This window comes from Sinorhizobium fredii, from assembly GCF_002944405.1.
GTDB classification, from domain to species: Bacteria; Pseudomonadota; Alphaproteobacteria; order Rhizobiales; family Rhizobiaceae; genus Sinorhizobium; species Sinorhizobium fredii_C.
This window is the reverse complement of the sequence record NZ_CP024307.1, coordinates 1,265,396-1,323,066: the sequence shown is the minus strand read 5'-3', so window position 1 is coordinate 1,323,066 and position 57,671 is coordinate 1,265,396. Positions and strand designations below refer to the sequence as shown.

Here is a 57,671-nt window from a genome sequence, read left to right as displayed (position 1 = left end):
GTCGAATTGAATTCAGGCAGAGCCGAATCGACGTCCCCAGAAATTGTTGGCACTTGCTCGTTCCTCGCCGAACGCGTGTGTTGACGTTTTTCATTCTTCGGCCATCCTATTGCAGAGTAACCTCGCGAAGAGTGATCCCCGCGCTCGATGAACACGCAGACCACACAGTCTCCGCAATTCTATCTGACCGCGCCGGCAGCCTGTCCCTATCTGCCCAGCGAGATGGAACGGAAAGTCTTCACGCACATGGTGGGCGAGCGCGCACCCGAGCTGAATGATCTTCTGACCCAGGGCGGTTTCCGCCGCTCGCAGAACATCGCCTACCGCCCGGCCTGCGAAACCTGTCGCGCCTGCATCTCGGTGCGCATCCTAGCCAACGAGTTCATGCCCACCCGCTCCATGCGCCGGGTGCTCGCCGCCAATCACGACGTGGTCTCGACCGAGTACCCTGCCGAGCCATCGAGCGAGCAATACAACCTCTTCCGCCGCTATCTCGATTGCCGGCACCAGAGGGGCGGCATGTCGGACATGTCGGTGCTCGACTACGCGATGATGGTCGAGGACACCCATGTACACACGAAAATCATCGAATACCGGTTGCGGTCCGAGGGCGACGGCATCAGCGAGAAGGCCAAAGGTCCGCTGATCGCCACGGCGCTCACCGACCGGATGGGCGATGGGCTGTCGATGGTTTATTCCTTCTTCGACCCCGGTTTCGCAAACCGTTCGCTCGGAACCTTCATGATTCTCGACCATATCCGCCGGGCGAAGGAACGCGGCCTTCCGCACGTCTACCTCGGATATTGGGTCAAGGGCTCCCGCAAGATGGGGTATAAAACAAAGTTTTTGCCGCAGGAGCACCTTATGGCCCGCGGTTGGGAGCGCTATGCTGGCGGACAAGACCTCCCCGAAACCGCCACGGATTAAGAATTGACCCCCTCCTCTGACGCCGCGCGGCACCGACGCGGCCTTGCCATCACCGGCCTCGGCGGCCTTGCGCTTTCCTTCGACATCCCGCTGATCCGTTCCGCAGACGGCGAAGTATGGTCGATTCTCGCCGTGCGCAGCCTGTCGACCTTTGCGGTGGCGATCGCCGCCTGGTTCTTCATCAATCGCATCCTGGGCCGCCACATTGCCTTGATCCCCGGCAAGGCCGGGCTGATCGCCGGCCTTTTCTACGGCATCAATTCCTTCACCTTCCTGCTCGCGGTGTTCACCACATCGACGGCAAACGTCGTCTTCATCCTCGCCTTCACTTCGATGTTCGCGGCAATCCTTTCCTGGATCTTCCTAAAGGAGCGGCCATCCAACGCCACATTGCTGACGATGGCGATCATGCTGCTCGGCGTCGGGGTGATCGTGCAGGACGGACTTGAGAGCGGGCACCTGTTCGGCGACGCCATGGCCGCCTGCTCTGCCTTCCTGTTGGCGAGTGCCATCACCATCAGCCGCGCCGATGGCAGGGACATGGCGCTGGTGCCGCTGACGACGGCGATCTTCCCGGCGCTCGCGGCGCTCACGCTTTTGCCGGCGAGCGGAATCGCGATCGCCGCGCCCGGCTACATTCTCTTCAACGGTCTGGTGATGATTCCCGTCGCCTTCTTCTGCCTGGCGACCGGGCCGCGTTATCTCTCGGCACCGGAAGTCGGGATGTTCTACCTGCTCGAGACGATTCTAGCGCCAATTTGGGTGTGGATCGTTTTTTCCGAGATGCCCACGTTCCAAACGCTCGTCGGCGGCGCCATCCTGATACTCGCTTTGCTCGGCCATTCACTCTGGCAGATGCGCAGCAAGGCGGCAAAGGCTCAGATTCCCTGTGCTGAATTGCCGTTCACCGGGTGACGTCGATCTGCCGTCCGGTCACTGCGGACTGACGGGAGCGGAACCCGTGTCCTCGATCTGCGAGCGCATCGCCCAGAGTTCGCGATTGGTGTTGATCCATTCCGCCGCGACCTCCAAAGGGGTTGGATCGGCGGCGATAAACTCTCCGTTGTCCTGGCGCCGGCGGGTAATCAGCCCCGCCTCCTCCAGAATCACCACATGATTCGACAGCTCGTCCTGTTCGGCGCCGACCGCACTGGCCACGTCCGCAACGGAGCTTTCACCGGCAAACAGGACTTCGAATATGCGGCGGCGTGTGGGATCGGCAAGTGCCAACAAGGTATCGTCAAGGGCCGAGATCATCGCATTCCTCTCTCAGGCGCATCATTGGGCAAATCGCGGCCGATTTAAGGAAACAGCAAAGAGTTGCAGCGGCTGGTGGAAAAGACCTGAAAGCTGTGGATAACCAAGCCGCCGAACGAACGATCCACTGGCCAGGTCCGGCAATCAGCCGCTGAACCGGCCACTCCGCGGGAAGCCCTTCGGCACGACGCGTCCGGCGCCGGCGCGGTCGCCCTGCCACTCCATCAACTCGTCCTTGCTCTTCGTGAAGACACGACCGGCGCTGTCTTCCCAGGACAGCCCCTCGGCCATGGTGAAGCAGCGGATATCGGAAATGCCGCCGTCCTTGTAGCGCTGCAGGCGCACGCCCTTGCCGCGGGCCATTTCGGGTATCTGCACCAGCGGGAAGACCAGCATCTTGCGGTTGTCGCCGACGACGGCAACGTGATCGCCCTTGACCGGGACGACGAGCTTTGCCTCGTCCGGCATCACGACGTTCATCACCTGCTTGCCTTTGCGGGTATTGGCAACGATGTCGCTTTCGATGACGACGAAGCCGTTGCCGGCGGCGGACGAGACGACAAGCTTGCGGGCCGGATCGTGGACCAGAGCCGTCAGCACGTCCTGGTCGTTTTCCATATCGACCATGATGCGCAGCGGCTCGCCATGGCCGCGGCCGCCCGGCAATTTGTCGCCGCCAAGCGTATAGACCTTGCCGCCGGTGGTGAAGACGAGGATCTTGTCGGTCGTCTGGGCCGGAAACGCCACCTTCAGGGCATCGCCGTCCTTGAACTGCAGCGCAGACGTGTCGGAGATGTGCCCCTTGAGCGCGCGGATCCAGCCCTTTTCCGAGATGACCACGGTGATCGGTTCCTTCTCGATCATCGCCTGCTGGATAGCTTCCACGTCCGCGTCGGGCGCGTCCGCGAAAGTGCTGCGGCGCTTGCCGAGCTCGGTCGCCTTGGCGAACTTCTTCTTCACCTCGCCGATCTCCCAGGCGACCGCCTGCCACTGCTTGTCATCGGAAGCGAGCAGCCCCTCGATTTCCGCCTTCTCCTTCGACAGCGCGTCGAATTCGGTGCGGATCTCGAACTCCTCGAGCTTGCGCAGCGAGCGCAGACGCATGTTGAGGATTGCTTCGGCCTGGGCATCGGTCAGCGAGAAACGCTCGATCATCACCGCCTTCGGTTCATCCTCCTCGCGGATGATCCGGATCACCTCGTCGATGTTGAGATAGGCGACGAGATAGCCGCCGAGGATCTCGAGCCGCCGGTCGATCGCGGCAAGCCGATGGCGGGAACGCCGCTGCAACACCTCGCGGCGATGTGCCAGCCATTCGCTCAGCACCTCGTTCACCGCCATGACGCGCGGAACGCGGCCCATCGACAGCACGTTCATGTTGAGCGGAATGCGGCTTTCGAGCTCGGTCAGCTTGAACAGCGATTCCATCAGGATATTGGCATCGACGGAGCGGCTCTTCGGCACGAGCACGACGCGGACGTCCTCCGCCGATTCGTCGCGGATGTCTTCGAGCAGCGGCAATTTGCGGGCGATCAGGAGCTCGGCGATCTTTTCGATCAGCCGCGACTTCTGGACCTGATAGGGAATTTCCGTAACGACGATCTGATACCCGCCGCGCCCCAGGTCCTCGACACTCCAGCGGGCGCGGACGCGGAAGCCGCCGCGGCCGGTGCGGTAGGATTCGAGCATGCTGGCGCGGCTTTCGACGATGATGCCGCCGGTCGGAAAATCCGGCCCCTCGATGCCGCCGCGCTGCGGATTGGCCGGATCGAAGAGCAGTTCCTCCACCGTCGCCTTCGGATGACGGATCAGATAGAGGGCCGCATCGCAAAGCTCATGCGCATTGTGCGGCGGAATGGATGTCGCCATGCCGACCGCGATGCCCGATGCGCCGTTGGCGAGAAGGTTCGGAAAGGCGCCGGGAAGGACGACCGGCTCCTGATCCTCCTCATTGTAGGTCGGGCGGAAATCGACCGCATCCTGGTCGATGCCCTCGAGCAGCAGGGCCGCGACGTCGGTCATCTTCGCTTCGGTGTAACGATAGGCTGCGGCGTTGTCGCCGTCGATATTGCCGAAGTTGCCCTGCCCGTCGACGACCGGATAGCGCTGCGAGAAGTCCTGGGCGAGCCTGACCAGCGCATCATAGACCGACTGGTCGCCGTGCGGGTGGAACTTGCCGATGACGTCGCCGACGATACGGGCGCATTTCTTGAACGAGGAATTGGGTCGCAAGCCCATCTCGCTCATCGCGTGGATGATACGGCGATGGACCGGCTTCAATCCGTCGCGGACATCCGGCAGCGCGCGATGCATGATGGTCGACAGTGCGTAGGCGAGATAGCGCTCCTCGAGCGCCGCCTTGAGGTCAACCGGCTGAATGTTGTCGTTCCCGCCAGACGGCGGCAAAAGGCTTTGTCCCATGCCTCCTTGCTACCGCAACCGGCCCGCCGCGGCAAGAATCGGGGCCCACCACGCTGTGGAGAACGCGCCTCAGGCACTTGCCTAAACCTCGAGTTGCAACCATGGATTTCCGCAGGTAATTTTCCGGAAAGCATGATCCGCGGGGAACATCCGCCATGCGACTCGGCGATATAAATTCGCCCGGTTTCGTATTAGGGTCGCACGGCAATTCGGTGGGTTGAGGATGGGGATCGATGCAAGAGCTCGTGCGCGGGGAGGCAGCGTCGCAGTTCCGTCTGCCGCGCAGCGCTTCCGATGAGCTCCGCGACGACCGCCAGAAATCACCGCAGCAGGCCTTGCAAACAACCAGCAGTCCAACATTTCTCACAAGGAACAACGCAATGATGCATACGCGCAAGATCCGCCTGATGATGGCCAGCGCCGCCCTCCTCACGCTTGCCGGCCCGGCCTTCGCCCTGGACGGCGCGGACATGATGAAGAAACTGAGTGCCGCGCTCGAGGTGAACGGTACCTCGCTCGCCTTCGACAAGGCCGAGGCGGACGGTGACGTCGTGACGGCAAGCGGCGTCAAGCTTCAGGTCGTGGCACAGCCAGGCGAAACGGTCGACATAGGCGATGTGACGTTCGAAGGCGTCGAGGAGACCGATGAAGGAGGCTACTACGCCGAAACGGTTTCCTTCGCGGATGTCAATGTGAGCGAAAAGGAGGACAGCGCCTCCGTCAAGAATATCGCGATCGGCGGCCTCTCCATTCCCGGTAATGCATCCGGCGGCACGATCGACGACATTCTGCTCTATGAGTCGTTTGGCACTGGGCCGGTAGAGGTCAAGGTCAAGGGCAAGGACGTCTTCAAGATCGCCAGCATCGAGAGCAATCTCAGCCGGCAGGAAAACGATGCGGGCTTCGACTTCGACGCGACGATGGCCGGGCTATACGCTGATCTCTCCGAGGTCGAAGACGCCAAGGCGAAGGAAGCAATCGAGAAGCTCGGACTGAAGCAGATTGATGGCCAGGTGACGATGAAGGGAAGCTGGGAGCTGGAGAGCGGCAATCTCGCCGTCGATGAGTATGCCCTCGACTTCAAGAATGTCGGCCGGCTGAACATCGCCATGGATTTCTCAGGCTACACGCTCCAGTTCCTGAAGTCGCTGCAGGAGGCGAACAAGGCCGCGCAAGCCAATCCGAACAAGGAAGAGGCCAACCAGGCAATGGGCCTTGCCATGCTCGGCCTCATGCAGCAACTGACGTTCAACAGCGCCTCGATCCGCTTCGACGACGCCTCGATCACCAAGAAGGCCCTCGACTATGCCGGCAGCCAGCAGGGCGTCACCGGCGAACAGATGGCGCAGTCGCTAAAGGGCCTTGTGCCGATCATGATGGCGCAGTTGAACCTGCCGGAGTTGCAGAACCAGGTGTCGGCCGCGGTCAACGCCTATCTCGACGCGCCGAAGAGCCTGACGATCAGCGCCGAACCGGAAAAGCCCGTGCCGTTCCCGATGATCATGGGTGCCGCGATGGGCGCGCCGAACACCATTCCCTCGGTTCTCGGCGTCAAGGTGACGGCGAACGACTGACGCTTCCCGAAGCGCCACAAGCCGACGCAATGCGTACGGCTTTCGAATTCGAGCCCGGCGGATCCCGCCGGGCTTTTTTTTGCCGCCGCGATCGATGTTATGATGCGACGCTTGATGCTCGCATGCGCCGGCCTATCTATTTCGACAGCCGGCAGTTTGTGCATTCCCGACCGTAGAAAACCGGAAGGAGGACGCAATGGGACTGAAGCATTCGGATATCACCGCCATACTCGGTCCGGTCGACGAGACCCTGATGGCCGAACTTCTGGCGACGGGCGCGACCGCGAGCGAGCTTGCCGAAGCGATCGCCTGGGTCAACAACGACGAGGCGCTGATCGGAGAGGGCCGGCATCTTCCGGCCGGCCGGGTTGCCGCCCTGATCGACATTCTGACACCCGAGGTCGACGAGGAGTGACGGCCGAAGCTTTCGCCCGCAGGTGCCGGCGTCAGGTCCGGCCGCGGACGGCCGGACGAGTGAGTATCTGATTTATCGTGTTGAGGGAGGGATACATGGCTGCCAAAGATGTCAAGTTCAACACCGATGCGCGCGACCGGATGCTGCGCGGCGTCGACATAATGGCCAACGCGGTTCGGGTCACCCTTGGCCCCAAGGGGCGGAACGTCGTCATCGACAAGGCCTTCGGCGCACCGCGGATCACCAAGGACGGGGTCTCCGTCGCCAAGGAGATCGAGCTGGAGGACAAGTTCGAGAATATGGGCGCGCAGATGCTCCGCGAGGTCGCCTCGAGGACCAGTGAAATCGCCGGCGACGGCACGACGACCGCGACGGTGCTGGCGCAGGCCATCGTCCGGGAGGGCGCGAAGGCCGTCGCCTCCGGCATGAACCCGATGGACCTGAAGCGTGGCATCGATCTCGCCGTCGATACGCTCGTCACGGAACTGAAGGGCAAGGCAAGGCAGGTTTCCAAGAACGAGGAGATCGCCCAGGTGGCAACGATCTCGGCCAATGGAGACGCGGAGATTGGGCGCTACCTTGCCGAGGCGATGGAGAAGGTCGGCAATGAGGGCGTCATCACCGTCGAGGAGGCCAAGACCGCCGAGATCGAACTCGAGGTCGTCGAAGGCATGCAGTTCGATCGCGGCTACCTATCGCCCTATTTCATCACCAACCAGGACAAGATGCGGGCGGAGCTGGAGGATGTCTACATTCTCATCCACGAGAAGAAGCTCTCCAACCTGCAGGCGATGATCCCGATTCTCGAAGCGGTGATCCAGGCCGGCAAGCCGCTGCTGATCATCGCCGAAGACGTCGAGGGCGAAGCCCTTGCGACGCTCGTCGTCAACAAGCTGCGCGGCGGGCTGAAGATCGCCGCCGTCAAGGCGCCCGGCTTCGGGGACCGCCGCAAGGCGATGCTGGAGGATATCGCCATCCTGACCGGCGGCACGGTGGTTTCGGAGGACCTCGGGATCAAGCTCGAAAACGTGACGATGGAGGCTTTGGGGCGCGCAAAGCGCGTCATGGTGGAGAAGGACGCGACCACCATCGTCGGCGGTGCCGGCGCCAAGGAGGATATCAGCGGCCGCGTCGCCCAGATCAAGGCGCAGATCGACGAAACCACATCGGACTATGACCGCGAGAAGCTGCAGGAGCGGCTTGCCAAGCTCGCCGGCGGCGTCGCGGTGATCCGCGTCGGCGGCTCGACGGAAATCGAGGTCAAGGAGAAGAAGGACCGCGTCGACGACGCGCTGCATGCGACGCGTGCCGCGGTGGAGGAAGGCATCCTGCCGGGTGGCGGCGTCGCATTGCTGCGCGTCGTCAAGGCGCTTGAAAACGTGGCGACGGCCAATGACGACCAGCGTGTCGGCGTGGAAATCGTCCGCCGCGCCGTCGAGGCGCCCGTGCGCCAGATCGCCGAGAATGCCGGCGCCGAGGGCTCGATCATCGTCGGTCAGCTCCGGGCGAAGACCGACTTTGCCTATGGCTGGAATGCCCAGACGGGAGAATTCGGCGACCTCTTCGCTATGGGCGTCATCGATCCGGCAAAGGTCGTGCGCGCCGCGCTACAGGACGCAGCCTCCGTCGCCGGTCTTCTGGTGACGACGGAAGCGATGATCGCCGAGAAGCCGAAGAAGGAAAGCCAGGCGCCGATGCCGCCGGCACCCGGAATGGATTTCTAGTTACCGGCTTAACAGCGCCGGCGCAGCCGTCGTCGCAAGGCGCCGGCCGCGCGCCGGCGCCGTCCCACGGGCCCGCCTCCGTTCAGCCTGCACGGGCCGCCGCCTGCCCTGCCTTTGCCCTCCAAGAAACTTGCGATGGTAAGTGTCCCCGCGACATCTTGCTGGCGGTTGATTAGATCAGATTTTTTGATATGCATTATCCAATTGCATTTCACTCCCGCCGACCGGAGCCCCATGAGCCGTAATTTTCTTGTCGTCGACCCCGAGGAAGGCATGCCCGTACTGAAAGGGCTCGCGTCGCCGGCAAGGGTCTCGGTGCTCAAGCTGCTGCACGAAAAGGGACCGCTGAACGTCAACGAAATTGCGGATGTTCTTGATCTGCCGCAGTCGAGCGTCTCGACCAACGTGCAGATATTGGAAGAGGCGGGACTTATCCGCACGGAGACACAGAGGGCGCGCAAGGGAAACCAGAAGGTCTGCCGCAGCGTCTATGACGAGATTCTCGTCGTCTTCAAGAATGAAATCAAGGAAACTGAACCGGACGCGATCGAAGTGTCGATGCCGCTGGGGCTCTATACGAGCTTCGAAGTGACTGCCCCCTGCGGCCTCTGCTCGGTTGACGGCATCGTCGGACTGCTCGATGTGCCCGACACGTTCCTCGATCCCGACCGGATGAAGGCAGCACTAATCTGGTTCACCCGCGGCTATGTGGAGTATCAGTTTCCGAACAATGCGCGCCTGGCGAACACCGGCATTCGCGAGGTCGAATTCGTCATGGAACTGAGCTCCGAGGTGCCGGGGACCAGCGCCGACTGGCCGTCCGATATCACCCTCACGATCAATGGGGTGGATATCGGAACCTGGACTTCCCCGGGTGATTTCGGCGACAAACGCGGCGTTTTCACCCCGGACTGGTGGAAGCTCAAAGGCTCGCAATACGGCAAACTCAAGAGTTTTCGGATCAATGACGATGGCTCCTTCGTCGACGGCCTGCGGATCTCCAACGTGAAGCTCGCCGAGCTGAAGCTCGAGCAACATCATTCGATCCGGCTTCGCGTCGGCGTCCGGGACGATGCCCGCCATCCCGGCGGCATCAACATCTTCGGCCGAGGCTTCGGCAACTACGATCAGGACATCGTGTTGCGCCTGAAGACGCGCTGAGCCCGCCCTGCCTACAGAATCTCACTACTTGACCTCCGGCCTCGCTTCCGTTTTACTCATCCCAATTTCTGATATAAATCATAAATCAGGATTTAGTGGAGGAAGCCATGAAGGCCGCGGTAACGGTGCACAGCAAGTTCACGATCTCGGACATCGATCCGCGTCTCTACGGGTCCTTCATCGAGCACCTCGGCCGCGCCGTCTATACCGGCATCTACGAACCCGATCATCCGACTGCCGACGAAAACGGCATGCGCCGGGACGTGATCGAACTCGTCAGGGAACTCAATGTGCCGATCGTGCGCTATCCGGGCGGCAACTTCGTTTCCGCCTATAACTGGGAAGATGGCATCGGCCCGAAGGAGAGCCGCCCGACTCGCCTCGATCTCGCCTGGCACACCTCGGAAAGCAACCAGGTCGGCATCCATGAATTCGCCGAATGGTGCGCGGCCGCCGATACTCAGATGATGCTCGCCGTCAATCTTGGCTCGCGCGGCCTCGACGAGGCCCGCAACTTCCTCGAATACGTCAACCACCCGGGCGGCAGCGAATGGAGCGACAAGCGCCGCGCCAATGGCCGCGAAGAGCCCTGGGATGTCAAGCTCTGGTGCCTCGGCAACGAGATGGACGGCCCCTGGCAGATCGGCCACAAGACGGCCGACGAATATGGCAGGCTGGCGCACGAGACCGCCAAAGCGATGCGCGCCTTCGACAACTCGCTCGAGCTCGTCGTCTGCGGCTCCTCCAACGCGCATATGCCCACCTACCCCGAATGGGAGGCGACCGTCCTCGACCACACCTATAACGAGATCGATTTCATATCGTTGCACATGTATTTCGAGAACCGCGCCAAGAACACCGCCAATTATCTCGCGCGCAGCATCGAGCTCGACAACTATATCGGCACGGTGGCCGGCGTGATCTCCTACATCAAAGCGAAGAAGCGCTCGACCAAGGAGGTCTACATTTCCTTCGACGAGTGGAACGTCTGGTACCACTCCAAGGAGCGCGACAAGGCGACCCTTGCGGGCGCCCATGGCTGGCCGCATGCGCCGGCGCTGCTGGAGGACGACTATAATTTCGGGGACGTGCTCCAGGTCGGCTGCATCCTCAATACCTTCATCAACCGCGCCGACGTGGTGAAGATCGCCTGCATGGCGCAGCTCGTCAACGTCATCGCCCCGATCATGACGGTGCCGGGCGGCCCTGCCTGGCGCCAGACGATCTTTTATCCCTATTATTTCGCTTCGATCTATGGCCGCGGAACGGCGCTCAAGCTGCTGGTCGACAGCCCCGCCTACAGCGTCGATGGCCTTGGCGAGGTGCCTTATCTCGATATTTCCGCCGTGCACGATGCACACAGAAACGCCGTGACGTTCTTCATCGTCAACCGGAATGACAGCGAAGCGATCGACCTCGACGTCAGCCTCCTCGAGTTCGGGACAATGAAGATCATCGACGACCAAGTGCTCGCCCATTCCGACATCAACATCACCAATACCGCCGAGCAGCCCGCCAATGTGGTGCCGAAAAAAGGAGAAGGCGCCACCTCTGCCGATGGAAAGCTCTGGGCGAGGATTGCGCCGCTGTCGTACCGGATGATCCGGCTGAAATCGTAAGCAGACTAAATCACATTTTTCGATACATATCGAAAATATATTGACAGAAGAATTGTATACCTTAACGTCGCGACACCGCTTCGACGTGCCGCTGGGAGGAAGAGATGGGAGCAAGAGCTTCTGTTTTGGCACTATCGTTGGTCAATCTGACCTCGCTGCCCGGGGGGAAAAAGCGCCGTTTTGCAGGAGGCCGGCCGAGCGTCGCACTCCGCGTTTGCGGTTCTGAAACCGGGCCCGGAGCCGCCGGATGACCGCCCATATCGAAATCCAGAATGTCAGCAAACGCTACGGCTCGCTGACCGTGCTCGACGGACTGTCGCTGACGATCAAGGCCAACGAGTTCATGGTCTTCCTCGGCCCTTCGGGCTGCGGCAAGTCAACGCTTCTGCGGATGATCGCCGGGCTCGAAAGCGTCGATGACGGTACGATCTCGATCAACGGCGAGCGCATCGACAACCTGCCGCCGGGCCAGCGCGACATCGCCATGGTCTTCCAGAGCTATGCGCTTTATCCGCACATGACGGTGGCCGACAACATGGCCTTCGGGCTGCGCAACATAGGCCTGCCGGCCGCCGTCATTTCCGCCCGCGTCGCAGAAGCCGCGCGCATGCTCGAAATCGGCCATCTCCTCGACCGCAAGCCCGGCCAGCTTTCCGGCGGTCAGCGCCAGCGCGTCGCGATCGGGCGCGCCATCGTCAAGGAGCCGAAGGCGTTCCTGTTCGACGAGCCGCTGTCGAACCTCGATGCGGCGCTGCGCGTGCGCACCCGTGTCGAGCTTGCCCAGCTTCGCAACCGGGTCAGATCGACGATGATCTTCGTCACGCACGACCAGATCGAGGCGATGACGCTCGCCGATCGCATCGTCGTGATGAACAACCGGAAGATCGAGCAGATCGGCACGCCGATGGAGATCTACTCGCGGCCGGCAAGCCGCTTCGTCGCCACCTTCGTCGGTTCGCCGACGATGAATTTTCTGCCGGTCGGCCTGTCGGGCGAGAACGGCTTCGCCCGCGCAAGGCTGCCGGACGGCACCGAGCTGCAGACGGCGATCCGTCTCGACGGCATCAATGGCGGCGAGCATTCGCTCGGCATCCGCGCCGAGGCCGTCAAACTCTCCAACGGAACCGCCGCGACGACGACGGGAAAGGTCGAGGTGATCGAGCGTCTCGGTGACCGCACCCTTCTGTATACGCGCCTTAAGGAGGGAAGCCTCATCATCGCCGAGGATGCCGGCAACAGCCGCGTCGCGATCGGCGACGAGGTCGCCCTAGCCCTCGATGGCGCCCGCTCGCACCTCTTCGACGCCGAAGGCCGGGCTCGGCACAACGAGGGCGTCGGCCATGGCTGAGGCGACACTTCCCGGCAGCGCGTCGGCCGCCAAGGCGGCAGCCCGGCAGGCGGTGCAGAACATCAATGCCCCGCTCTGGCGCAACGCGGCTTTCGTCGCGCCCTATCTGTTCTTCTTCGTGACGCTTCTTCTCGTGCCGCTCTTCTGGAGCGTATGGCTCAGTCTTCACAAGGCAGATGCCTTCGGAGTCGGGCGGTTCGTCGGTCTCGACAATTACCTTCGGCTCTTCCGGGACAAGATCTTCATCCAGTCGGTCGGCAACACCTTCTACTTCGTTTTCCTGACCGTCCCTGCCCTCGCCCTCATCGGCCTTCTGCTGGCACTCGCCCTTAATCGCAAGACAAAGTCTGCGGCCGCGCTCCGCGCCGTCTACTTCTCGTCGTCGGTCCTCTCCGTGACGATCGTGACGCTCATCTGGCGCATCGTCTTCATCGGCAATTTCGGCCTGCTCGCGACCATCTACGGCTGGTTCGGAGCGACAGCGCCCGCCTTCCTGTCCGACCCGAAGCTCACCATGATCGGAATTGCGATTGCGACCATCTGGTGGTGCATCGGGCTGCCGATGATGCTCTTTCTATCGGCCCTGCAACAGGTGCCGCAGGAAATCTACGAGGCTGCGGCGCTCGACAATGCGAGCCGGTGGCGAACCCTCTGGCACATCACCCTCCCCTCGATCCGGCGCACCTTCATTCTCGTGATCATCATCGAGATCGTCCTGCAGTTCCAGCTTTTCGGACAGGCGCGGCTGATGACGCAGGGCGGCCCGAACAACGTCTCGAAGCCGATCGTGCTCTACATCTACGAGGCCGCCTTCACCAAGTGGGACCTCGGCCTCGGCGCCGCGGCGTCCGAAATTCTCTTTATCCTGATCATGATCGCCGCCATGGCGCAGTATTTCATCTCTCGCCGCAGAGGAGAGGAAGGATGAGCTCCATGTCTTCGGACCGGATCGTCGGCCGCTCGACCGGCGACCGCATCATTCTCGTCCTGGTGATCGTTCTCGCGCTGGTCATGATGGCACCGATCGCCTGGGTCATAGCGCTGTCGCTCAAGGACAACAAGGAACTGATGACGGACATGAATTCCGTCTTCCATGCTCCCTATACGATCCACAACTACATCAACATCCTGGCGACGTCCTCGGTCTTCCGCTGGATCCTGAACAGCGTGATCGTGTCGGGCGGCCTCACCGTCATGACACTGGTTCTGTCGTCGCTCGCCGGCTACGGCTTTGCGCGGCTGAATTTCCCGTTCCGCAATGCGCTGTTCATCATCGTGCTGCTCGGCCTTGCCGTTCCGGAACAGGCGGTGCTGATCGCCCGGCATCAGCTCTTCAGCTGGCTGAAATTCCACAACACCTATCACGGGCTGATCCTGCCGGGCCTGGCCGCTCCCTTCGGCGTGTTCCTGATGACGCAATATTTCCGCGCCATTCCGAAGGAGCTTGACGAGGCGGCACTGCTAGACAATGCCAGCCGCTTCAAAATCTTCTGGAAGGTGCTCTTGCCGCTGACGATCCCGGCACAGGCAACCCTCGGCATCTTCACCTTCCTGTCGTCCTGGAACGACTATTTCTGGCCGCTGATCTCCGGCACCAAGAAGGAGATGTACACGCTGACGATCGGGATCGCTTCGACGCAGACGAACTTCGCACAGTCGGAAGGCCTCGGATTTCTAATGTCGCAGGCGGTCTTTGCAGGAGCACCGATCCTTGTTCTCTACCTGTTTTTCCAGAAATACATCGTGACGGCCGTCTCCGGCGCCGCCGTGCGCTGAAGCCACCACCCATAGTGTCGCAATCGGCTCTCTGGGAGGGGAGCCAAGCCAGGGGCGAGGCCCCATGAGGAGGAGATAACATGACGCATAGCCTGAGGAAGTACATGCTGGCGGCCGCCTCGGCGCTCGCGCTCGCCGTCGCCACGCCTGCCCTGGCGGCAACCGAACTTACCGTGCAGCGCTTCTTCGGCGCCTGTGACGCGGAGTTCGGCACCAATACCGACGTCAGCAAGGCCGTCGGGGAATGCGGCATCATCACCTCGCTGATCAACAAGTTCAACGCCGACAACCCGGATGTGCATGTGACCGTGACCACCGTCGAATGGCCGGGCTACGACCAGCTGACGGCGCAGTTTGCGGCCGGCGACCCGCCGGACATCGTCACCGTCCACCACTCCGTGCTCGGCGACTACCAGTCCAAAGGCCTGTTGATGCCGCTTGACGATCTCCTGAAAACCGTTGGCGTCTCTCCCTCGGACTTCACCGACGCGAGCCTCAGCGGCGTCACCAAGGACGGCAAGATCTATGGCTTGCCGATCGACAACTGGACGATGCTGTTCCACATCAGCCTGGACCTCTTTAAGAAGGCCGGCCTCGTCAATGCCGACGGCACGCCGAAGCTGCCGGCGAGCGTCGACGAACTCATGGCACAGGCCAAGCAGTTCAAGGAAAAGACCGGCAAACCCTATTTCGTCCAAAATCTCGCGAACGAAGTCGCGCTCTACACGCGCAACCTCTACACCTATCTTTTCCAGCAGGATTCCGATTTCTTCGCCGATCCCAAGCAGGTCAAGATGAACACGCCCGAGGCCAGGAAGGTCCTCGAGATGTACAAGGCGATCTACGACAACGACGACACCACGAAAGACCTGGACTACGCCGCCAGCATCAATGCCTTTCTCGCAGGAGAAGGCGGCGTGCATTTGAATGGAACGTGGGTGATCGGCGACTATACCGCCTCCTCGGAAACATCCGGCACCGCGCTCAACGCCGGCGGCTACGCGGTCTACCCCTATCCTCAGCTTTTCTCGGGCAAAAAGGCCCAATATGCCGACGGCCACAGCTGGGCCGTTTCGCAGAAGGACCGCACGCCGGAGGAAGAGGCGGCGATCGGCAAGTTCCTGAAGTTCTTCAACGACAATGACTACGAATGGTCGCGCACCGGCCACCTTCCGGCGGTAAAGGCCGTGCTTGAGTCGGACGCATTCAAGAAGCTGCCGCATCGCGATACGATCGCGCCGATCGCAACACTCGGCACGCCGCTGCCGTCGACCGTGCAGCGCCAGTTCGCGATTCAGGACATCATCGGCCAGGAAATGAATGCGGCGATCACCGGCCAGAAGGAGATCGACGCCGCTCTGGCAGACATGGAGTCCCGCATCAACGAGTTGCTCGCGAATATCTGAGGCGCGTTGCCCGCAACGCGGGCGCCTCGGACGGTCGCTATGGCATCTTGAGCTGCTGCATGCGTTGTCCTTTGTCGGTCCTGATCGGGGGAACCATGCAACAGCCGGAGCGGGATGGGGAACTCTTTCCGCCTCATCCCGCTCTGATCTGTTGCATGTTCATCGGCCGCGATTGCGGCCGGAATGGCCAAGGCTCGACAAGGACCTCACGGTCACGCGGGTTCCGTATCGATACCGGCGTCGGCCAGTTCCTTGAAGCCGCCGATGTTGAAAACCGCCGTATATCCCATCTCCTGAAGTGTCTTGCCCGCGAGTGCGGACCGGCCGCCGGAAGCGCAATGCAGAAGGACGGTCTTGTCCTTCTGAAAGGCCGGGTTGTGGTATTGGCTCTCCGGATCTGCGCGAAACTCCAGCATGCCGCGCGAGACGTTCAACGCTCCTTGATCCTGCCGGTCTGCTGGACTTCCGTCGGATCACGGACGTCCACGATGAGCACATCACCGGCGCGCATCTTCGCGGCGGCTTCGGCGGGAGACAATTTCGGGACTGCACTATTTGCTTCCGCCAGCAGATCCTTGACATTCCTTGCCATCATTCTTCTCCCATTGACGCGCTGCTACTGCATGTCTCCTTAAATCGACCTCGATTTAGGGACGAAGATATGCAGATTCAAAGTACTACAGCGACCTTTGCGCGTCTCGTAAAACGCGCGGCGCTGTGGTGAGCAGCGGCATAAGGGAACGCCTCAAGAGAATCCCTGTCAAGGCGAGCGGCCGGACGGCGTAGTTTCCCAAAGAAAAACCCGGCGAGTCGTCTCGCCGGGCTTACTTCGCTTCTTCTGGAGCTCAGTCCTTTTTCTGCGGGATCGGCCGGATCGCCAGTTCGCGCAGCTGCGCCGGCGTTGCCGGCGACGGCGCACCCATCAACAGATCGACCGCCTGTTGGTTCATCGGGAACAGCGAGATCTCGCGCAGGTTCTTGGCTCCGACCAGCAGCATGACGATTCGGTCGATGCCGAAGGCCATGCCACCATGCGGCGGGGCGCCGTATTGGAAGGCGCGGTAGAGACCGCCGAACTGCGCTTCGACATCCGCCTGACTGAGGCCGACATTCTCGAAGGCCTTGACCATCAGCTCCGGCGACTGGTTACGGATCGAGCCGGATGCGATTTCGAAGCCGTTGCAGACCATGTCGTACTGGAATGCCTTGATCGACAGCAGGTCGTCGCCCGAGAGCGCCTCGAGGCCGCCCTGCGGCATCGAGAACGGGTTATGGGCGAAGTCGGCGCGCTTCTCGTCCTCGTTCCATTCATAGAACGGGAAGTCGACGATCCAGCACAGTTCGAAGCGGTCGCGATCGACGAGGTTCAGCTCCTCGCCGGCCTTGGTGCGGGCTTCGCCGGCGAATTTGTAGAACTTGGCCGGCTCGCCGGCGACGAAGAAGCAGGCGTCGCCATCCTCGAGGCCGAGCTGCGTGCGGATCGCATCGGTGCGCTCCTCGCCGATGTTCTTGGCGAGCGGGCCTGCCCCTTCGAGCTTCTCGCTTTCCTTGCGCCAGAAGATATAGCCGAGGCCGGGCTGGCCCTGGCTCTGGGCCCAGGCGTTCATGCGGTCGCAGAAGGCGCGGCTGCCGCCGGTCTTGGCCGGAATAGCCCAGATTTCCACCTTCGGGTTGGAGGCAATCATGTTGGCAAAGACCTTGAAGCCGGAGCCGGCGAAATGCCGGGTGACGTCCTGCATCTCGATCGGGTTGCGCAGATCCGGCTTGTCGGATCCATATTTGCGGATCGCCGTGTCATAGGGAATGCGCTGGAACTTTTCGGTGACGGGCTTGCCGCCGGCGAAATCCGAAAAGATCGCGCGGATCATCGGCTCCATCGTGTCCCAGACGTCTTCCTGCTCGACGAAGCTCATCTCCAGGTCGAGCTGGTAGAATTCGCCCGGCAGCCGGTCGGCACGCGGGTCCTCGTCCCGGAAGCACGGCGCGATCTGGAAATAGCGGTCGAAGCCGGCAACCATCAGGAGCTGCTTGTACTGCTGCGGCGCCTGCGGCAGTGCGTAGAAAGTACCGGGATGAATGCGGCTCGGCACGAGGAAGTCGCGCGCGCCCTCCGGCGACGAAGCCGTCAGGATCGGCGTCGTATATTCGGTGAAGCCGATGTCGGTCATTCCCCGGCGCATGGCGGCAATGACCTCGGTGCGCTTGATGATATTCTTGTGCAGCGTCTCGCGGCGCAGATCGAGGAAGCGGTACTTGAGGCGCACGTCTTCCGGATAGTCCGGCTCGCCGAAGACCGGCAGCGGCAACTCCTTGGCGGCCGACAACACCTCGATCTCGCGGGCATAGAGCTCGATCTCGCCGGTTGGCATGTTCTTGTTGACGGTCTCGTCGGTGCGCGCCTTCACGGTTCCGTCGATGCGGATGACCCATTCACCGCGCACGGTTTCCGCCATCTTGAAGGCGGGCGAATCCGGATCGGCGACGACTTGGGTGACGCCATAATGGTCGCGCAGGTCGATGAAGAGCACGCCGCCATGGTCGCGGACGCGGTGAACCCAGCCGGAAAGGCGAACGGTGGAGCCGACATCCGACTTGCGGAGAGCGGCACAGGTGTGGCTGCGGTAACGGTGCATCGTCTGGTCCTGGAATTGCAAATGGCCGCGCGAGGCTCGCCAAGGCGGGCGCGGCGGCATAGCCAAAGTCGGGCGGAAAAGCGCATGATGCGCCGGATTTGTCAAGGCCGCGGCGCTCCCGCTGCCCGTCCGATCGGCACTGTCCATCGCAACGTCGCTGCGACTATGCGCCCCTCGGCGGGGACGACACCCGAAAAGGTCACAAATCGCGACTGTCCCCGCCTATCCCGGATCGCTAAACAGAAGAAAGACCCACCCGCTCACGAGTCGCCGCCGTAAAGCCGGATGCGCCATGTCCCAGATTCGCCCGCTCATCCCCCTCCTCCTCACCGCCGGCATCCTGATCGGCGGCAACGGACTGCAGGGCACCTTCATATCCTTGCGTGCGCTGGAGGAAGGCTTTTCGACGTCGCTGATCGGCCTCGTCGGCGCCGGCTACAATATCGGCTTTGCGATCGGCTGCGTCTATGTCGCCCGCATCCTTCGCGCCATCGGTCATATCCGTACCTTCTCGGCAATGGCGGCAATCGCCTCGGCGGCAGCAATCGCGATGGTGCTCGTCATCGATCCGGGCTTCTGGTTCCTGATGCGGCTCGTCGCCGGCATCTGCTTCGCCGGCCTTTTCGCAACGGTAGAAAGCTGGCTGAACGCCAGCGTCACCAATGCCAGCCGGGCCCGCACGCTGTCGGTCTACCGCCTCGTCGATCTCGGCTCGGTGACCGCCGCGCAATATCTGATACCCGGCGTTGGGATCGGCGGCTTCGAGCTCTTCGCCATCATCTCGATGGCGCTGACGCTCTCGCTCGTACCGATCTCCTTTGCCGACCGGTCGAGTCCGATCGCACCGGAGGCGATCCGCTTCGACGTCAAGGCGCTCTGGAACATCTCGCCGCTCGCCACTATCGGCTGCATCGTCGTGGGGCTGACCAATGCCGCCTTCCGTTCGCTCGGGCCGATCTATGCGCAGGAGATCGGGCTTTCGGTGACCGCCATTGCGACCTTCATGAGCGCCGGCATCATCGGCGGCGTGGTGTTGCAATATCCGCTCGGGCATTATTCCGATCAGATCGACCGGCGGCTGATCATCCTCATCGCCACTTTCGGCTCACTTGTCGCCGGTCTCTTCCTCGCCTTCGGCGCCGGCAGCGACGAATGGCTGAATTTTGCCGGCATCTTCGCCTTCGGTGCCTTCGCCATGCCGCTCTATTCGCTCTGTTCGGCCCATGCCAACGACCACGCCGCCGAAGGCCAGCATGCGCTGGTCTCCGCCGGCATGCTGTTCTTCTGGTCGCTCGGCGCCATCATCGGACCGCTCTTCGCCTCCTTCATGCTCGACCTTTTCGGACCGCGGGCGCTCTTCATCTATACTGCTGTTATCCTTTTCCTCTTCATGCTCTACACGCTGCAGCGCATGACGGCGCGGGAGGCCGTGCCGGCCGGCGAGCGTGCGATGCCGTTCCGCAATCTGCTACGCACCTCGTCCTTCTTCAACAAGCTGGCCGGCGGCAGTCAGCAGCAAGATCGCCTGCGGCAAGATGCACGGTCTCCGCGAATTGCTGAACGCGAGGATCAGGTTTAAAACGGCGCCATTCCCGAAACGCTGCGGGCAACGCCATCGCTCTGCCGCCCGCCTTTTTCGAATGTGGACGCCATGACCCCGATGCTGAGCCGCCGCAGTTTTCTTCAGGGCTCGGCGGCGCTCGGCGGCGCCTTTGCGCTCGGCGCCGGACTTGCAGCACGCGCCGGAGCGACTGCCGAACCGCAAGTGCTGACGGCACAGCTTGCGCAAGCGCAGATCGCGGCCGACGGCGTGACGCCCGTCATGACCTACGGGCTCGGCGATGCGCCCCATTCCGGCATGCCGCCGGTCTTGAGGATGCGCAAGGGCGAGGCCTATGCGGCCAGGCTGGTGAACCGGCTCGATGAACCGACAACGATCCATTGGCACGGCTTGCGGGTCGCTAACGCCATGGATGGAGTGCCGGAGATGACCCAACCTTACGTTTATCCCGGCGATCACTTCGACTATGTCTTCACCCCGCCCGACGCCGGCACCTTCTGGTACCATCCCCATTGCAACACGCTGACACAGATGGGCCACGGCCTCACCGGCGTCATCGTCGTCGAGAATCCGGCGGACCCCATTTACGACGCCGAGATTGTCCTCAATCTTCGCGACTGGCGGCTTGGCGCCGGGGGGAAATATATCGACCCGTTCAAACCGCGGGATGCGGCGCGGGGCGGCACCTACGGAACGGTCAGAACCGCCAATTGGCAGAAGGAACCGGTTTACGACGCGCCCGCCGGCGGCCTCGTCCGCGCCAGGATCGTGGCGACCGACGTGACGCGGATCTATACGGTCGGTGTAGAGGGCGCAAAGGCGAAGGTGGTCGCGCTCGATGGCAACCCGGTCGAACATCCGTTCCTGCTCGACCGCTTGGATATCGGGCCGGGGCAGCGCGTCGATCTCGTCCTGCGCATGCCCTATAGCGAAGGGGGGCGCGCGACGCTTGGCAACTTCCGCGGCTCGAACCCTTGGACGATCGCAAGCTTCCGGGCGGCCGGACCTGCCCTGAATCGGGATCTTGGCGACGTCGCTCCCCTCCCCGCCAACCCTGTCGCCGAAGCCGACCTGTCGACGGCGAAACGGATTCCGCTCGAGCTCACGGCGACCGCGGAACACAAGGCGACGCCGTCGATCTGCGGATCGCTCGGCTACACCTTCTGGGCGCTGAACAAGGTTCCGTGGCCGGGGGACACGCCCGAGCCGATTGCGCCGATCGAGGAAATGAAGCTCGGCAAAAGCTATGTGCTCGAAATCGCCAATCGCACGCCGCATGCGCACCCGATCCACCTGCACGGCTTGAGCTTCCGCATCCTCAGCTCAAACAAGCGGAGCTTCCTGCCGCCGCCAACCGACACGATCCTGCTCCTGCCGGACGAACAGGCGGAGGTGGCGCTCGTGGCCGACAACCCCGGCGACTGGGTGATCCACTGCCACATCATCGAACATCAAAAGACCGGGATGACCGGCTATTTCAAAATTATCTGACATTTTCGATTGTTACCGCCGCAGCGAAACGATAGAGGGAAGGCTCAAGCCTCATTTTCGCCATAGTGATTTCAGTCCCGATGATTCAGACGACAGTAGAACTGGAGGCCGCCTGCCAAGAGCTGGCCCGCTCGAGCTATATTACGATCGACACGGAATTTCTGCGCGAGACCACATTCTGGCCGGAACTCTGCCTGATCCAGATGGCGAGCCCGGATGCGGCGGTGATCGTCGATCCGATGGCGCCGGGAATCGACCTCGCGCCCTTCTTCGCGCTGATGGCCAATGCCGACGTCGTCAAGGTCTTCCACGCGGCGCGCCAGGACATCGAAATCATCCACCACCTCGGCAACCTCATTCCGCATCCGCTTTTCGACACGCAAGTGGCGGCCATGGTCTGCGGCTTCGGCGACAGCGTCTCCTATGACCAGCTCGTCAGCCGCATCAAGAACGTGCAGATCGACAAGTCGTCGCGCTTCACCGACTGGAGCCGCAGGCCGCTCACCGACAAGCAGCTCGAATATGCGCTGGCCGACGTAACGCATCTCAGGGACATCTACCATTACCTCAAGGCGGAGCTCGAGCGGGAAGGACGCTCCTCTTGGCTGGCCGAGGAAATGGCCATTCTGGAGAACCGGGAGACCTACGATCTTCACCCGGAGAATGCCTGGCAGCGCCTGAAGATGCGCGTCAGAAAGCCGATCGAGCTGGCGGTGCTGCAGAAGATCGCCGCCTGGCGCGAGCGCGAAGCACGGTCCCGCAACGTGCCGCGCGGCCGGATCATCAAGGACGACGCGATCTACGAGATCGCCCAGCAGCAGCCGAAGGATGCGGAAGCACTCGGCCGGCTGAGGACCATTCCCAAGGGTTGGGAGCGTTCCGCTGCCGGGACCGCGATCATCGAGGCGGTCACCGAGGCGCTGGCGCTTCCGAAGGCCGATCTGCCCCGCCTGCCGCGCCAGAACCACGCGCCGGAGGGCGCTGCGGCAGCGGGCGAGATGCTCAAAGTGCTCCTGAAGCTCATCGCCGAAAAGGAGGGCGTGGCGGCCAAGATCATCGCCAGCAGCGACGATCTCGATCGGATCGCCGCCGAAGGCGAAAAGGCCGACGTCGCCGCGCTGCACGGCTGGCGCCGGGAGCTTTTCGGCGACATGGCGCTGAAGCTTATCAATGGCGAGGTGGCGCTTCGCTTCGTCGGAAAGAAGATCGAGGCGATGGAAATCGGCGGTTGAACGGCGGCAGCCGCCAACACCTTTCCGCCCGAATCCGGTCTTAGCCAGACGAATTGAAATGCTGATCCGACTCAACGGATCAGGTGTTCGCACTGCCGCGAATGAGACTTCCGCAGGCGCGGCCATTCCTTCCGCTGTTTGATTCCCGAGGCCATCGCGCATGCGCTGGAGATTTTCCACGCTCGAATTCATTTTCCTGCTTCTGGTTCTTGCCGGCAGCGGCGTGGCCTATGCATGGGTCGTCTATGGCGACGGAGCGCTGATCGGCGCGACCTTTGCGGTGTTCATCTGCATGCCGGTCCTTGCCTTTGAACGCCGCATCATCCTGCGCCGCCTCTACAGGGCGATCCACAGCCTTCCGACACCAGCCTTTCTCCTGTCCTCCATCGCCGTCTATTTCGCCGTCGAAAATCTCGGTTTTGTGGCGGCGGGGGTGGTGCTGAAGACGACGGGCGTGCTGCAGCAGTCCTGGAGCGAGGCGATGGTGCCGTCCTTCAATGTGCTCGTCTATGCGCTCGTCGTTTCCGGTCCGATCATTTTCGTGCTGCGGGTGCGGGAACTGCTCGGCCGCGACGTCTTCCTGAGCTTGCTTATGGGACGCTACCGCAAGCCGGTGCAGGAGGAACGCGTATTCCTGTTTATCGACGTCGCCGGCTCGACCGCCTATGCCGAGCGCTTCGGCGACCTCAGGATGCAGGAATATCTCGGCAAACTGTTTGCGGAGCTCGCCGATCCAGTGCTGCGCTATCGCGGCTCCATCGACGACTATATCGGCGACGCCGCGGTCATCACCTGGCCTTTCGACCGAGCCGTGGCCGACGCCGCCTGCATTCGCTGCGTCTTCGACATTCTCGACCAGGTTCAAGCTTCCGCCTCCCGCTGGCACAAGGTGTACGGCGAGGTCCCACGCCTGCGCGCGGCCCTCCACGGAGGAACGATCGTTGCCGCCGAAATCGGCGTCGACAGGCACAAGATCACCTATTTCGGGGACACCGTGAACACGACGGCGCGTCTCGAAGGTCTCTGCCGAACGCTCGATCGGCAGGTGCTGATTTCCGCCGATCTGTTGCGGCGCATGCGCCTGCCGACCTTCGTCAGAAGCGAGGACCTGGGAGAGCACGAGATCAAGGGACGCGGCCAGAAACTCGGGGTATTCTCGCTGCGCGCCGTGCAACTGTAGCGCGCGCCGGGAGGCACCGTCTTCGCTCCCCTGGGCGGCCGGTATGGCCGTCATCAAAGCTTCACCGGCCTGTCAGAGAAGCGTCAACTCGCCGTCATCAAAGCCGCCTATCGGGAAGCGACACAGCTCGAACCCAACAGCTCGAACCCAGGTGAATTTGATGACGAAATCCATCCTCGCCGTCGCCTTGACGCTCCTGTCGGCGACCGCCGCGCTCGCCGATGAAAAGGCCTTTCCGGCGACACTGAAGGCCCATGCGGTCCTGCGGGCCAATACGATCATTGCCGCGCCTGCGGATGCGGCGGAATACCTCATGACTTCGGGCAAGTTCTCGACCGTCGACCGCAAGCGCGCGACGGAGCTCGGCAGCGTAGCGGGCAAGGACGGCGTCCGCCCGACCGGCCTTTCTCTCCCCTTCAACGGCCAGCCGATGCAGGGCTTCTCCGGCATCAAGGCGATGCCGGACGGCACTTTCTGGAGCCTTTCGGACAATGGCTTCGGCAACAAGCTCAATTCGACCGACGCGATGCTGATGCTGCATCATCTGAAAATCGACTGGGACGCCGGCAAGGTCGAAGCGTTGAAAACCGTCTTCCTGTCCGATCCCGACCGCAAGGCGCCCTTCCCGATCGTCATGGAAGGCTCTGCCACACGCTATCTCACCGGCGGAGACTTCGACGTCGAGTCGATCCAGCCGGTCGCCGACGGCTTCTGGATCGGCGAAGAATTCGGTCCCTACGTGCTGAAGTTCGACACGACCGGCAAGCTCACCGACGTGATCCCGACGACGGTGGACGGCAAGCCGGTGCTGTCGCCGGACAATCCGACGCTGACGCTCCAGGCGGACCCGTCGAAGAGGGCGCCCGCTTTCAACCTCAAGCGCTCCGGCGGCTATGAAGGTCTGGCTCTGTCCAAGGACGGCACCAAACTCTACGGCCTGCTCGAGGGGCCGATCTGGACCGACGGCGAAACGGTCGAACAGGCGGATGGCCGCCCGGCGCTCCGCATCGTCGAGCTCGAGGCCGCAGCCAAGGCCTGGACCGGGCGTAGCTGGCTCTATCCGCTCGCCGAAGGCGGCGAGGCGATCGGCGACTTCAATATGCTCGACGAAAAGTCGGCGCTGGTAATCGAGCGCGACAATGGTGCCGGCACCGTCGACAAGGCCTGCGTCGATCCCAAGGATCCGAAGCCGGATTGCTTCGCGGTCGGGTCGAAGCTGAAGCGCGTCTACAAGATCGCGATGGACGATGAGTATGTCGGCAAGGCCGTGCGCAAGATCGGTTACATCGACCTCCTGAAGATTTCCGATCCGGACAACAGGAAGCGCCAGGGCGGCGACGGCTATTATGACATGCCTTTCGTCACCATCGAGAACGTCGATCGCGTCGACGACGCGCATATCATCGTCGGCAACGACAACAACCTGCCCTTCTCCGCCGGACGTGCGCTCGACAAGGCAGACGACAACGAATTCGTGCTGCTCGAAGTCGGCGACTTCCTGAAAGCCGAATAACCGAACGGTCGCGCGTGGAGACCCGCGCGCGACCGTTCCCACCATCTGAAACGACGCCGCTTGGTGACCGCTCAGCTCTCGAAGTGGAAAGCGAGCTTCTTGCCCGTCAGCCGGCTCAGTTGCTGCAGGCGGACGTCGAGACGTTCGCCCTCGAAATCGAGATAGGCCGCGGGCACGACGAATTCGAGATCGACCTCCGGCCGCGGCGACGGCCGCAGGGTCAGATGGCGCGCGACGCCCGGCATCGAGGCGGAGAAGAGATAGGCAACCCGCAACAGGCCGCCGAGCAGCTTTGCCAGTTCGAGCAGGCGCGGCGTGGTGATGCCGGCGAGCGGGCTGGTGGCGCCGTCGTCGTTGAGCCCCTCGAAACGATAATAATTTGCAAGCGCGATATAGGCGCGGCCGGCATGGGTAATGCCGGTGAAAGCGGAGTGCGCGATGATGTTCAACGCCTGCAGGCCGCGATAGTCCGGATGCGCGCGCCAGCTGATATCCGCCAGCAGGCAGGCGGCCTCGCGGTAACGGCGCTCCTCCTCGGCTTCCTCGATGCCGAAATGCGGCACCATCCGCCCGGTCCACTCGGCAAGCTCGCGCGCATGTTCCGGGGAGCGGGCGCGCAGGATGGCGATCTCGTCGGCAGCGGTCAGTAACGGGTCCTGAAGGCGTTCGTCGTCGGAAAGGAGCGAGTAGAGGTAGCCTTCGCGAACGCCAAGCGCCGAAAACGAAATGCGCTCGGGCTTCATGATCGAGATCGCCTCCTGCATCGTCACGGCGCCGAATGGCAAGAGGCTGCGACGGCTCTTGGAAATTGTCGCGAAGGCGGAGGGCTTCAGGGTCTTGGGCTCGATCACTTCGGCCAGGATCGCCATCGCCTCGTCATAGGAGATCTCATAGCCCTGCATCATGTGCAGCGGATAGCCACGCATTTCCATCTGCAGCTTGGCGATGGCGCGCCAGGTTCCGCCAACGGCGTAGAAGGTGCGCCCGGTACCCCGCCCCAGTACATCCGCGCCCTTCATGAACTTCCGCACCCAGGTGCGCGCCCGGCTCAGGGAGCCGTTGCTGTGCTCGAACAGCCGGATGCCGCCGAGCGGCAAGGTGATCCCGTTGCCGATGCGCCTGCCCTCGACCTCGACCAGTTCGAGCGAACCGCCGCCAAGGTCGCCGACGATGCCATCCGGATCGTGATAGCCGCTGACGACGCCCATGGCCGAGTAATAGGCTTCCTCCTCGCCGGTGAGGATCCGAACCTTCTGATCGAGAATGGCTTCCGCCTTCTCGATGAAGACGGCGCCGTTCGAGGCCTCGCGCGCGGCGGCCGTCGCCAGCACATACATTTGCGTGGCGCGGGCCTGGTCGGACAGCGCACGGAACCGGTGCAGCGCTTTCAGCGCCCGCTGAACGCTCTCCTCCTCCATCCGGCCGGTGGCGTCGATGCCCTTGCCGAGGCCGCACATCACCTTCTCATTGAAGAGCACGGTCGGGGCACGGCTAAGCCCCTCGTAGACGACGAGGCGAATGGAGTTGGAGCCGATGTCCACGACGGACACCGGGCGTATGCCGGGCAGACGCCCCTGCGCTTCAGATTCGACCATGCGATTCCAGTTTACTTGCGCCAACCGCTATTCCAGCCGGCAATCAGCTTCGGTGCACTGGACTTCAGAGCCTCACCCCGGCCCGAAAGGCTGGGATTGGTCATGAAATAATGCTGCGCGTTGAACGGCTCGGCGTCCTTGTCGACTTCCATGCGGCGCGAGGTGCCGTCCGGAAGAATCTCGTAGCTCTGCTGGTTGTCGATGAGATTGCCAAGCATGATCTGCGAAAGAACCTGTTCGTGCACAGTCCGGTTGATGAGAGGCACGAGCGTCTCGACCCGCCGGTCCAGGTTGCGCGGCATCATATCCGCCGAACCGATATAGACAAGCGCATTTTCCGAAGGCAGGCCGTGGCCGTTGCCGAAGCAGAAGATCCGGGAATGCTCGAGGAAGCGGCCGACGATGGACTTGACACGGATGGTTTCGGAAAGCCCGGGGACCTGGGGCCTCAGGCAGCAGATGCCGCGAACGACGAGATCGATCTCTACGCCTGCGCGGCTTGCCCGGTAGAGAGCATCGATGATTTCCGGATCGACGAGCGCGTTCATCTTCATCCAGATCGCCGCCGGCCGACCCGCTTCGGCGTGCGCAATCTCCTCCTCGATGTGCTTGAGGATCCGCGGGCGCATGGTGTGCGGCGAGACCGCGAGCTTCATCCCCGCCTCCGGCTCGCCATAGCCGGTGATGAAGTTGAAGATGTTCGCCATGTCGTGGGCGATCACCGGATTGCAGGTGAAGAACGAAAGATCGGTATAGATCTTCGCCGTGACCGGGTGGTAGTTGCCCGTGCCGAGATGGCAATAGGTCCTGAGCTTGCCCTCTTCCCGCCGCACGACCATCGACATCTTCGCGTGGGTCTTCAATTCGATGAAGCCGAAGACCACCTGGACGCCGGCGCGCTCGAGGTCGCGTGCCCAGCGAATATTCGCCTCCTCGTCGAAGCGGGCCTTGAGCTCGACAAGCGCGGTGACCGACTTGCCTGCCTCGGCGGCATCGATAAGCGCGCGCACGATCGGGCTGTCGTTGGAGGTACGATAGAGCGTCTGCTTGATCGCCAGCACGTCGGGATCGCGCGCCGCCTGCAGCAGGAACTGCACGACGACGTCGAAGGACTCGTAAGGATGGTGGACCACCATGTCCTTCTCGCGGATCGCGGCGAGGCAGTCGCCGCCGTGCTCGCGGACGCGTTCCGGGAACCGTGGATTATAGGGCTCGAAACGAAGGTCCTCGCGCGGCGCCTTGGTGATTTCGGAAAGCGTGTTGAGCGCCAGCAGCCCGGGCAGCACGGCGACGCGGTTGTCCGGAACGCCGAGTTCGTGCACGACGAACTGGCGCAGCGACGCCGGCATTTCGGAATCGGTTTCGATGCGGATCACCGACCCGCGGCGGCGGCGCTTCAACGCCGTCTCGAACAGCCGGACCAGATCTTCCGCCTCTTCCTCGACTTCGATATCGCTGTCGCGGATGATCCGGAACGTCCCCGAACCCTGAACCTCATAGCCCGGGAACAGGCGGTCGATGAACAGGCCGACGACATCTTCGAGAGTGATGTAACGGATGACGTTCTTGACGTCCGGCAGGCGGACGAACCGGTCGAGTGCCACCGGCAGGCGCAGGAGCGCCGTCATCGGCTCGCGGCCGGTCTTACTGACGAGTTGCAGGCCCATGGAGAAGCCGAGATTCGGAATGAACGGGAACGGGTGCGCCGGGTCGATCGAAAGCGGCGTCAGGACCGGGAAGATCGACTGGTCGAATTCATTGGCGAGCCAGCTCTTGTCCTGCGCCGAAAGAGAAGCCGGACGCACGATCAGAATATCTTCCTTGGCGAGATATTGCTGGAGGACTGCGAGCGATGCCTGCTGCTCCATCTGGAGATTGTCGATCTCCTTCAGGATCTCGTCGAGTTGTTCGGCCGGCGTCTTGCCGTCCGGGCTGCGCAACGAAACGCCCGATCGCACCTGGCCCTCGAGGCCGGCGACGCGGACCATGAAGAATTCGTCGAGGTTGGCAGCTGAAATCGACAGGAAGCGGACGCGCTCCAGGAGCGGATGCGCGGTGTTCAGCGTCTCCTCGAGTACCCGGCGGTTGAATTGAAGCCACGAGAACTCGCGGTTGATGAAACGCTCGGGGCTCGTCAGAAGGTCAATTTGCTCCGCCGGCGCCCTGTTTTCGGTGATTGCAGACGTCGCGTTATCCATTCCCATCAGACCCCATTGCTCCGGATGAACGAGCTATCCCACTTTGACGACGGTTCTGTGACAGTCAATCGGGCCGGCGGGCAATTGCGAGTTCTTCCAAGACTTCCGCCGCAAGGGCCCGCGTCAACCGCGTGCCGCGGGCAAGCGCCAGATGGTCCATCCGCTCGACAAGGGTCTGTGCAGCCTCTAGCGAGCGCTCCATCCGATTGACTATATAGGCCACGAAACGCTCGTCGACGAGCAGCTGGCGATCGGCAAAAAGCTTGAAGAGCACCTGCGTCAGGAGTTCGTCGTCCGGTTCGCCGATCTCGACAACGGTGGCGGCCTTGAGGCGCGACTTGAGGTCTGGAAGGGTCACCGGCCAGGACATCGGCCACAGCCGCGAGGTCATCAGAAGCGCCGTACCGTTCTGGCGGACGCTGTTGATGACATGGAATAGCGCCGTGTCGTCGAAACCCTTTCGGTCGACATCCTCGAAAAGCACCGGCTTCGAAGCGGCGACGTCGGCGGCGTCCGTACCGGCAACGGGATGGATCGGTTCGGCACCCGACGCCTCTCGCCAGATGCTGGCGAGGTGCGACTTCCCGGAACCGACCGGACCGGCGATGATGACGACCGGCGACGGCCAATCCGGCCAATGATCCACGATTGCAATGGCCGCGCTCAGGCGATCGGAGACAAGCAGATCCTCCCGGCCGGTTGACGGGTCGTGGCCGAAGACGAGCGGCAGTTGTTCGTTAGGACGTCTTGTCATGCTTTGCTCTGGAGGACGGCATAGGTCGGCTGGGCTCCTGGCCCTCCGACTGCTGGTTCGCGGCCGCCCTATGCCCATGATAGAGGTCGCTATCAAGGTATCGCTGGATGCCGAAACGGACAAGCACTCCGACCGCGGCAGCCGCCGGCACCGCGACGAGCAGGCCGACGAAGCCGAACAGCGCGCCGAAGGCAAGCAGCGCGAACATCAGCCAGACGGGATGGAGGCCAACGCTCTTGCCGACCAGCTTAGGCTGAAGAACGTTGCCTTCGAGGAACTGGCCGGTGAAGAAGACGGCAAGGACGAGCAGGATCCAGAGATAGTCCGGCCAGAACTGGACGATCGCCACGCCGACGGCAAGAACCAGGCCGACCAGCGAGCCGACATAGGGGATGAAGCTGATCATACCGGCGAAAAAACCGATCAGCAGTCCGAAATTCAGGCCCACAAGCGACAGGCCAACCGCATAGTAAAGGCCGAGAATGAGGCATAACGAGCCCTGGCCGCGAACGAAGCCGGCGATCGTCGTGTTCATGTCGCGGGCGATCTGGCGCACCACGTCGACATGGTCGCGCGGCACCCAGCTATCCACCTTCTCGACCATGTGGTCCCAATCGAGCAACAGATAGAAGGCGACCACCGGTGTGATGATGAAGAGCGACAGGATATCCAGGAGCGCCATGCCTGAATTCCAGAGCTGCTGGAACAGGGTGCCGAGAAAGACTGCCCCCTGCTCGAGAAGCTTGGCGGAATTCTCCTTGATCGTCGCCATTTGCGCCTCGAGCCAGTCCGGCACGAGGGTCGACTGGGTGGTATCCGCCACGAAGGCCTGAAGCCTGGCGACATAGCCGGGCATCTTCTGGATGAAATCGGCCGCTTGGGTGAAGATCAGCGGGATGACGATGATCAGCGACAGCGCAAAGAGAAGAACGAAGGCGACGAGAATGGCGATCGTCGCCATCAGGCGGCTGAGGCCAAGGCGTTGCAGCCGGTCGGCGACCGGGTCGAGGAAATAGGCCAGCGCCATCCCGGCGAGGAACGGCAGGAGGATGGAACTGAAGACCATCAGGAAAGCGATGAAGGCGGCGAGCACGAGCAGCCAGAAGAAGATCTGGCGCTGAAGTCCTAAACCGCTGATCCGATTGCCCATGGTGTCCCCGTCCCGCGATCGTCGCACGGTGCGCGCCCGCATCTTCGTCCGACGAGATAGGGTGCAGCGCGCGCGCAGGTCAAGCCCGGCTGCCTTCAATCCGCTCCGTTCGCGCCTGAAGGCGATGAGCGAAGGCAAAAACGTGAAAAAAGGCCGCAAGGCCCGGCCTCTCCGCTTGCACTCCTTAGCTTACCGTGCCAATCGCATCCGCAAAATACGACGAGCCTTGGAGAACGAGCATGAGCCAGTCGGGAAAGAACGGCCTCACCTATAACGACGCGGGTGTGGATATCGATGCCGGCAATCTGATGGTCGAAAAGATCAAGCCGCATGTGCGCTCGACCCGGCGTCCCGGAGCCGACGGCGAGATCGGCGGCTTCGGCGGCCTCTTCGATCTCAAGGCGGCCGGCTTCACCGATCCGGTCCTTGTCGCCGCCAATGACGGCGTCGGCACCAAGCTCAAGATCGCCATCGACGCCGACAAGCACGACACGGTCGGCATCGACCTCGTCGCCATGTGCGTCAACGACCTTGTCGTGCAGGGCGCCGAACCCTTGTTCTTCCTCGATTATTTCGCCACCGGCAAGCTCGATCCCGACCAGGGGGCGGCAATCGTCGCCGGCATCGCCGCCGGCTGCCGCGAGGCGGGCTGCGCGCTGATCGGCGGCGAAACGGCGGAAATGCCGGGCATGTATTCCGGCGGCGACTACGATCTTGCCGGTTTTGCCGTCGGCGCGGCCGAGCGCGGGCAGTTGCTGCCGGCGGGCGACATTGCGGAAGGCGACGTCATCCTCGGCCTTGCCTCCTCCGGCGTGCATTCGAACGGCTATTCGCTGGTCCGCAAGATCGTCTCGCTCTCTGGCCTTTCCTGGGACACGCCGGCGCCCTTCGGCGAGGGCACACTTGCCGAAGGGCTGATGACCCCGACCCGCATCTATGTGAAACCGCTCCTGAAGGCAATCCGCGAGACCGGCGCGATCAAGGCGCTGGCGCACATCACCGGCGGCGGCTTTCCGGAAAACATTCCGCGCGTGCTGCCCAAGCATCTCGCCGCCGAGATCGACCTCGACGCCGTCAAGCCGCCGGCGGTCTTCTCCTGGCTGGCCAAGACAGGCGGCGTCGCCGCCAATGAGATGCTGCGCACCTTCAATTGCGGTGTCGGCATGATCGCCGTCGTTCCGGCAGCGGAAGCCGACAGGGTCGCGGCGGTGCTTGCCGGTGAAGGCGAAACCGTCTTCCCGCTCGGCCGCATGGTGGCGCGCGAAGAGGGTGCCGCCGGCACGATCTACAAGGGCAGCCTCGCCCTATGAGTCTATCCCCGGCCAGGAAGAAAAAGGTGGTCGTCTTCATCTCCGGCGGCGGCTCCAACATGCTGTCGCTGGCGAAAGCCGCGGCCGAACCGGATTTTCCGGCCGAAATCATTGCCGTCATTTCCGACAAGGCGGAAGCCGGCGGCCTTGCCAAGGCGGCAGCGCTCGGCATCGCCACAGCCTCGTTCGTGCGCAAGGACTTCCAAAGCAAGGAAGATCACGAAGCGGCGATCCTCGCCGAGCTCGACCGGCTGCAGCCGGACATCATCTGCCTTGCCGGCTATATGCGCCTGCTGTCCGCCGCCTTCATAAAGCGCCACGCAGGCCGGATCCTCAACATCCATCCGTCGCTGCTGCCGCTTTTCCCGGGGCTGCATACGCATCAACGCGCCCTCGAGGCGGGCATGAAGCTTGCCGGCTGTACGGTGCATTTCGTCACCGAGGGCATGGACGACGGCCCGATTATCGCCCAGGCCGCCGTCCCGATCCTTGCCGGCGACACACCGCAGACGCTCGCCGCGCGCGTCCTGACGGTCGAGCACAAGACCTATCCGCTGGCGCTCCGACAGGTCGCCGAGGGCAAGGTCACGATGCAGGATGGGCGGGCCGTCAGCCACACGGTCGGCGATGCCTCTGGCGCGCTGATTTCTCCGGCGCTTTGAAACAGGGCAAAGTCTCTTACCCGAGGAGTTCAAGCACCTTCGGGAACCGCGCATGTTCTCGGATGGGATCGAGGTCCGAGTCGTACTTCACCCATCGTTTTGTTTCGTGGGTGGCGCGCGGGAGAAGCTCCACGAGCAGATCGATTGCCCGGTCATGTTCACCCTCGAGCGAGTAAAAGCAGGCCACGTTGTATTTCGCCAGACGATCGTCGGGATCGATGGTCAAGGCGCGTCCTGCCCATTCCTTAGCACGGTCGTGGTCTCCAAGCGCCGCGAGACCCAAGGCTCCCAAATAGGCGGGTCTCGCATTCTCCGGACGCAGCCTGAGCTCACGCTCGGCCCGCGCAACACCTTCCTGTGCCGCCATCCTCATTTCCTGATCGCGCCCGAGTGATCGGAGAATGTTAACGAGCACAAGCAAGGCTTGGTAATCATCCGGCTTGAGTTCTGCGGCGCGCAGGAAAAGCCGGGCCGCTTCATCCAGCTTACCCTGCGTAAAGCAGGCACGGGCATAAAAGTAGTAAGCTTCGAAAAGATTGGGATCGAGGGCGATCGCCTGCTCAAACTCTGCCATCGCTTCCGAATGCCGCTCGCGAAGCGAGAGGGCGAGGCCACGTGAAGCATGCGCTTCTGCCAGGCCGCTCTCAAGGTCCAGCGCCTTGGCGCTCGTCGCCAGAATGCCGTCAATCGAGACATCGGCGTTATAGTGAAGGAAGAGGAAGGAATCGCAGTCCGCGATTCCCGCATAGGCCCGCGCATAAAGCGGGTCGAGTTCGACAGCCATTGCGAACATGCGCTTCGCAAGCACGTAATGCGATTTGCAGTGCCAGTGCAGAAAATGCCGACCCCTGAGGTAATACGCATAGGCCTCGAAATTCCCCGTCGGGACTCGACCGATGACTTTCTTCTCCTCTGGCAGCAGCTTGACCTTCAGATGGTCGACGATGGTATGGGTGATCTCGTCTTGCAGGGCGAATATGTCGGTGAGATCACGGTCGTAGCGGTCGGCCCATACATGACCACCACCCTTGCCCTCCACGAGCTGCGCGGTAACGCGCACACGCGACCCGGCCTTGCGGATGCTTCCCTCCAGGATAAAGTTGACCCTTAGATCCTGGCTCACCTGCTGCACCTTCACCGGTTTGCCCTTGTATGTATAGGCAGTATTGCGGGCGACGACGAACAGGCCGGATATTTTCGACAAATCGGTAATGATGTCCTCGGTGATCCCATCGCTGAAATACTCCTGCTCTGGGTCACCGCTTATGTTGTTGAAAGGTAGAACCGCGATCGACGGCTTTTCGATCTCCCAAGGATCTTGCTGGCTAGAATCCGAACCGGTCGTTCGGAGAGCCGTAGGAAAGTCCAGGGTAATGCCATAGGCGCGCACCGGACGGTCGATGTTCTTGAGTGCCTGCTCGCCCATATCCTCGAATCGAAGATCGAGCCGATTGCCGACGTTATCTCGAACGGCTGCAGAGACCGCGATCCCGCCGGGCGTCGCTATGCTTTCAAGTCGAACCGCCACATTGACGCCATCCCCGAATATGTCATCGCCCTCGACGATCACGTCCCCGAGGTTGATGCCCATCCGAAGCTCTATCCGGCTGCGCTGCGGCACACCCGCATTGCGTTCCACCATACCCCGCTGGACCGTGGCCGCGCAGGTGACAGCATTTACAACACTTGGAAATTCCGCCAGGAATCCGTCGCCCGTGAGCTTCACGATGCGACCCTCATGCTCGGCTATCTTGGCGTCGATCAGTTCCCGGCGGTGCGATTTCCATGCCGCGTGAGTGCCTGCCTCGTCCTGGCCCATGAGGCGGCTGTACGTCACGACGTCTGCAGCGAGGATGGCCGTCAAACGTCTGTGCACCGTCGGATCGTTCATGTGACCACCCAGTCTTCGTGTACTGCCACTCTCGGGTGCCAGAATTCCAGGCCGACCCAATCATACCCCAGCGGCCAGCGAATGTCTCATCTTGTGCGGCCAAGACCGCCCACCTTCCGATCAATTGTGGAGGGGTGGTCAATTGGAAGCGCCGGCTCACTTCGCCTGAGCGAGCCGCCGGTCTAGGCCGTCGAGAACGCGACGCGTCAGGGCCGGATAGTCCTCGTCGAAATGATGGCCCCCTTCGATAGCGACAACATCGGCGCCGGATGATTTCAGTTCCGGGCAGGCATCGTCCTCTTCCTCGGTTCCGTAGAAGCACTGGAGCAGCGACGGATCGATCGCCTTGATGTCGTCGACCGGGTCGCCCGCGCTGCCCGCCCCTTCCGCGCCGAGCCAACCGAAGACCGAGATCTTGAAGTCCGCCTGATGCGACAACGCCATCAGCGTCACCTGGCGGACGCGCGCCCGCTCTGCGGGCGGCAGCAGGTTATAGATGCGCGGCAGGATATCGGCGCCGAAGGAGTAGCCGATCAAGAGCACGTTTCGGACATTCCACCGCTTGCGATAGTAGTCGATGATCCGCTGAAGATCGTTGGCGCTCTCCTGCGGCTGGCGCTCCGCCCAAAAATAGCGCAGCGAATCCACGCCGACGACGGGAACGCCCTGCTGTTGCAGGACATTGCCGACCTCCCTGTCGATATCGCGCCAGCCGCCATCGCCGGAATAGATCACCGCCATCGTATCGCGGCTCGGCTTGGCGTCGAGGACCGTCAGCGGCAATCCGAACGGATTATCCGCTTCGTCATCCTCCCCTAGATAATCCGACAGCGCGTCGGAGAGCGCCTTATAGGCTTCGTCGTCCGTCTCGTGGGTCTCGATTTCGGAATGCTTCTCGACAAGCGCAGCGACATGGTCTCGACCTGCCGCAGACGCTGCCGGAGAAAAGGTGACGGATACCGGGTCGGGCAAGGCTCCGTCGGTCAAGCCGTACACCATGCGGTCGTTCTTGCGGCTCTTCTCGGCCGGCGTGCAGAGCTGCTTGGTCAGAGCGATTCCTTCTTCTGGATCGACTGCAAGCGTCCTGCCGATCGTCGCGGCGGGGGATTGCGCGGCGATCGCCAGCGCCATTGCGCCGCCGGCGCCGACACCGGCAATGACAGGCGGGCGATAGGCGCCGCTGCCCGCCGCGCGCTGCACCTGCTGGCTCAAGGATTCGAGGTCGGAGACCGTATAAATGCAGTCACCGTCGTCCTTGGCGAGCGACGCCAGATAGGCCTTCAGGTCGATGCCGATGACGATCGCGTTTTCGTCGGAAAGCGCACGAGCCGCGGTATCCTCCCTCGCCGTCCATCCGCCGGCATCCGAAAGCAGCACGACGAGTCCTGCCGCCTCTTGATTGGGGAACAGGATATGCGGCGACGGGATCATCCCTGTGTCGAACTTCTGCGCGTCCTCGGCCGCGGCCGAGAGGTTGGCCGCCCCGAGGACAAGGGCCGCGAGGATCGCGGCTTTCCGAACTTTGCCCATGACTGTCATTTCCTTATCACTCCCTTGAGGCCGCCGCCGATCAGGAAGGTCGCGTCCATCAGCGCCAGGATCGGGTTGAGCCCGCCGCTCGCTACCAGATAGCGTGGCTGCCAATGCGGATGGAACTTGGACTTGAAGGCGCGCAGGCCCTTGAAGTTGTAATAGCGTTCGCCGTGCTCGTAGAAGGTCCGTCCCGCACGGTCCCAAACCGGGGCCAGCCGGCGAGAGGACATGCCGGAAAGCGGCGCCATTCCGAGATTGAACCGACGATAGCCCTGCGCCTTCAGATATTCCATCAGCTGCGCGAACAGGAAATCCATCGCGCCCCGGGGCGCCTCCGGCGAGAAGCGCATCAGATCCACGGATCCCTCTTCCTTGGTGCCGGTCACAAGGATGTTCGCGAAGGCGACGATGCGGCCATTGCATTTGAGGATCGCCACCGGCTGTTCCGCAAGATAACCCGGATCGAAGGCGCCGAGCGAAAAGCCCTTCTCGCGGGCGCTGTGGTGCGCAAGCCAGGCATCGGATATCTGCGCAAGTTCCGGCAGGATCGCCGGCACATCGGCGGGCATCACCAGTGAAAATTCCAGCCCATCCCGCTGGCCGCGGCTCACCTGCTGGCGCAGGTTCGCCCATTTGCCGCCTTTCATCTCGAAGCGCGCAAGGTCGACCTCGGCGAGCTCGCCGAGGCGGAAGGCCCTCAAGCCCGCATCGGCGTAGTAAGCTAGGCCCTTGGGCGAGACCTGATAGAAGACGGCACGGCAGCCGTTGGAACGCGCCGTCTCCATGAACTGCCAGATCAAGTCCGGCCAGGCATCCAAGGGCCCGACAGGGTCGAAAAGTGCGATCCAGGAGCGCGCCCAGCGGCCATACATGATGAAGGCGCGGCCGTCCGCCGAGAACATGATGCTCTTGTCGCCCATCCGCACCAGGTTGGCATCAGACATGTCCTGGGCGTCGAGAATGGCGATGGCGCGCTCGAGCTCCTCCTCGGATGCGGGCGCCACTGCCGTGGTGGCCGGCCGCATGAGGCTCCAGATCGCCACGGCGGTCGCGCCGATCGTCACGCCCAGCAGCGCGCGCAGGCCGCGCGGCGCCTCCGCCGAAAACTCGAACTGCCACCAGAGCTCATGGCTGTAATCGACGTTTCGATAGACGAAGAGCAGAACGACATACGCACCGAGGCAGATGACGCCCATCGCCATCAGCCAGGGGGCTGTCAGCGCCTGCCCGAACAGCGAAGCGGGACGGACGAAAAGCCGGCGGCTCGCGAGGAGGCCGAGGATGAAGAAGGCGAGCATGCCTGCTTCGACGAGCGCCACCGCCTTGACGAGCGAGAGCAAAAGCGCGGTGAGCGCGATGACGACCGATGCCCACCAGGCGCCATCGAGCCGCAGTGCCAGCCCGCGCGCGACGATGACCAGGGCCAGGCCCAGCAAGCTTGCCAGGAAATGCGCCCCTTCGACGATCGGCAGGGAGACATGGTCGGCGAGGAAGGCCAGGTTCTCGTCCGGCGTCGGCGTGACGCTCGAAAGAACCAGCATCAGGGCGAGCACGAGAGCGAGTGTCGCAAGCAGCAGCGGCGTCATCCGTCCGCCGGCGCGGCGCAGGCTGGACGCGGCCGGATGTCCAGCGAGCTGGCGGAGCTCCATGCCGATGATCACAAAAATGGCGATCAGCAGCGGCAACACATGGTAGATCACACGGTAGAGGACCAGTGCGCCGAGGACCGCATCGACATCAGCGGCCCGGCCGAGGGTCGCGACGATCACCGTTTCGAAGACCCCCAACCCGGCCGGGACGTGGCTCAGCACGCCGAGGCCGACCGCGACGGAATAGATCGCCAGGAATGCCGGCCAGCCGATCGTGCCCGACGGCAGCAGCACGTAGAGCACCGTAGCGGAGGCAGCGAGATCAAGCGCCGTTACCAGAAACTGACGCGACGAGGTCCTGGTATCCGGCAGGCGCAGGGTGACGCGGCCGATGCTCACCTCATGACCGCTCCGCGCCGCCACCATGACCGCGAGCATGGCGGCAAGCACGAGCATGGCGATTGCCCGCAGCCAGAACGGCTCGATCCCCATCAGCGGCGCAACATATTCGGCAACGGCGAGCAGGCTGAGGCAGGCGACGGCGGCAAGGCCGAGGCCGAAGGTGAGCGTGACGAAGGCAATGACCCGGCCGATTTCATCGGGCTCCAGGCCGAGACGGGAATAGGAACGGTACCGGATCGCGCCGCCGCTCAACGGTCCGAAGCCCGCGGTGTTGCCCACAGCATAGGCACAGGATGCCGTCAGAGCGACGTCGACATAGGGGAGCTTGCGTTTGACGTAGTCGAGTGCGCCGACGTCGTAGAAGGTAAGCGCAAGAAAGCTCAGACCAGTGAGCAGAATGGCGGTTGCCACCGCGCTCCAGCTCGTGCCTGCCAGTGCCGCCACCACATCCTCATACTGCACTTCGGCAGTGAGGTGAAAAATCGCCACCCCGAAGAGCGCGATCATCAGGAGGATGCCCAAGGCGGAAAGATAACGTTGATTGCGCCTCAGGAATGGCCGCCACCCGATCTCGGCCGGTTCTGGCTGCGCTTCAATCTCGTGGGGGGTAGAAGGGGACGTCATGGATCGCCCGTGTCGTTGGAGTAGACACGAGGGATTTACCTCAGCGCATCGCCGACAAAAAGTGAATTATCGGTAATGTATGCCGTATCAAGGGGTTAGCCCGCGAGCGCCGCCCGGTTCAGCACGGCCCATTGCAGAAGCATGATCGTCTTGGCATCGCAGATTTCGCCGGTGCCGATCATTGCGACGGCGTCGTCCAAGGCGATTTCCAGCACCTCGATGTCTTCGCCCTCATGCGCCAGCCCGCCGCCGGCGGCCACCTTCTTGGACGTATCGATGCGGCCGAGGAAAAAACTCGTCCGTTCGGTTATCGAACCGGGGCTCATATAGGCGTCGAAGAGATGCATGGCACTCTCGATGCGATAGCCGGTCTCCTCCATCGCCTCGCGGCAGATCGCCACTTCCGGCGCCTCGCCGTCGAGCAGGCCCGCCGGCGTCTCGACCAGATAGGCGGGCTCCCCCTGCAGCAGGACGGGAAGGCGGAACTGGCGGACGAGCACGACGATCTGGCGTTCCGGGTCGAAAAGCAGGATCGTCGCTGCCCGGCCATGATCGTGCACCTCGCGAACGAGGCGGGCAGTCCTGCCGTCGGACATCTGTTGCTCGAGGGTGACCTGCTCGAGGCTGATGAAGCCCTTCCAGAGAGACCGGCGGTCGAGTATCCGGATGCGCGGGTCTTCATGCTGCGTCATGGGTGATCCTTGATGAAAGCGTTTTCACACGCATGCTGCGCGTGTCGAACATGGCTGCTCAGGCCCGGCGCATCCAGACCCGGTTGTCGTGGAAGGCCGCCCCTCCATAGGGTGCGACCGCGTCCGCACCGGTCAGGATATTGATCCCCTCGCCATCGAGATGGGCGCCGTTCGGCCAGAGACCCTCGGCAATCACCACGCCGCGGCGCGCACCGCCGCCGATCCTGGCATGAAGTCGGATCTCGCCGCGGTCGTTACCGAGCCGGACGATATCGCCGTCGGCGATGCCGAGCCCGGCTGCGTCCTCCACATGGATCATGACCTCCGGGCGCCCCTCCTTCTCGATCGAAGAGGGCGTCTCGGAAAACGTCGAGTTCAGGAACGAACGCGCCGGCGAGGTCGCCAGCCGGAATGGATGACGGCCGTCGGCGATTTCGATCAGATCGACATGGTCGGGAAACTCGGGGAGGCTGCCATGCGGTCCCTGCGGGCCCATCGATTTCGGCGGCCGGTTCGGTGCGGGTGTTCCGGTCCAGTCCGCCTTGAAGCGGAACTTGCCGTCCGGGTGCCCGAAACCCTTGAGGAAATGCGCTTCCTCGAACCCGGGCTGGCAATCAAGCCATTTCCGCTCCTTCATTTCTTCGTAGCCGAGGCCGTAATTGGCGAGCAGCCTGTCGATATGCTGCCGCTCCGAGAGGCCAAAGCCCGTTCGATCGGCAACGCCGAGGCGCTTTGCCAGTTCTTCGATGACGAACAGGTTGGTGCGCACCGTCGACGGCGGTTCGACGATCTTCGGGCCGATCAGAATGTGCTGGTGTCCGCCGCCGCGATAGAGATCGTCATGCTCCAGAAACATCGTTGCCGGCAGGACGATGTCGGCAAGCCGGGCGGTGTCGGTCATGAACTGCTCATGCACGGCGACGAAGAGGTCGCCGCGCAGGACCCCCCTCTTCACCAGCCGCTGCTCGGGCGCGACGTTTACCGGATTGGTGTTCTGGATCAGCATCGCCGTTACCGGCCCGCGATGGCGCAGCGCCTCGGCGTCGCCGGTCAGCACGCGGCCGATCTGCGATTGATCGAGCATGCGTATGTCGGGGTCGTGCAGAGCGGTGCCGACCAGTTCGCGCTTGTCGAGCTTGAAGATGTCGTTGTTGGAATGGAAGGCTCCGCCGCCCTCGTGCTTCCACGAGCCGAGCACGGTGGCGACCGATGCTGCGGCGTGGATTGCGACCGAACCGTTGCGCTGGCGGGTGAAGCCGTAGCCAAGACGGAAATAGGTTCTCGGCGTCGTCCCGACGAGTTTCGCGAAGGCCTCGATTTCCTCGACGGAGAGCCCGCTGATCGCCGACGCCCATTCCGGCCCGCGTGTCTCGAGATGCGCTTCGAGGCCGGCCGGGTCGTCGGCATACTCCGCCATATAGGGGCGGTCCGCGTAGCCGTCTCGGAAGGCGATATGCATGACGGCGCAGGCGAGCGCGGCATCGGTGCCCGGCTTCAGGATGAGGCCGAGATCGGCCTGCTTGACCGTCGGATTGTCGTAGACGTCGATGACGACAATCTTGGCGCCGCGCTCCTTGCGGGCCTTGACCGCATGGGTCATCACGTTGACCTGGGTTGCCACCGCATTGGTGCCCCAGATTACCACGCAATCGGACTTGGCCATTTCGCGCGGGTCCGGGCCGCGCAGGGCTCCGGTCGCCATGGTGAAGCCGGTCCAGGCCATGTTCGTGCAGATCGAGCCGAAGAAGCCGGAATAGCGCTTGGCATGGCGCAGGCGCTCGACGGAATCGCGCTGCACCTGCCCCATGGTGCCGGCATAGAAATAGGGCCAGACCGCTTCCGAGCCGTGTTCCTGCTCGGCCTTGACGAATTGTTCGGCGATCTCGTCGAGTGCCGCCTCCCAGGAGATTTCCTGCCAGCGCCCCTCGCCTTTCGCGCCGATGCGGCGCTGCGGCACCATCAGCCGGCCGGGATGATAGATGCGCTCGGCATAGCGCGCGACCTTGGCGCAGATGACGCCGGCCGTGTAGCTGTTGGCGGCCGCGCCGCGGACGCGCCCGATCCGGCCTTCGGCGGTCAGGTCCACTTCCAGCGCGCAAGCCGAGGGACAATCATGCGGACAGACAGAGTGGCCGACCGACTTTTCTGCTCTGATGGGGGTCGCAACGTTCATGGCTTTTCTATATGGCATCCGAAAGAGGGCTCAAAGTCCCATTCGCCATCCATCGAAACAATTGATCGCAGCCATCGGCGGCTCTTATGAACTATCGGCACATTTATCATGCGGGCAACTTCGCCGATGTCCTGAAGCACGCGGTGCTGGCCAGGCTCGTCACCTATCTCAAACAGAAGGATAGGGCCTTCCGGGTGCTGGATACCCATGCCGGCATCGGTCTCTATGACCTCTCCAGCGAGGAGGCGCAAAAGACCGGCGAGTGGCGCGACGGCATCGGAAGGCTGGTCGACGCCGAACTCCCTCCACCGGTAGCCGCCATTCTCGAGCCCTATCTTGCGGCCGTGCGCGATCTCAATCCGCATACTGGGGCGGATGCCGGGATCACGCATTATCCCGGTTCGCCGAAGCTTGCCCGCATGCTGTTTCGGCCGCAGGACCGGCTCTCGGCAATGGAACTGCATCCGGACGACTATGAAACGCTGCACCGGCTGTTCGACGGCGATTTCCAGAGCCGGATCACCCGGCTCGACGGCTGGCTGGCGCTCGGCGCCCACCTGCCGCCGAAGGAAAAGCGCGGCCTCGTGCTCGTCGATCCGCCATTCGAGAAGGAAGGTGAATACGAGCGGCTGGCCGAAGGGCTTGCCAGGGCCTATCGCCGCTTTGCCGGCGGTATCTACTGCCTCTGGTATCCGCTGAAGAAAGGCGCGCCGGTCAAGGAATTTCATGAGGCGCTGAAAGCGCTGGAAATACCCAAAATGCTGTGCGCCGAGCTTGCGGTCCGCAGCGATCGCGACATCACCGGACTGGCAGGCTCGGGCCTTGTCATCGTCAATCCACCCTATACGCTCAAGGACGAGCTCGACATCCTGCTGCCCTTCCTGAAGGAACGACTTCGCCAGGATCGCTTCGCGTCGGCACGCTGCTTCTGGCTGCGCGGCGAAACAGCTCTCAACCGAGGGCCTTGACGCGTCGGGTGCCGTGGCATCAATCTCTAGCGCATCGGCCCGAAAATCGGAATCCATTTTCGGAAAGCACGATGCGTAGGTTCAAAGTCTTGCAGCGTCCTTTGCGCGTCTGAAAGACGCGCGGCGCTGTAGAGACGATCCAGGAGGAAGTCATGATTTGCAAGCTTGCCGCAATGCTTCTGACCTCGCTTTCCCTCGCCGCCGGTGTGGTCACCAGTGCCGCCGCCGCGGATTTGGCCGCGGTGCCCGTCGCCCCGCAGGCTTACAATATCGGCATTTGCGGCAACCCGTCGGTGCTGGGCTTCATCACGCGGCGCTTCGACTATAAGGCGGCAAACTATCTTCATGCCAATCTCGCGATCGCCGAAATCCGCGACATGGGCCAGAACCGCTTCGAGCCGCGCGACTACACCCATCTGGTCGAACGTGAATATTGCTATGCGACCGCGGTGATGAGCGACGGGGTCCGGAGGCCGCTCTGGTACCTCATCGAGCGACCCTGGGGATTTGCCGGCGTCGGCTCCAATGTCGAGTTCTGCGTCGGCGGCCTCGATCCCTGGTATGTCTACGGCGCCCATTGCTCTTCGCTTCGTTGATTGCCGCAAGAAACCGGCTTCTGGCGACCCTTGCCCTGTTGGCGATCGCCGGCTGTAACGGCGAAGGCGACAAGACATCCGGCTCCGGGGTGGACGCCCCGGCGGGTGCCGCATCGGCGAGCGTACCGCTCGGCAAGGGCTTCGACTTCTATGTGCTTTCGCTCTCCTGGTCCCCGACCTGGTGCCGAGGCAATGACCCGAAGGGCAAATCCGAACAATGCGAGCGCGGCAGCGGCCTGATCGTCCACGGCCTTTGGCCGCAATATGAACGCGGCTATCCGCAGTTTTGCCAGACGGGGCAATCCGCCCGGGTCCCTGAGTCACTTGGCCGGCAATATCTCGACATCGTTCCGTCGATGGGCTTGATCGGGCATCAATGGCGCAAACACGGCACCTGCTCCGGCCTCAGCCAGGCGGATTATTTCGCTGTGACACGGGCGGCCCGCGAGCGGCTTGAGATTCCTGCCGAGTTTACCTCCACGGAGGGTTCGCGAGACCTCTCCGCCGCATCGATCGAGACCGCTTTCACGACGAAGAACCCCGGCATGGCGAAAGACATGATCGCCGTGACCTGCGAGGGGCCTCTGATCGAGGAAATCAGGGTCTGCTTCGACAGGGAATTGCGTTTCAGGGCCTGCCCTGAAATAGATCGCCGCGCCTGCCGACGAGGCGCGGTGCTACTCCCCGCCGCACCATAAGAACGGAAAGACGAATGAAGATACTCTACTCGCCCGCCTCCCCCTATTCCAACAAGGTTCGGATGGCTGCCCATCATCTCGGAATCGCTGCGGAAAGCGTGCTCACCGACACCAATGCCAATCCGCCGGAACTGGTCGACAGCAATCCGCTTGGAAAAATCCCGACGCTGATCACGGCCGATGGCCGGTCGATCTACGACAGCCGGGCGATCATGCATTTCCTCGACCGCGAGACCAAAGGCGGGCTCTATCCGAAAACCGCCGAGAAGCGCACCCAGATCGAGATCTTCGAAGCGCTCTGCGACGGCATCTGCGACAGCCTGCTGGCGATCGTCTACGAAAAGCGCTTTCATCCGCCGGAAAAGGTGCATCAGCCCTGGATCGACCGACAATGGGAAAAGGTCGAGCGCGGGCTCGACCACCTGGAAGCTCATCTGCCGAAGACCGGCGGCAAGCTGAATGCGGGACATTTCGCGCTCGCCGCCATGCTGCGCTATATCGAGCTGCGCTTTGCCGGCGAATGGCAGAAAGGGCGGCCGAAGCTCAAGACCTGGCCGGCCAAGTTCGAGAAACACTTTCCGGATTATCCCAAATTCAAGACCTGAATCAAGGGTACAAAAAAGGCCGGGTCACCCCGGCCTTTTCTTGATCCGTTTGAAAGGATCAGAACTTGACGCCCATACCGACGCGGACGCTGTGCTCGTCATAGCCGGAGGAGACCGTCGAGCCGCCGGTGCGGAAGTCCTTGGAGGCGTAGTCCGTGTAACGGTATTCGACGCGGGCCGTAACGTTGTCGGTGACGAAGGTTTCGGCACCGGCGCCAGCCGTCCAGCCGACCAGGGTCTTGTCGTCGGAGCCCGCCGGGGTGGAGAGCTTGGCATTGCCAAGGGCGAGACCGGCCGTGCCGTAGACCAGCACCGGGTTGAGGTCGACACCGACGCGGCCGCGGAGCGAGCCGTTGACGCCCTGCTTCACGCGGCGGCCGCTGGAGTGGGAGTCGTTGCCGGCGTAGTTGACGTCGGCTTCGCCGCCGTAGACCATCTGACCGTCCTGCACGTTGTAGCCGCCGTAAAGGCCGCCGCCGAAGCCGGCCGACGTGTTCCCGCCGGTGGCATCGGCTTCGCCGTGATGCCAATTGGCCGTGCCGCCGACATAGGCGCCGGACCAGTTCTTGACGGCCGGCTCGGTATATTCGGCAGCCGGAGCAGCCGGAACTTCGTCGACCGCGTCGGCGGCGTGAGCTGCCTGGAAGGTTACCAGGGCAATGGCCGAAGCCATGAGAGTGGTGGTGAGCGTACGCATACTATTCTCCTTTCAGACCGGCGCCCCGAAGCATCTCTTTGGCGTGCTTTATCGAGACACCGGGTATCTACAATCAACCCGTCCGGTTGACCGGAAATTGGACAGAAAATGCGGATTCTCAAGAGCTAAAATGTGAAATTTTAGCGGCGTAGCCGCGTCCAAACTTTGATGTTGCCTTGACGACACAGAGGATTTATTAACCATAATTGAAGATTAACCAAAGATATACTATAAGAATAAAAGATAATTCAAAATACGCCGCTCACGTTAATTTTTCCGAAATGAATCGTCCGGGGGAGTTTTTCAGCCCGGCCTTTCCTGCCTATATCTGTGTCCGACCGGAACAGGATTCGCAGAACGGGAAAGAACGTTGAAAAGGACATTCAAGGCGGCGCTGGTTACAGGCGGCGCCCGGCGCATCGGCAGGGCAATAGTTGAGGATCTCGCCGTCCACGGCTTTGCGGTCGCCATCCATGCAAACGGCTCCATGGCCGAGGCCGAGGCGCTGGCGGCAGACCTCAGAAAAGCCGGCACAAACGCTGTCGCCCTCCAGGCGGACCTCACCGATGTGAGGGCGGCGTCGGAATTGATCGCGCAGGCGACCTCGCTGCTCGGCCCGCTCGATCTCCTCGTCAACAATGCCTCGGTCTTCAACAAGGACAGTCTCGACGAGTTCGACGAGGACGCCTGGGAGCGGCACTTCGCCCTGCATGTGCGGGCCCCCTCCCTGCTTGCCCGCGACTTCGCGCGGCAGCGTTCGGGCGATGTTTCCGGCCTTATCGTCAATGTGATCGACCAGCGCGTCTGGTCTCCAAATCCACGCTTTTATTCCTATATGCTCTCCAAGTCGGCGCTCTGGACGGCAACCCAGACGATGGCGCAGGCGCTGGCGCCTGACATTCGCGTCAACGGCATCGGGCCCGGTCCGACGCTGCCGAACGAGCGGCAGGACCGGCGCGATTTCGAAGCCCAGGTCCACGCGCTGATTCTCAGGCGAGGTCCGGCGCTCGACGAATTCGGACGCGCAATCCGCTTCCTTTTCGAGACGCCCTCGGTTACCGGACAGATGATCGCGCTCGACGGCGGCCAGCACCTCGCCTGGGAGACGCCGGATATTCGGGAGATAGTGGAATGAACGGGCGGACGCCCACCGACGGCGGCATCCTCTATGACGGCAGCGAAACCGATGACGAAGACGATCTCGTCGAAGTTGCCGAGAGCGAACGGCCGGCGCCCACTGTGGAATGGGCGGAGAGCAAGGCAGAAACGCAGGGGCTCAAGGGCGCCGAACTGATCCAGGCCTTCGTCAAGCTGCTGCCGAATGGACCCGGCGTCTACCGAATGTTCAACGAGGCCGGCGACGTGCTCTATGTCGGCAAGGCGCGCAGTCTGAAGAAGCGGGTGAGCAACTACGCACAAGGGCGCGGCCACTCGAACCGCATCGCCCGCATGGTGCGCGAGACGGCGAACATGGAGTTCGTCACGACGCGCACCGAAATCGAGGCGCTACTGCTCGAGGCGAACCTGATCAAGCGTCTGCGCCCGCGCTTCAACGTGCTTTTGCGCGACGACAAGTCGTTCCCCTACATTGTCGTCACCGGCGACACCCGGGCACCGGCGCTCTACAAGCACCGCGGCGCGCGCAGCCGCAAGGGCGACTATTTCGGGCCGTTCGCCTCCGCCGGTGCGGTGGGGCGGACGATCAATTCGCTGCAGCGGGCCTTTCTCTTGAGGACCTGCACCGACAGCGTCTTCGAAACACGCACGCGGCCTTGTCTGCTTTATCAGATCAAGCGCTGTTCGGCGCCCTGCACGGGCGAGATCAGCGATCCGGATTATGCCGAGCTCGTGCGCGAGGCGAAGGACTTCCTCTCCGGTAAGAGCCAGGCTGTGAAGGCGACGATCGCCGCGGCGATGGCCGAAGCGTCGGAAAATCTCGACTTCGAGCGGGCGGCGCTTTACCGGGACCGCCTGGCGGCGCTCAGCCATGTGCAGAGCTACCAGGGGATCAACCCTGCCGGTGTCGAGGAAGCGGACGTCTTCGCCATTCACCACGAGGGCGGCATTTCCTGCATCCAGGTGTTCTTCTTCCGCACCGGCCAGAACTGGGGCAACCGCGCCTATTTTCCGAAGGCCGACCCGTCGCTCCCGGCCGCCGAGGTACTCAGCGCCTTCCTCGCCCAATTCTACGACGACAAGCCGTGCCCGCGGCAGATCCTGCTCTGCGAGGCGGTCGACGAGCAGGAATTGCTTGCCCAGGCGTTGAGCGAGAAGTCCGGCTACAAGGTGTCGATCCTCGTACCGCAGCGGGGCGAGAAAAAGGACCTTGTCGAGCACGCACAGGCCAATGCGCGCGAAGCGCATGGCCGCAAGCTTGCGGAGACGGCCTCGCAGTCGCGCCTGCTCGAGGGCTTTGCCGAGACCTTCAAGTTGCCTTCGGTGCCGCGTCGCATCGAAATCTACGATAACTCGCACATCATGGGCACCAATGCCGTCGGCGGCATGGTGGTCGCCGGCCCCGAGGGCTTCGTTAAAGGTCAGTATCGCAAGTTCAACATCAAATCGAAGGACATCACCCCGGGCGACGACTTCGGCATGATGCGTGAGGTGATGACGCGTCGCTTCTCGCGTCTGCTGAAGGAGGAAGGCAAGCCGGACCGCTCGACAGAGGTGAGCGAAGAGGCGGCCTTCCCGGCATGGCCTGACGTCATCGTCATCGATGGCGGCCAGGGACAGATGACGGCCGTCCGCGCCATTCTCAAGGAACTCGACGTCGAGGACTGCGTGACGGCGATCGGCGTCGCCAAGGGCGTCGACCGGGACGCCGGTCGCGAACGCTTCTTTGTCGAAGGCGTGGACGGGTTCACGCTGCCGCCCCGCGATCCGGTGCTCTATTTCATCCAGCGGCTGCGCGACGAGGCGCATCGCTTTGCAATCGGCTCGCACCGGGCGCGGCGAAAGAAGGAGATGGTCAAGAACCCGCTCGACGAAATCGCCGGCATCGGCCCGACCCGCAAGCGAGCGCTTCTCACCCATTTCGGCACCGCCAAGGCGGTTTCCCGCGCGGGCATCAACGACCTGATGGCCGTCAACGGCATTTCGGAGACCGTGGCCCGCCTCGTCTACGAGCATTTTCACGAGGATGCCAAATAAGCGCAGCGGCGGCGCAATTCAGACTGCGTTCAGGCGAAATCCGCCAAATATGACAGGAGTAGCGCAATGACCTGTTGACCTTGTGGTCGCAAAGTCATTCTGTACACCTGAAACCGGAGGGTCTGTGAGCTGGCGCTTACCCGATGCCATCCGAACAATAAAATCGCATCGATGACCCGCGGGAAATGGGGGATTGTCGTGTCCAGAGAAACCGAGTCCATGCCAACGCCCATTGCCTACAGCATCCCGAATCTGCTGACCTACTTCCGTATCCTCATCGTGCCGCTGATCGTGCTGTGCTTCTTCATCGAGGGCCGGCTGCACAGTTCCGATTTCGCCCGCTGGACCGCTCTCGTGCTGTTCGTCACCGCCTCGGTCACCGATTTCTTCGACGGCTATCTTGCGCGCATATGGAAGCAGACTTCCAATATCGGCCGGATGCTCGACCCGATCGCCGACAAGCTGCTGGTCGCCTCGATCCTGCTGCTGGTCGCTGCGGACGGCACCATCGCCGGCTGGTCGATCTGGGCCGCGATCATCATTCTTTGCCGCGAAATCCTCGTTTCCGGGCTTCGCGAATATCTTGCAGCGCTGAAGGTCAGCGTGCCCGTTACGCGAATCGCCAAGTGGAAGACGACCATCCAGATGGTGGCGATCGCCTTCCTGCTTGCCGGTCCGGCCGGCGACAAGATCGTGCCCTATATAACCGAGGCTGGCATCGTCCTTCTGTGGATCGCCGCGGCAATCACGCTCTATACCGGCTATGATTATTTCCGCGCTGGCCTGAAGCATGTGGTCAACGAATGAGCACTGTCAACCTCGTCTATTTTTCCTGGGTGCGCGAACGCATCGGCAAGGGTGAGGAAACGCTGGATCTCCCGGACGGCGTCGTCACGGTCGGCGATCTGCTGGCGCATTTGAAGACGCTCGGCGCCGAGTATGAATCGGCGCTCGAACACCAGAACGTCATCCGCGCGGCGATCAACCAGGAACATGTCGATCACGGCGAGCCGATCGCCGGTGCCCGCGAGATCGCGCTCTTTCCGCCGATGACGGGCGGCTGAGGCGATGGACGCTTCGGTCAGCGTGCGTGTCCAACCCGAGGACTTCGATCTTGCAGCCGAAGTCTCCGCGCTCACCCGCGGCCGGGCGGACATCGGTGCTGTCGTCACCTTTCTGGGCCTCTGCCGCGATGAGGCAGGGGCTTTGAACGCGCTCGAACTCGAACATTATCCGGGCATGGCGGAAGCCGAGATCAGCCGCATCTGCCACGAGGCGGTGCAGCGCTTCGGGTTGCAGGCCGCGACGGCCATTCACCGCTACGGCCGTATCGAGCCCGGTGAGAACATCGTGCTCGTGGTCACCGTCTCGCCGCATCGGCAGGCCGCTTTCGACGGCGCCAACTTCATCATGGATTTCCTGAAAACCTCGGCGCCCTTCTGGAAGAAGGAACACCGTGCCGATGGCAGTGCCGACGACTGGGTCAGCGCCAAGGACGCCGACGACGCGGCACGCGGCCGTTGGGGCCGCTGAGCGAGCGCCGTCAGGGGATGACCTTTTCCTGCCTGGTCACGACGAGCACGATGACGAGAAAGCCGAAGATCGCGAAATCCCGCCAGAGGATCGGCCCGTAGGCGCTCCACAGCGTTTCCAGGAGCCCTACGCCGGCGGCGCCGAGGGCAGCATAGAGTGGCGCCGCCTGGCCGCCGATTGCCGCGATGAACAGGACCTTGACGCCGAAGGTCAGGCCCATGCCGAAGTCCATGTTGCCATAATAGGAGGCGGCCAGAATGCCGCAGAAGGCGGCGATCACCGACGCGACGCCATAGGCAAGAATGTAGACGATCGAGGGATCTATGCCGCAAAGGGCGGCAGCCTCACGATCCTGGGAGACGGCCCGCCAGTATCGCCCGACATAGGAGTGCGTCAGCAGCCAATGGCCGGCGGCGACGAGCGCCGCCATCAGCGCGGTGTTCAGCAGTTGCACGACTGTCAGCGTCACGGGAAATTCCGGATCCGGCCAGAAGACGATAACCTGGTTCAGAAATGGCGGCAGCCAGAGGCTTCTCGTATCTGACGCGAGACGCGCCGTTTCCATGAGCACGATAAGGCTACCGAGCGAGGCGACAACCACCGCATTTGCCGAGGAGAAAGCCAGCGGCCGGATGATGTAGCGGCCGGCGACCAGCCCCGCGCCAAGCCCGAAGCTCAGCGCCGCCGCCGCACCGACGCCGAGGGCCGCAGGCAGCACCAGCCACAGCCGGTTCCAGCCGAAATCCGAAAAGAGAACGAACATCTGCCCGGCAAATGCGAAGAGCGCGCCATAGGTCAGGTCGGCCCGCCGCGTGACGGCGAAGGCGATCGCGTAGCCGAAGGCAAGTGCCGCATAGAGCGCTGCAACGGGAACGGCATTGGCGATCTGCTGAAGGAAATAGGCCATGGCATATCCGGTCGGTCGCGGCGGTCAGGATCGGGTCGATCCGAGAACGAAACTGCATCAAGTTCACCTGCAAAACGCGGAGGCCGAAGGCGCAACCAACTTTGCTCTGCGGCTCTACAGCGCCGTGCGTCTTGTCGGACGTGCAAGGATCGCTGTAGCGCTTTGAATTGCTGCATATCTTTGTCCTTAAATCGATGTCGATTTAAGAGACATGCAGTGGTGACAGGATCAATATAACTGGTAAAATGAGTTTTACTAGTTAGGATTTTCGCATGAGCTTCACCTGGACCGCGCATCGATTTTCGGGCGGCGCATTGGCGCTAGATGTCGCCAATTCGGTGGTCCTGCGCTTCGACCCGCAACGCCGCATCGATCGTTTTGCCGATGAAAGGGCGATCGACAGCTTTGCCGAAGCAGCCAATCTCCATGGTTGCGAGAAGCAGCGGTTCGGCAGGCTCGGTCCGATCGGGCCTGAAAGGCGGGCGTCGCTGATCGATCTGCGCGAGGCGACGGACCGGCATTTCCGGGCTCTGGTGCGGGACGAAGACCGGCCGGAGCTTCTTGCCGATCTATTGGAGGCGATCGCCGCGGTGGTGCGCCGACCGGGGGATGGCGGCGGATACATCGCTCTCGACGTCGCCACTGCGCATTCGGCGCTCAGCCTCGTCGCCAATCCGGAGCCCGACCGCCTTAAGATTTGCCCGAACTGCGAATGGCTGTTCCTTGACCGCAGCCGCAACCGGAGCAGGACCTGGTGCGACATGGCGGTTTGCGGCAACCGCACGAAGGCCAAACGCCACTACCGCCGTTCCAAACAGGAAACACAGCCATGAAACACGCCATTGCAATCGCCTTGGTCGCGGCCGCGCTTGCCGGCTGCCAGCGCGAGGCCGGACCGGATCCACTGAAATTGACCGGCAAGATGTTCGTCTTCAACTACCGGCTCGCCTACGCCACCTACACGATCACGCTCAACAAGACGGAACCGCTGCCGGACGGCAGCATCGTCGTGGCAAGCTTCGAGAACCCGGCCGGCGGCGAACCGCTGACATTGACGCGCAAGCTCTTTCCGAAGCTCGACAAGGTGGTGCTGGAAAGCCCGGACATAACCTGCGTCAGGAAGGAGAGGCCCTATGCGGTGACGATCGAGGTCAAGGGGCCGGACGGAGCGACGCTGCAGAAGCTGGAAACGACGGTGGTTTCCGATGTCGACCAGAGCGTCATGCCGGCAAGACCCTTGGTCGTCGGCCCTGCCTACGACAAGAATCCGGAAGTCTTCAGGAATGGGCTGGCGCCGACGCATTTCGACACGTCCGCCTGCCCGACATAAGGAAAACCGGGGCGTCTCCGCCCCGGTTTCGAAGACCGTTTCAAGCCCTTAGAGCGCAAAACGAAGAAAATGGATCAGCCGACGATCTCGGTGCCCGCAAACCAGTAGGCGATTTCCTCGGCAGCCGTTTCCGGACCATCGGAACCGTGAACTGAGTTTTCGCCGATCGACAGCGCGTGAACCTTGCGGATGGTCCCTTCGTCAGCGTTGGCCGGGTTGGTGGCGCCCATCACTTCGCGGTTCTTGGCAATGGCGTTCTCGCCTTCGAGAACCTGAACGATGGTCGGGCCGGAAGACATGAACTCGACCAGCTCACCGAAGAACGGGCGCTCCTTGTGGACGGCGTAGAAGCCTTCGGCTTCGCGGCGGCTCATCCAGACGCGCTTCGAAGCGACGACGCGCAGGCCGGCGTCTTCGAGCATCTTGGTGATGGCGCCGGTCAGATTGCGCTTCGTTGCGTCGGGCTTGATCATCGAAAAGGTACGTTCAATCGCCATTGGCTCAATTCCCTTGCTCTTGAGAAAGTGGCGGTTCATTAGCCGCCAATGCCGCGCAAAACAAGGGGGAGCGGCGATGATTCGCCTGAGCCGGCGACAGTTTCACGCGGCTGTCACGGAACGGCCGAGGCCATCGTGGAGATCGAGGCAACGCTCGAACCAGTCCGAAACGACGTCACCCTCAGCGAGCAGACGATGCGGCGAGACGATCCGCGCCCATTGCAGGGCACCGAAGACGATGTAATCGGCAAAGAGTGGCCCATCGCCGCCGATGAAAGGCTGGAATTTCAGCATGTGGCGAAGCGGTTCGAGCTTCATCGAGAAGGTTTCGAGATCCGCTTCTCCCGCCTCCGCGGTCGCCTCGAGCGACTTACCGAAGCGCTGCTCGCGGCTCTGCCGGAAATAGGCCTGATCCACCGGATCGAGGCTGTCATGGATATTCATGATGGCGATGCGGCCGATCGCCGGATGCAGCGTCATCTGCGACCAGCCTTCGACGAAGCGGGCCGTTGCCTTGCCACCCTCGCCGCCGAACAGGGCCGGGTGGTCGGGATAGGTCTCCTCGAGATAAAGAGCGATGTCGAAACTGTCGCTGACGAGATTGTCGCCGTCGCGGAGCAGCGGGACGATCTTCGTCGCTCCTTGCTCGAGCTTTGGGATTTCGGTGAAGCCGACAGGCGCCACGTCGAAGCCGAGCCCCTTGTGTGCGAGCGAAAGCTTGGTCTTCCACACATGCGGCGAAAAGGGGCGCGTCCGGTCGGTACCACAGAGCGCATAAAGTGTGCGGGTCATGTCCCCTCCTGTTCTGAACATCGTTCGACGCATAAAAGGAGAGCGAGCCCGGGCGATCAAATCAGTAATTTTCATGAGTTGCATTCGACACGCGAATATCAATCCGAGCTAGGGTGGGCGGACAGCAAGGGAGAATGTGATGCTCGACCATTACCGGATGTTTGCCGACTACAATCGCTGGGCCAACCGGCTGCTCTACGTTGCCGTAGCCGAACTCTCCGAGGCGGAGTACCGGCAGGACAAGGGCGCCTTCTTCGGTTCTCTGCATGGAACGCTCAACCACCTCCTCGTGGCCGACCGGATCTGGATGAAGCGGTTCACCAAGGAGGGCGACGCGCCCACGAGGCTCGACGCGATCCTCCATGAAGACCTATCGGCCTTGACGGCGGCGCGGGAGGCGGAGGACGAGCGCATCATCGCCTGGATCGACAGCCTCGACGAGGCGCGGCTCGGCGCGCACTTCACCTACTCGCCGATCAGCAGACCCGGCGAGATCACCCAGAAAGTCGCCCTGGCGCTCGACCATTTGTTCAACCACCAGACCCATCACCGCGGACAGGCGCATGCGATCTTGACAGCGCTCGGGCGGCCATCCTTGACGCTGGACCTGGCTTTCTTCCTGTGGACCGAGGGGAAGAAGTGGTCGGCCTGAAAAGAGCCGGGCCATGAATGCGGCCGGCCAATCTATCCGGAGAGAACCCACCCGGCCGCGGACGAGCCACTTCACCAGCTGGCGCTGCCCCGACCAGACCGCGATCCCCAAGGCGACGCCGCCGGCGATCGAGCAGAGCGAGAAAGCAAGCGGCGGGAGGAACGGCTGCATTGGCGCAAGCAGCAGCTCCGGCACGAAGCGGTGCAGGATGTAGATATGAAAGCCTGCCGCCGCGAGCGGCAGGACAAGCTGCACTGCCCATTGCGGCAGGCGGATGCGCGGCAGGAACAAAAGCGCCACGAGCACGACGATCTGCAGCAGATATTTGATCTTCGTGCCGATCCAGACGCCCTCATAGAGGCCGAGAAACAGATAGATCGCCGCTCCTGCCGCCATGACCGCGAGCCGCTGGGCCCAGTTTTTCGCCAGTGCCGCGCACCAGCCCGCGACCGCCAGGTGAAAGATCCAGGGAAGCGTGAATATCTGCCGGTTGCCGATTTCCCAGAGCTCAGGCAGCGCCATGCGGGCGGCAAAGGCGCCAGCGAGCAGCGCCATGCCGGCAGCAAACGGCCGCACCGCGGCGAACCGCCTGACGGACGGCACTGCAAACAGAGCGGCAAACACCAGCACCGTCTGGCAATAGGCCTCGATGAACCAGTAGAGATAGGGCACCATGCTGTGCCGCTCGGGATCGGCGAAGCCGAAATTGCCGACGAGGAAGACCGAGGCCCAGGGCACGTTTCCCCAGGCAAGAGCGTAAGCGGCGACGATCAGATAATAGGGAACAAGAATCTGCGCGAGCGGCCGCAACAGCTGCCCGAGCGCGCCCGACAGGAGCGCGCCACTTTGAAACCGTGCCAGGCCGAATCCGGCGAGAATGACCATTGTCGCCGACCCTCCCGGGATCGGCCACAGAGTCTCGTGGTGGAGCACGACCAGCAGGATGGCCAGCGCCCGAATCAAGAAGTCGGTGCCGATCTGCGGAGCCTTGCGCTCCTGGCGGACCATGACCGCCAATGTGTTGACCGGTATGCTTTCCCACGCCTCGGGCACGTCACCGAGGATCTTCTCAAGACCCATCGATAGCTGCACGAATCGGAGCGAATCCCCGCCGAGCGACAGGAAGCTGTCCTCGGGTCGGACCTTTCGCGGATAGAAGACCTGCTCGAACAGGGCTTCGACACCTTCTTCGCGTGAAGACCCGCTGCCGCGCCGGCTCCGCTGACGGAGAGCTTCGTAATCGACCTTTCCGGACGCCAGGCGCGGCAGCGCGTCGATGCGCGTCGCCCCCACCTGCAGCAGGGTCAAGCCGCTGGCGGCGACGAGCAGCTGGCGGACGTTGTCGGGAGCGCGTTCGCCGGCGAAAAAGGCGTGGATTTCGACATCGTTGCCAATGACCGCGACGGCGATATCGTGCCGCTCCAGAGCCGCTTCGAGAGCGTCATGGCCGATCCTCAGCCCGGCGATCTTCGATATGCGCTTCGTCCGTCCGACGATGCGGAAGAACCCGTCGGTATCCCGCACGGCCAGATCGCCGGTTCGCAATTCGGAAAGCTCGGCGCCTCGGGCGAGATCGGCCCGCGCACCGGCATAGCCCATCATCACATTGGCGCCGCGATAGACGAGTTCGCCGGCTTCCTGCGCATCGGTGATCAGTCGCCCGCTCTCATCCTCGATGGTCAGGCTGCCGCCGGGTATCGCGACACCGATCCGGTCCTCCCTGCCCACTAGCCGATCCGGAGGCACATAGGCGATGCGGGCGGTCGCCTCCGTCTGGCCGTACATCACGAAAAAGGCTGCGCCACGCGCAGAGAGATGTTCGTTGTAGAGGCGAACCTTCTCGGCCGGCAGGCGTCCGCCGGCCACGGTCATGAACCGCAGTCGCGGAAATGCCCGCTCGCGGAAGCCCACCTTTTCCAGAAGCTCGTAGGAATAGGGAACCCCGGACAGATTGGTGCAGCCGCTTTCGGCAAGTCCGTCGAGGAAGCCCTCATCGAGAATGGATCCGCCGGGGATGTAGATGCTCGCGCCGACCGTGATGTGAGCGTTCAGGACCGACAGGCCATAGGAATAGTGAAGCGGCAGAACGAGACAGGTCCGGTCCGTCGCCGTGAGGCCGAGATATTCGGCGATGGAACGTGCATTGGCCTCGATATTCGTCCTGGACAGCCGGACATATTTGCCCTGGCCGGTGCTGCCCGAGGTCGATAGCAGGACGGCGAGATCGGGATGGAGAACGACCCGGCCTCCCTCCAGCCGCTCCGTACGCCAGCGTCCGTCGATCCTGCGATGGCAGAAATCCGGCTTGAAGATCTCACGATCCGCATTCATGGCTGCCGTACCCTGCAGCGCAACGGCGTGTCCGGCATCGAGCGCGGCAAGATAAGCAATGATCGCATGCTCCGAGAGGTCGGCCTCGAGCATCACCAGTCCGCGCCCGTTGCGCCACTTCGATGCCTGGCGATCGACGCGGGCGGCGAGTTCGCGATAGCTGACGACCCGCTGGCCGGGAAACATGAGCGCCGGCTTGTCGCCGTGGGCGGCCAGGTGCGCAACACAGAATGGGAATATCGACAAATCGCCAGCGCCCAAAGCCACCTCCATTTTAGCGAGGCGGCATATTATTGCTGACTCTCGTCGTCAAGTATAAGCGCTGAACTAATATGGGGGCTTGCGCAGGAAGGTCTGCGACAAAACGCGGCACGCAGATCCGGCGCCGGGCAAAGTCATCTCAATGGAGACGAGGATGGCCCGGCCCCGCAAAGGGGACCGGGCCATGGGAAGAGCAGTCTGCCTGGGAGGACGAATGCTACGCGATCGATTCCGCGTTATCGGCTAATGCCCTGATAATATTCACCCTCTCCGCCACGGACCAGCTTCGGCTGCACGGCGTAGTCCGAGACAGACCCGGTAGAGGTACGGTCGATGGACCCGTTCGTGCGGCGAACAGAGGCCTCATCGCCTGCCTTTGGAGCGCGTTCAGTAAAGAGCGGCTTGTCGCTGATGCCTTCGTAATAGCTGCCGCCGGCAAAGGCAGCAGAAGCGCCGCCAAGAACGGCAGTGGCGACAAGGGCGGCGGCGAGAGCGGTGTGGACTGCATTTCTCATGTTGAACACTCCTGATCAGTCGTTCTCTTGAACGATGGGTTGGTCGCGACCACCTGTGAACGGATCAGTCTTTTCGAACGCGGCGGCCTTGCCGATGGCGTTCGATCCGAGCCGGATGGTCGGAAGAGCAGTTGCTCGGCTCTTCGGGGATAGATGTGGGGCCTCATGATGAGGAGCGGAAGTATTTATTATCGGAATACGTCGTCCAGGAATCGATAACAATAGGCTCTTGAAAATGCCGACTTCGGACTTATCGGGAAGCCGCGATGCTCGTCCCGTGACCCTTGCCTTCGGATAAAACTCGGGGCAAAAGGCCGCAATGATC

General features: G+C 62.6%; 48 protein-coding genes and 3 pseudogenes (1 of these 51 cut by a window edge). 32 read left to right on the top strand and 19 right to left on the bottom strand.

Annotation, left to right across the window (positions count from 1 at the left end):
* Positions 1–147: 147 nt before the first annotated feature.
* Together NXT3_RS06350 and NXT3_RS06345 are read left to right on the top strand one after the other, a co-directional pair.
* On the top strand, positions 148–927 hold the full coding sequence (locus NXT3_RS06350) for an arginyltransferase (RefSeq protein WP_104838978.1): 780 nt from the start codon (positions 148–150) through the stop codon (positions 925–927).
* 3 nt (positions 928–930) lie between these two features.
* Positions 931–1,842: a DMT family transporter gene (locus NXT3_RS06345; RefSeq protein WP_104838977.1), complete on the top strand. Its 912-nt coding sequence runs from the start codon at positions 931–933 to the stop codon at positions 1,840–1,842.
* An 18-nt stretch (positions 1,843–1,860) separates the two neighbouring features.
* On the opposite strand, the gene NXT3_RS06340 is transcribed toward NXT3_RS06345, so the two are convergent.
* On the bottom strand, positions 1,861–2,184 hold the full coding sequence (locus tag NXT3_RS06340) for an ArsR/SmtB family transcription factor (RefSeq protein ID WP_097526472.1): 324 nt from the start codon (positions 2,182–2,184) through the stop codon (positions 1,861–1,863).
* Positions 2,185–2,328: 144 nt separating this feature from the next.
* Entirely contained in the window at positions 2,329–4,605 is a 2,277-nt protein-coding gene (gene parC, locus NXT3_RS06335; RefSeq protein WP_104838976.1) for a DNA topoisomerase IV subunit A, read from the bottom strand.
* 380 nt (positions 4,606–4,985) lie between these two features.
* Here parC and NXT3_RS06330 point away from each other — a divergent pair, with 380 nt between their 5' ends.
* From NXT3_RS06330 to NXT3_RS06290, 9 genes are all read left to right on the top strand, one after another.
* Positions 4,986–6,179, top strand: a complete 1,194-nt coding sequence (locus NXT3_RS06330) for an aq_1923 C-terminal domain (protein ID WP_104839949.1) — start codon at positions 4,986–4,988, stop codon at positions 6,177–6,179.
* 196 nt (positions 6,180–6,375) lie between these two features.
* Complete coding sequence (locus NXT3_RS06325) at positions 6,376–6,594, top strand: hypothetical protein (protein WP_037379841.1); 219 nt, start codon at positions 6,376–6,378, stop codon at positions 6,592–6,594.
* A 95-nt stretch (positions 6,595–6,689) separates the two neighbouring features.
* Positions 6,690–8,318: a chaperonin GroEL gene (gene groL / locus NXT3_RS06320; protein WP_037413945.1), complete on the top strand. Its 1,629-nt coding sequence runs from the start codon at positions 6,690–6,692 to the stop codon at positions 8,316–8,318.
* 234 nt (positions 8,319–8,552) lie between these two features.
* A complete protein-coding gene (locus tag NXT3_RS06315; protein WP_037413942.1) occupies positions 8,553–9,479 on the top strand; it encodes an ArsR/SmtB family transcription factor in 927 nt (308 codons plus the stop codon).
* 107 nt (positions 9,480–9,586) lie between these two features.
* Entirely contained in the window at positions 9,587–11,098 is a 1,512-nt protein-coding gene (locus NXT3_RS06310) for an arabinosylfuranosidase ArfA (RefSeq protein WP_104838975.1), read from the top strand.
* A 247-nt stretch (positions 11,099–11,345) separates the two neighbouring features.
* A complete protein-coding gene (locus NXT3_RS06305; RefSeq protein ID WP_037413938.1) occupies positions 11,346–12,446 on the top strand; it encodes an ABC transporter ATP-binding protein in 1,101 nt (366 codons plus the stop codon).
* Positions 12,439–13,374: a carbohydrate ABC transporter permease gene (locus tag NXT3_RS06300; protein WP_037413935.1), complete on the top strand. Its 936-nt coding sequence runs from the start codon at positions 12,439–12,441 to the stop codon at positions 13,372–13,374. Before NXT3_RS06305 ends, NXT3_RS06300 begins: the two co-directional genes overlap by 8 nt.
* Positions 13,371–14,222 carry a carbohydrate ABC transporter permease gene (locus tag NXT3_RS06295; RefSeq protein ID WP_037413933.1) on the top strand — a complete coding sequence of 284 codons (852 nt, stop codon included), beginning with the start codon at positions 13,371–13,373 and terminating at the stop codon, positions 14,220–14,222. Before NXT3_RS06300 ends, NXT3_RS06295 begins: the two co-directional genes overlap by 4 nt.
* Before the next feature lie 80 nt (positions 14,223–14,302).
* Complete coding sequence (locus tag NXT3_RS06290; protein WP_104838974.1) at positions 14,303–15,628, top strand: extracellular solute-binding protein; 1,326 nt, start codon at positions 14,303–14,305, stop codon at positions 15,626–15,628.
* A 212-nt stretch (positions 15,629–15,840) separates the two neighbouring features.
* On the opposite strand, the pseudogene NXT3_RS06285 reads toward NXT3_RS06290, so the two are convergent.
* Positions 15,841–16,220 (bottom strand): annotated as a pseudogene (locus NXT3_RS06285) (rhodanese-like domain-containing protein).
* Positions 16,221–16,473: 253 nt separating this feature from the next.
* The gene (gene aspS / locus NXT3_RS06280) at positions 16,474–18,261 is read right to left on the bottom strand and encodes an aspartate--tRNA ligase (protein ID WP_097539490.1); all 1,788 of its coding nucleotides are present in this window, start codon (positions 18,259–18,261) and stop codon (positions 16,474–16,476) included.
* A gap of 292 nt (positions 18,262–18,553) precedes the next feature.
* Between aspS and NXT3_RS06275 the strand changes: the two genes are divergently transcribed.
* The 5 genes from NXT3_RS06275 to NXT3_RS06255 all read left to right on the top strand — a co-directional run bounded on the left by NXT3_RS06275 (position 18,554) and on the right by NXT3_RS06255 (position 25,238).
* On the top strand, positions 18,554–19,840 hold the full coding sequence (locus NXT3_RS06275; RefSeq protein WP_104838973.1) for an MFS transporter: 1,287 nt from the start codon (positions 18,554–18,556) through the stop codon (positions 19,838–19,840).
* 72 nt (positions 19,841–19,912) lie between these two features.
* Positions 19,913–21,313 carry a multicopper oxidase family protein gene (locus tag NXT3_RS06270; RefSeq protein ID WP_104839948.1) on the top strand — a complete coding sequence of 467 codons (1,401 nt, stop codon included), beginning with the start codon at positions 19,913–19,915 and terminating at the stop codon, positions 21,311–21,313.
* 80 nt (positions 21,314–21,393) lie between these two features.
* On the top strand, positions 21,394–22,545 hold the full coding sequence (rnd, locus tag NXT3_RS06265) for a ribonuclease D (protein ID WP_104839947.1): 1,152 nt from the start codon (positions 21,394–21,396) through the stop codon (positions 22,543–22,545).
* 160 nt (positions 22,546–22,705) lie between these two features.
* The gene (locus tag NXT3_RS06260) at positions 22,706–23,725 is read left to right on the top strand and encodes an adenylate/guanylate cyclase domain-containing protein (RefSeq protein ID WP_104838972.1); all 1,020 of its coding nucleotides are present in this window, start codon (positions 22,706–22,708) and stop codon (positions 23,723–23,725) included.
* Positions 23,726–23,885: 160 nt separating this feature from the next.
* Positions 23,886–25,238, top strand: a complete 1,353-nt coding sequence (locus NXT3_RS06255) for an esterase-like activity of phytase family protein (RefSeq protein ID WP_104839946.1) — start codon at positions 23,886–23,888, stop codon at positions 25,236–25,238.
* 71 nt (positions 25,239–25,309) lie between these two features.
* On the opposite strand, the gene ppx is transcribed toward NXT3_RS06255, so the two are convergent.
* The 4 genes from ppx to NXT3_RS06235 form a co-directional block, all read right to left on the bottom strand.
* On the bottom strand, positions 25,310–26,833 hold the full coding sequence (gene ppx / locus NXT3_RS06250; RefSeq protein ID WP_104838971.1) for an exopolyphosphatase: 1,524 nt from the start codon (positions 26,831–26,833) through the stop codon (positions 25,310–25,312).
* An 11-nt stretch (positions 26,834–26,844) separates the two neighbouring features.
* Entirely contained in the window at positions 26,845–29,031 is a 2,187-nt protein-coding gene (locus tag NXT3_RS06245) for an RNA degradosome polyphosphate kinase (protein ID WP_086022722.1), read from the bottom strand.
* A 64-nt stretch (positions 29,032–29,095) separates the two neighbouring features.
* Positions 29,096–29,785, bottom strand: a complete 690-nt coding sequence (gene hdaA, locus NXT3_RS06240) for a DnaA regulatory inactivator HdaA (RefSeq protein WP_037413926.1) — start codon at positions 29,783–29,785, stop codon at positions 29,096–29,098.
* Positions 29,769–30,935: an AI-2E family transporter gene (locus NXT3_RS06235; RefSeq protein ID WP_097526482.1), complete on the bottom strand. Its 1,167-nt coding sequence runs from the start codon at positions 30,933–30,935 to the stop codon at positions 29,769–29,771. The genes hdaA and NXT3_RS06235 overlap by 17 nt, the downstream gene beginning before the upstream one ends.
* Before the next feature lie 239 nt (positions 30,936–31,174).
* On the opposite strand from NXT3_RS06235, the gene purM reads away from it, so the two are divergent.
* Positions 31,175–32,245 carry a phosphoribosylformylglycinamidine cyclo-ligase gene (gene purM, locus NXT3_RS06230; RefSeq protein WP_097526483.1) on the top strand — a complete coding sequence of 357 codons (1,071 nt, stop codon included), beginning with the start codon at positions 31,175–31,177 and terminating at the stop codon, positions 32,243–32,245.
* Positions 32,242–32,907 (top strand): phosphoribosylglycinamide formyltransferase, encoded by a 666-nt coding sequence (gene purN / locus NXT3_RS06225; protein ID WP_104838970.1) that lies wholly within the window; start codon positions 32,242–32,244, stop codon positions 32,905–32,907. The genes purM and purN overlap by 4 nt, the downstream gene beginning before the upstream one ends.
* A 16-nt stretch (positions 32,908–32,923) precedes the next feature.
* Here the strand turns inward: purN and NXT3_RS06220 are convergent, their stop codons facing one another.
* From NXT3_RS06220 to NXT3_RS06200, 5 genes are all read right to left on the bottom strand, one after another.
* Positions 32,924–34,798, bottom strand: coding sequence for an adenylate/guanylate cyclase domain-containing protein (locus NXT3_RS06220; protein ID WP_097526485.1), 1,875 nt, complete (start codon positions 34,796–34,798; stop codon positions 32,924–32,926).
* Positions 34,799–34,954: 156 nt separating this feature from the next.
* Entirely contained in the window at positions 34,955–36,337 is a 1,383-nt protein-coding gene (locus NXT3_RS06215; RefSeq protein ID WP_104838969.1) for a virulence factor family protein, read from the bottom strand.
* A complete protein-coding gene (mprF, locus tag NXT3_RS06210) occupies positions 36,334–38,946 on the bottom strand; it encodes a bifunctional lysylphosphatidylglycerol flippase/synthetase MprF (RefSeq protein ID WP_104838968.1) in 2,613 nt (870 codons plus the stop codon). The genes NXT3_RS06215 and mprF overlap by 4 nt, the downstream gene beginning before the upstream one ends.
* Positions 38,947–39,041: 95 nt before the next feature.
* Positions 39,042–39,638, bottom strand: coding sequence for an NUDIX domain-containing protein (locus NXT3_RS06205; RefSeq protein WP_097526488.1), 597 nt, complete (start codon positions 39,636–39,638; stop codon positions 39,042–39,044).
* Between the two features lie 58 nt (positions 39,639–39,696).
* On the bottom strand, positions 39,697–41,829 hold the full coding sequence (locus NXT3_RS06200; protein WP_097526489.1) for a molybdopterin-containing oxidoreductase family protein: 2,133 nt from the start codon (positions 41,827–41,829) through the stop codon (positions 39,697–39,699).
* A 68-nt stretch (positions 41,830–41,897) separates the two neighbouring features.
* Here NXT3_RS06200 and NXT3_RS06195 point away from each other — a divergent pair, with 68 nt between their 5' ends.
* From NXT3_RS06195 to NXT3_RS06180, 4 genes are all read left to right on the top strand, one after another.
* Positions 41,898–42,779 (top strand): 23S rRNA (adenine(2030)-N(6))-methyltransferase RlmJ, encoded by an 882-nt coding sequence (locus tag NXT3_RS06195; RefSeq protein WP_037413912.1) that lies wholly within the window; start codon positions 41,898–41,900, stop codon positions 42,777–42,779.
* A gap of 152 nt (positions 42,780–42,931) precedes the next feature.
* Positions 42,932–43,375, top strand: a complete 444-nt coding sequence (locus NXT3_RS06190; RefSeq protein WP_037413910.1) for a hypothetical protein — start codon at positions 42,932–42,934, stop codon at positions 43,373–43,375.
* Positions 43,357–44,073 carry a ribonuclease T2 family protein gene (locus tag NXT3_RS06185; protein WP_176536612.1) on the top strand — a complete coding sequence of 239 codons (717 nt, stop codon included), beginning with the start codon at positions 43,357–43,359 and terminating at the stop codon, positions 44,071–44,073. The genes NXT3_RS06190 and NXT3_RS06185 overlap by 19 nt, the downstream gene beginning before the upstream one ends.
* A 14-nt stretch (positions 44,074–44,087) precedes the next feature.
* Positions 44,088–44,678: a glutathione S-transferase family protein gene (locus NXT3_RS06180; RefSeq protein WP_037413906.1), complete on the top strand. Its 591-nt coding sequence runs from the start codon at positions 44,088–44,090 to the stop codon at positions 44,676–44,678.
* Positions 44,679–44,736: 58 nt separating this feature from the next.
* Here the strand turns inward: NXT3_RS06180 and NXT3_RS06175 are convergent, their stop codons facing one another.
* Complete coding sequence (locus tag NXT3_RS06175; protein ID WP_037413904.1) at positions 44,737–45,375, bottom strand: outer membrane protein; 639 nt, start codon at positions 45,373–45,375, stop codon at positions 44,737–44,739.
* A 370-nt stretch (positions 45,376–45,745) separates the two neighbouring features.
* Between NXT3_RS06175 and NXT3_RS06170 the strand changes: the two genes are divergently transcribed.
* The 5 genes and pseudogenes from NXT3_RS06170 to NXT3_RS06145 all read left to right on the top strand — a co-directional run bounded on the left by NXT3_RS06170 (position 45,746) and on the right by NXT3_RS06145 (position 50,061).
* Entirely contained in the window at positions 45,746–46,510 is a 765-nt protein-coding gene (locus tag NXT3_RS06170) for an SDR family oxidoreductase (protein WP_037413902.1), read from the top strand.
* A gap of 137 nt (positions 46,511–46,647) precedes the next feature.
* Positions 46,648–48,528, top strand: a pseudogene (gene uvrC / locus NXT3_RS06165) (excinuclease ABC subunit UvrC); the annotation flags it as partial.
* Positions 48,529–48,747: 219 nt separating this feature from the next.
* Positions 48,748–49,335 carry a CDP-diacylglycerol--glycerol-3-phosphate 3-phosphatidyltransferase gene (pgsA, locus tag NXT3_RS06155; RefSeq protein WP_037379793.1) on the top strand — a complete coding sequence of 196 codons (588 nt, stop codon included), beginning with the start codon at positions 48,748–48,750 and terminating at the stop codon, positions 49,333–49,335.
* Entirely contained in the window at positions 49,332–49,592 is a 261-nt protein-coding gene (gene moaD, locus NXT3_RS06150; protein ID WP_037413895.1) for a molybdopterin converting factor subunit 1, read from the top strand. The genes pgsA and moaD overlap by 4 nt, the downstream gene beginning before the upstream one ends.
* A 4-nt stretch (positions 49,593–49,596) precedes the next feature.
* Positions 49,597–50,061, top strand: a complete 465-nt coding sequence (locus NXT3_RS06145; protein ID WP_097526492.1) for a molybdenum cofactor biosynthesis protein MoaE — start codon at positions 49,597–49,599, stop codon at positions 50,059–50,061.
* Positions 50,062–50,071: 10 nt separating this feature from the next.
* Here the strand turns inward: NXT3_RS06145 and NXT3_RS06140 are convergent, their stop codons facing one another.
* A complete protein-coding gene (locus NXT3_RS06140) occupies positions 50,072–50,968 on the bottom strand; it encodes a branched-chain amino acid ABC transporter permease (RefSeq protein ID WP_104838966.1) in 897 nt (298 codons plus the stop codon).
* Here NXT3_RS06140 and NXT3_RS31595 point away from each other — a divergent pair.
* From NXT3_RS31595 to NXT3_RS06130, 3 genes are all read left to right on the top strand, one after another.
* Positions 50,967–51,134 carry a hypothetical protein gene (locus NXT3_RS31595; protein WP_158254925.1) on the top strand — a complete coding sequence of 56 codons (168 nt, stop codon included), beginning with the start codon at positions 50,967–50,969 and terminating at the stop codon, positions 51,132–51,134. The two genes, NXT3_RS06140 and NXT3_RS31595, sit on opposite strands and share 2 nt — an antisense overlap.
* Positions 51,135–51,240: 106 nt before the next feature.
* A complete protein-coding gene (locus NXT3_RS06135) occupies positions 51,241–51,801 on the top strand; it encodes a CGNR zinc finger domain-containing protein (RefSeq protein ID WP_037413887.1) in 561 nt (186 codons plus the stop codon).
* A complete protein-coding gene (locus NXT3_RS06130) occupies positions 51,798–52,298 on the top strand; it encodes a hypothetical protein (protein ID WP_097539399.1) in 501 nt (166 codons plus the stop codon). Before NXT3_RS06135 ends, NXT3_RS06130 begins: the two co-directional genes overlap by 4 nt.
* A gap of 74 nt (positions 52,299–52,372) precedes the next feature.
* Here NXT3_RS06130 and ndk read toward each other — a convergent pair whose 3' ends face one another.
* Together ndk and NXT3_RS06120 are read right to left on the bottom strand one after the other, a co-directional pair.
* A complete protein-coding gene (gene ndk / locus NXT3_RS06125; protein WP_012707487.1) occupies positions 52,373–52,795 on the bottom strand; it encodes a nucleoside-diphosphate kinase in 423 nt (140 codons plus the stop codon).
* A 102-nt stretch (positions 52,796–52,897) separates the two neighbouring features.
* Positions 52,898–53,587: a glutathione S-transferase family protein gene (locus NXT3_RS06120; protein WP_097539398.1), complete on the bottom strand. Its 690-nt coding sequence runs from the start codon at positions 53,585–53,587 to the stop codon at positions 52,898–52,900.
* 139 nt (positions 53,588–53,726) lie between these two features.
* Between NXT3_RS06120 and NXT3_RS06115 the strand changes: the two genes are divergently transcribed.
* Positions 53,727–54,239 carry a DinB family protein gene (locus tag NXT3_RS06115; RefSeq protein WP_104838965.1) on the top strand — a complete coding sequence of 171 codons (513 nt, stop codon included), beginning with the start codon at positions 53,727–53,729 and terminating at the stop codon, positions 54,237–54,239.
* Between the two features lie 62 nt (positions 54,240–54,301).
* Here NXT3_RS06115 and NXT3_RS06110 read toward each other — a convergent pair.
* A pseudogene (locus NXT3_RS06110) lies at positions 54,302–56,843 on the bottom strand (AMP-binding protein); the annotation flags it as partial.
* A 224-nt stretch (positions 56,844–57,067) separates the two neighbouring features.
* Positions 57,068–57,346: a hypothetical protein gene (locus tag NXT3_RS06105; protein WP_097526498.1), complete on the bottom strand. Its 279-nt coding sequence runs from the start codon at positions 57,344–57,346 to the stop codon at positions 57,068–57,070.
* A 319-nt stretch (positions 57,347–57,665) separates the two neighbouring features.
* Between NXT3_RS06105 and NXT3_RS06100 the strand changes: the two genes are divergently transcribed.
* Positions 57,666–57,671, top strand: partial view of an ABC-F family ATP-binding cassette domain-containing protein gene (locus NXT3_RS06100; protein ID WP_104838964.1) — the start only. The gene runs 1,884 nt beyond the window's last position; 6 of the gene's 1,890 nt are visible here — the first part of the coding sequence; its start codon is at positions 57,666–57,668; its stop codon lies beyond the right edge, outside the window.

Excerpts from the sequence above, each read along its gene's own strand:
- NXT3_RS06340 (WP_097526472.1), bottom strand. The coding sequence starts at position 2,184 with ATGATCTCGGCCCTTGACGATACCTTGTTGGCACTTGCCGATCCCACA.
- pgsA (WP_037379793.1), top strand. The coding sequence starts at position 48,748 with ATGCCAACGCCCATTGCCTACAGCATCCCGAATCTGCTGACCTACTTC.
- NXT3_RS06205 (WP_097526488.1), bottom strand. The coding sequence starts at position 39,638 with ATGACGCAGCATGAAGACCCGCGCATCCGGATACTCGACCGCCGGTCT.
- NXT3_RS06105 (WP_097526498.1), bottom strand. The coding sequence starts at position 57,346 with ATGAGAAATGCAGTCCACACCGCTCTCGCCGCCGCCCTTGTCGCCACT.
- NXT3_RS06175 (WP_037413904.1), bottom strand. The coding sequence starts at position 45,375 with ATGCGTACGCTCACCACCACTCTCATGGCTTCGGCCATTGCCCTGGTA.
- NXT3_RS06350 (WP_104838978.1), top strand. The coding sequence starts at position 148 with ATGAACACGCAGACCACACAGTCTCCGCAATTCTATCTGACCGCGCCG.
- rnd (WP_104839947.1), top strand. The coding sequence starts at position 21,394 with ATGATTCAGACGACAGTAGAACTGGAGGCCGCCTGCCAAGAGCTGGCC.
- purM (WP_097526483.1), top strand. The coding sequence starts at position 31,175 with ATGAGCCAGTCGGGAAAGAACGGCCTCACCTATAACGACGCGGGTGTG.
- NXT3_RS06255 (WP_104839946.1), top strand. The coding sequence starts at position 23,886 with ATGACGAAATCCATCCTCGCCGTCGCCTTGACGCTCCTGTCGGCGACC.
- ppx (WP_104838971.1), bottom strand. The coding sequence starts at position 26,833 with ATGGTCGAATCTGAAGCGCAGGGGCGTCTGCCCGGCATACGCCCGGTG.
- NXT3_RS06305 (WP_037413938.1), top strand. The coding sequence starts at position 11,346 with ATGACCGCCCATATCGAAATCCAGAATGTCAGCAAACGCTACGGCTCG.
- NXT3_RS06130 (WP_097539399.1), top strand. The coding sequence starts at position 51,798 with ATGAAACACGCCATTGCAATCGCCTTGGTCGCGGCCGCGCTTGCCGGC.
- NXT3_RS06260 (WP_104838972.1), top strand. The coding sequence starts at position 22,706 with ATGCGCTGGAGATTTTCCACGCTCGAATTCATTTTCCTGCTTCTGGTT.
- NXT3_RS06195 (WP_037413912.1), top strand. The coding sequence starts at position 41,898 with ATGAACTATCGGCACATTTATCATGCGGGCAACTTCGCCGATGTCCTG.
- NXT3_RS06270 (WP_104839948.1), top strand. The coding sequence starts at position 19,913 with ATGACCCCGATGCTGAGCCGCCGCAGTTTTCTTCAGGGCTCGGCGGCG.
- NXT3_RS06290 (WP_104838974.1), top strand. The coding sequence starts at position 14,303 with ATGACGCATAGCCTGAGGAAGTACATGCTGGCGGCCGCCTCGGCGCTC.
- moaD (WP_037413895.1), top strand. The coding sequence starts at position 49,332 with ATGAGCACTGTCAACCTCGTCTATTTTTCCTGGGTGCGCGAACGCATC.
- NXT3_RS06235 (WP_097526482.1), bottom strand. The coding sequence starts at position 30,935 with ATGGGCAATCGGATCAGCGGTTTAGGACTTCAGCGCCAGATCTTCTTC.
- NXT3_RS06200 (WP_097526489.1), bottom strand. The coding sequence starts at position 41,829 with ATGCCATATAGAAAAGCCATGAACGTTGCGACCCCCATCAGAGCAGAA.
- NXT3_RS06330 (WP_104839949.1), top strand. The coding sequence starts at position 4,986 with ATGATGCATACGCGCAAGATCCGCCTGATGATGGCCAGCGCCGCCCTC.
- NXT3_RS06140 (WP_104838966.1), bottom strand. The coding sequence starts at position 50,968 with ATGGCCTATTTCCTTCAGCAGATCGCCAATGCCGTTCCCGTTGCAGCG.
- NXT3_RS31595 (WP_158254925.1), top strand. The coding sequence starts at position 50,967 with ATGGCATATCCGGTCGGTCGCGGCGGTCAGGATCGGGTCGATCCGAGA.
- hdaA (WP_037413926.1), bottom strand. The coding sequence starts at position 29,785 with ATGACAAGACGTCCTAACGAACAACTGCCGCTCGTCTTCGGCCACGAC.
- NXT3_RS06145 (WP_097526492.1), top strand. The coding sequence starts at position 49,597 with ATGGACGCTTCGGTCAGCGTGCGTGTCCAACCCGAGGACTTCGATCTT.
- NXT3_RS06300 (WP_037413935.1), top strand. The coding sequence starts at position 12,439 with ATGGCTGAGGCGACACTTCCCGGCAGCGCGTCGGCCGCCAAGGCGGCA.
- NXT3_RS06180 (WP_037413906.1), top strand. The coding sequence starts at position 44,088 with ATGAAGATACTCTACTCGCCCGCCTCCCCCTATTCCAACAAGGTTCGG.
- NXT3_RS06120 (WP_097539398.1), bottom strand. The coding sequence starts at position 53,587 with ATGACCCGCACACTTTATGCGCTCTGTGGTACCGACCGGACGCGCCCC.
- mprF (WP_104838968.1), bottom strand. The coding sequence starts at position 38,946 with ATGACGTCCCCTTCTACCCCCCACGAGATTGAAGCGCAGCCAGAACCG.
- NXT3_RS06245 (WP_086022722.1), bottom strand. The coding sequence starts at position 29,031 with ATGGATAACGCGACGTCTGCAATCACCGAAAACAGGGCGCCGGCGGAG.
- parC (WP_104838976.1), bottom strand. The coding sequence starts at position 4,605 with ATGGGACAAAGCCTTTTGCCGCCGTCTGGCGGGAACGACAACATTCAG.
- NXT3_RS06310 (WP_104838975.1), top strand. The coding sequence starts at position 9,587 with ATGAAGGCCGCGGTAACGGTGCACAGCAAGTTCACGATCTCGGACATC.
- NXT3_RS06325 (WP_037379841.1), top strand. The coding sequence starts at position 6,376 with ATGGGACTGAAGCATTCGGATATCACCGCCATACTCGGTCCGGTCGAC.
- groL (WP_037413945.1), top strand. The coding sequence starts at position 6,690 with ATGGCTGCCAAAGATGTCAAGTTCAACACCGATGCGCGCGACCGGATG.
- NXT3_RS06315 (WP_037413942.1), top strand. The coding sequence starts at position 8,553 with ATGAGCCGTAATTTTCTTGTCGTCGACCCCGAGGAAGGCATGCCCGTA.
- NXT3_RS06275 (WP_104838973.1), top strand. The coding sequence starts at position 18,554 with ATGTCCCAGATTCGCCCGCTCATCCCCCTCCTCCTCACCGCCGGCATC.
- purN (WP_104838970.1), top strand. The coding sequence starts at position 32,242 with ATGAGTCTATCCCCGGCCAGGAAGAAAAAGGTGGTCGTCTTCATCTCC.
- NXT3_RS06295 (WP_037413933.1), top strand. The coding sequence starts at position 13,371 with ATGAGCTCCATGTCTTCGGACCGGATCGTCGGCCGCTCGACCGGCGAC.
- ndk (WP_012707487.1), bottom strand. The coding sequence starts at position 52,795 with ATGGCGATTGAACGTACCTTTTCGATGATCAAGCCCGACGCAACGAAG.
- aspS (WP_097539490.1), bottom strand. The coding sequence starts at position 18,261 with ATGCACCGTTACCGCAGCCACACCTGTGCCGCTCTCCGCAAGTCGGAT.
- NXT3_RS06215 (WP_104838969.1), bottom strand. The coding sequence starts at position 36,337 with ATGACAGTCATGGGCAAAGTTCGGAAAGCCGCGATCCTCGCGGCCCTT.
- NXT3_RS06190 (WP_037413910.1), top strand. The coding sequence starts at position 42,932 with ATGATTTGCAAGCTTGCCGCAATGCTTCTGACCTCGCTTTCCCTCGCC.
- NXT3_RS06115 (WP_104838965.1), top strand. The coding sequence starts at position 53,727 with ATGCTCGACCATTACCGGATGTTTGCCGACTACAATCGCTGGGCCAAC.
- NXT3_RS06135 (WP_037413887.1), top strand. The coding sequence starts at position 51,241 with ATGAGCTTCACCTGGACCGCGCATCGATTTTCGGGCGGCGCATTGGCG.
- NXT3_RS06220 (WP_097526485.1), bottom strand. The coding sequence starts at position 34,798 with ATGAACGATCCGACGGTGCACAGACGTTTGACGGCCATCCTCGCTGCA.